The sequence below is a fragment of the Actinomadura gamaensis genome (assembly GCF_042652125.1).
GTDB classification, from domain to species: Bacteria; Actinomycetota; Actinomycetes; order Streptosporangiales; family Streptosporangiaceae; genus Spirillospora; species Spirillospora gamaensis.
Genome location: NZ_JBHSIT010000015.1, coordinates 109882 through 165338, shown reverse-complemented (window position 1 = coordinate 165338; position 55457 = coordinate 109882). Strand labels below are relative to the sequence as shown.

The following is a 55457-nucleotide window of genomic DNA, read 5'->3' as shown; positions in this document are numbered from 1 at the left end:
GAGATGCCTGGTTGGGCGCGGAGCGCTGCCCGTAAGGGGGACGGGAGCGTTCTGGCGCGGGCGTTGTTCCAGGTGGCGGACGCCTTTCACACGGTCTACGAGCGCTGCCCGGCGTTGCCGGTGGAGGAGAAACCCTCGGCGGTGCACGCGTCGCGCGTCACGATCGCGGCGGCTGCGGGCATCGCCTTGCGCAACGGCCTCACGATGATCGGCGAAACCCCTAGAGAGCGGATATGAGCAGAGTTCACCCGGCCGGGCCCCGGCACGCGGACGTCCTTCCCGAAGACCACCCCCTGCCGCCCCCGGCGGACCTCAACGCGCTGGACGAGCGGGTCTGGCCGCAGAACGCCCGTAGGGACGAGGGCGCGATGACCGTCGGCGGCGTCGATGTGCGCGACCTCGCGCAGGAGTTCGGCACGCCGCTGTACGTGTACGACGAGAACGACGTACGCGCGCGTGCGCGGGAGTACGCGGCGGCGTTCCATGACGGGAGCGTCCACTACGCGGGCAAGGCGTTCCTGTGCGTCGCCATGGCCAAGTGGCTGAAGGAAGAGGGCCTGGGCCTGGACGTGTGCACCGCGGGAGAGCTGGCGATCGCGCTGGCGGCGGACTTCCCTGTAGAGCGCATCACCCTGCACGGGAACAACAAGTCCGCGTACGAGCTGGAGCGGGCCGTTGAGGTCGGCGTCGGGCACATCGTCATCGACTCGTTCGAGGAGATCGCGCGGCTCGCCTTCATCGCCGAGCGGCTCGGCAAGCGGCCCAAGGTGATGATCCGGGTCACGACCGGTGTCGAGGCGCACACGCACGAGTTCATCGCGACGGCCCACGACGACCAGAAGTTCGGGTTCTCGCGCAGCAGCGGGGCCGCGCTGGAGGCCGTCCGCCGCGTTCTCGAACTGCGAGACAGCCTTGAGCTGGTCGGCCTGCACAGCCACATCGGTAGCCAGATCTTCGATCCGGACGGATTCGAGGTCGCTGCCCACCGGCTGGCGGAGCTGCTCGTCTCCATCAGGGACGAGCACGGTGTCGAACTCCCGGAGCTGGACCTGGGTGGCGGCTACGGCATCGCCTACACGGACGGTGACGAACCCATCGATCCGAAGACGATGTCCGATTCGCTGAGGGAGATCGTCCAGCGGGAGTGCCGCGCCTACGGGCTCGCTATGCCGAAGCTCACGGTCGAGCCGGGACGGGCCATCGCCGGACCGGGCGGCATTACGCTGTACGAGGTCGGCACGGTCAAGGACGTCGAGGGACTGCGCACCTACGTGTCCGTCGACGGGGGCATGAGCGACAACCTTCGCACCGCCCTCTACGGGGCCGAGTACACCTGCGTCCTCGCGAGCCGCGAGTCGCGGGCCGAGCCCATGCTGAGCAGGCTCGTCGGCAAGCACTGCGAGAGCGGCGACATCGTCGTCCGCGACCTGTGGCTGCCGGACGACCTGGCGCCGGGCGACCTGGTGGCGGTGGCCGCGACCGGTGCGTACTGTCGATCGATGGCGAGTAACTACAACCACGTCCCGAGGCCCGCCGTCGTGGCCGTGCGGGACGGCGCGGCGCGGGTCGTCGTGCGGCGCGAGAGCGACGCCGACCTGCTCCGGCTGGATGCGGAGGTAGAGGCGTGAAACAGGGCGGGCCGCTGCGGGTGGCGCTGCTGGGGTGCGGCGTCGTCGGCACCGAGGTCGTACGGCTCCTGCGCGAGCAGGCGGGCGACCTCGCGGCGCGCGTGGGAGTGCCGCTGGAACTGGCCGGCATCGCCGTCCGCAGGCCCGAACGGGTCCGCGAGGGCGTGCCGCGCGAGCTGCTCACCACCGACGCGCAGGGCCTGGTCACCCGGGACGACGTGGACATCGTCATCGAGGTGATCGGCGGCATCGAGCCCGCCCGCACGCTGATGCTGGAGGCGATGAAGACCGGCAAGTCGGTCGTCACCGCCAACAAGGCGCTGCTCGCGGAGGACGGCGCGACGCTGTTCGCGGCCGCGCGCGAGTACGGCGCCGACCTGTACTACGAGGCGTCCGTGGCGGGGGCGATCCCCCTGCTGCGGCCGCTGCGCGAGTCGCTGGTGGGCGACCACGTGCACCGCGTCCTGGGGATCGTGAACGGCACGACCAACTACATCCTCGACCAGATGGACACGCACGGCGCCGGGTTCAACGAGGCGCTGGAGGAGGCGCAGGCGCTCGGCTACGCCGAGGCCGACCCGACCGCGGACGTGGAGGGTTTCGACGCCGCCGCCAAGGCCGCGATCCTGGCGCAGCTCGCCTTCCACACCCCGGTCACCGCCGCGGACGTGCACCGCGAGGGCATCACCGAGGTCTCCGCCGCGGACGTGGCGGGCGCCAAGGAGATGAACTCCGTCGTCAAGCTCCTCGCCATCTGCGAACGCGTGCCCGCGGCGGAGGGACGCAACGGACGGGGCGTCTCCGTCCGCGTCTACCCGGCGATGATCCCGCGCTCGCATCCGCTCGCGAGCGTGCGCGAGGCGTACAACGCCGTGTTCGTGGAGGCGGAGTCGGCCGGGTCGCTGATGTTCTACGGCGCGGGCGCGGGAGGCGCGCCTACCGCGAGCGCCGTGCTCGGCGATCTGGTGGCCGTCGCTCGCAATCTGCGCGGCGGGACGCCCGGGCCGGTAGAGGTCACGTACGCGAAGCTTCCCGTCCTGCCGATGGGCGAGACGCGCACGCGCTACTACATCCAGCTGGACGTGGCCGACCGTTCCGGTGTGCTCGCGACGGTCGCGGAGGAGTTCGCCAAGCACGACGTGTCGATCCAGGCCGTCCGGCAGGTCGGGTCGGGCGAGGACGCCCAGCTCGTCGTCGTGACGCACCGCGCCGCGGACGCCGCGCTCACCACCACCGTGGAGCGTCTGCGCAGCCTCGATGACGTGCGCGAAGTGGCCAGCGTGATGCGCGTGGAAGCGGACGAAGTGTAGGTACGCCGAAGTTGTCCACAACTGAAGCGGCGGACGACAACGGCGTCGGACGGTCCCCTAGGATTCAGAGAAACCCGCAGGTCAGCAAGGAGACCGACTGTGAACGCGACCACCCGTCCCTGGCGTGGGCTGATCGAGGAGTACCGTGACCGGCTGCCGGTGACGGACGCGACGCCCGTCGTGACGCTGCTCGAAGGCGGCACGCCGCTGCTGCCCGCCCACCGGGTGTCGGAGCTGACCGGCTGCGAGGTGTACCTCAAGGTCGAGGGCCTGAACCCGACCGGCTCGTTCAAGGACCGCGGCATGACCGTCGCGATCTCCAAGGCCGCCGAGGACGGCGCGAAGGCGGTCATCTGCGCGTCCACCGGCAACACCTCGGCGTCCGCCGCCGCCTACGCGGTGCGCGCCGGGATGACCTGCGCCGTGCTCGTCCCGCAGGGCAAGATCGCGATGGGCAAGCTGGCGCAGGCGCTCGTGCACGGCGCGCGGCTGCTCCAGGTCGACGGCAACTTCGACGACTGCCTCGAACTGGCCCGCAAGCTCGCGGTCGACTACCCGGTCGCGCTGGTCAACTCGGTGAACAAGTACCGCCTCCAGGGCCAGAAGACCGCCGCTTTCGAGATCGTGGACGCGCTCGGCGACGCCCCCGACGTGCACTGCCTGCCCGTCGGCAACGCCGGCAACATCTCCGCCTACTGGATGGGCTACACCGAGTACGCCCGCGACGGCGTCGCCTCGCGCACCCCGCGCATGCTGGGCTTCCAGGCGTCCGGCGCGGCGCCGTTCGTCAAGGGCGAGCCGGTGCTGAAGCCGCAGACCATCGCGACCGCGATCCGCATCGGCAACCCCGCGTCCTGGAACCTCGCGATCGCCGCGCGCGACGAGTCCGGCGGCGCGATCGACGCCGTCACCGACCGGCAGATCCTGCGCGCCTACCGCCTGCTCGCCGCCGAGGAGGGCGTGTTCGTCGAGCCCGCGTCCGCCGCGTCCGTCGCGGGCCTGCTCCAGGCCGCCGAGCAGGGCGTCGTCGAGCGGGGCTCCCGCGTCGTGTGCACCGTGACCGGAAACGGCCTCAAGGATCCGGACTGGGCCATCGCGGGCGCCCCCGCCCCGACCACCGTCAAGGTGGACGCCCAGGCCGCCGCTTCCGCCCTGGGCCTCGCATGACCTCCACTCCCCGAAGTGACCAGGCCCCCGCCGGCCGGGTTCCCGGGCCGCGGCGGGTGGTGGTGGAGGTGCCGGCCACCAGCGCGAACCTGGGCCCGGGCTTCGACTCGCTCGGGCTCGCGCTCACGCTCACGGACGAGGTGACCGTCGAACTCGGCGGCGACGAGGTCGTCATCGAGGTCGAGGGGGAGGGCGCCGAGGTCGCCGAGCGCGGTGACCGGCATCTCATCGTCACGACCGTCCGGGACGCGCTGGAGCGCATCGACCGGCTCGCGGGCACCGCCGACGCCGCCGGGCTGGGCAAGGGCGTGCGGTTGCGCTGCGTGAACCGCATCCCGCACAGCCGCGGGCTCGGGTCGTCCTCGGCGGCGATCGTCGCGGGCGTCCTGGCGGCGCGGGCCCTGCATCCGCGCGGGGACGCCCTGGACGACGCGGAGGCGCTCAAGCTCGCCACCGAGATCGAGGGTCACCCCGACAACGTGGCGCCCTGCCTGCTCGGCGGCCTGACGATCGCCTGGGACGACCGGGCCGTTCGCCTCGATCTCGAACGCGAGGTCGTCGCGTTCGTCCCCGAGGCGCGGCTCGCGACCGCGCGCGCACGTGGACTGCTGCCCGAGACCGTCCCGCACGGCGACGCCGCCGCCAACGCCGGACGCGCCGCGCTGCTGGTAGCGGCCCTGACGCGCGGTCTCGACGATGCGACGCTCCTCGCCGCCACCGAGGACCGGCTGCACCAGGCCTACCGCGCCCCCGCGATGCCCGAGTCCGCCGAGCTGATCCGGAAACTGCGCGAGCGAGGGGTCCCGGCCGTCGTGTCCGGAGCCGGACCCACTGTCCTGGCCTTCACATCGGCGTCCCGGATTGATTCAAACGCGCTGGAAGTGGGTAATGGCTGGCACGTACACCCCTTGAGTGTCGCCCCCCTGGGTGCCTCCGTCCGAACCTGACCTTCGTCGGCGGGCGGGCGGGTGTGACGAACCGGCTAGGTAAAATGCGAAGACATCGACCTCTGGGGAATAGCAGTGTGCCCTGGTGATGTTAGGCTGATTGCCGCACCAGATGCCCCGTTCGGGGCCGAGTGCTCGTCAGCCACGCGTCACCTGACCGGCCCGCCGGCCGAGTCGGTCCCGCGTACCAGGCTTCCCGTATCCGTGACACTCCGTTGTCCGGCATTCCAGCGAACTTCGGATCTCCGCGGTCACGGGACGGCCCGCGCACGAGCCGTCCCGGCCGACCGCCATCTGGCTGTTGCCCAGCATCGCCGGCCGCGGCGCCTCCGCGGTCCGGCGAGCCCGACTCGGCGCCCCCGCCGGGCCGCACCACCGGGTTGACTGGCCGAACGCCGGCCAACGCCCGCTCCCTGGGAAGGACCCTTAGTGAGCGAATCCAGCGAACTCCTTACGGACGCATCCAGCACGGCACCCGCTACGGCCGACGAGGCCGGCCAGGTCGCCGCCCCCCGGCGTCGGCGCACCGCCGGCACCGGCCTGTCTGCCATGGTGCTGACGGACCTGAAGAAGATCGCGTCCGACCTCGGCATCAAGGGCGTGAGCCAGATGCGCAAGGGCCAGCTCATCGCCGCCATCCAGGAGAAGCAGGGCGGCGGCGCGGGCTCTTCGGGGGGCGAGCAGGGAGCCGCTGCCAGCGACCGCACCACGGCCGGCAAGGCGACGGACAAGACGTCGGACAAGACGTCGGACAAGGCCACGGACCGGGCGTCCGACAAGGCCTCCGACCGCGCCGGCGACAAGGCCGAGAAGGCGGAGAAGACCGAGCGCCCGCGCCGCACCCGCACCACCGCCGCCGCCAAGCGCGACGCCGAGGCCGCGGTGAGCGCGGACGCCGGGCAGGCGCCCGCCCAGCCGGCCGAGGACCGCGCCGACCGCGCGGACCGCGCCGAGCGGGGCGACCGCGACAACCGCGGTGACCGCGCCGAGCGCGGCGACGGCGGACGCGACGGCGGCCGGAACCGCGACCGCGACCGCGGCGAGCAGCAGTCCTCCGACCAGCACGGCGACCAGCAGCAGGGCGGCCGGGAGCGCGGCGAGGGCCGCGACGGCGGGGGACGCCAGCGCAGCCGCCGGGACGGACGCGACCGCGACAACCGCAACGAGCGCGGCGACCGTGACAACCGCGGCGACCGCAACGAGCGCGGTGAGCGCGGTGAGCGCGACCGAAACCGCGACCAGGGCGACCAGGGCGGCAACCGCCAGCGCGGCGGCGGCCAGAACCAGGGCGGCGGCCCGGCCGACGACGACGGCGACACCGGCCGCGGCCGGCGCGGACGCCGGTTCCGCGAGCGCAACCGGGGCCGCGGCCGCGGCGAGCGCTACGAGGAGCCCGTGATCAACGAGGACGACGTCCTCATCCCGGTCGCCGGCATCCTCGACATCCTCGACAACTACGCCTTCGTCCGGACGACCGGCTACCTGCCCGGCCCGAACGACGTCTACGTCTCGCTCGCCCAGGTCCGCAAGAACGGCCTGCGCAAGGGCGACGTGATCACCGGCGCGGTCCGGCAGGCCCGCGAGGGCGAGCGGCGCGAGAAGTTCAACGCGCTCGTCCGGCTCGACACGGTCAACGGCATGGAGCCCGACCAGGCCCGGCAGCGGGTCGAGTTCTCCAAGCTCACCCCGCTGTACCCGCAGGAGCGGCTGCGCCTGGAGAGCGACCCGGGCGTGCTGACCACGCGGATCATCGACCTGGTGTCGCCGATCGGCAAGGGCCAGCGCGGTCTGATCGTGTCCCCGCCGAAGGCCGGCAAGACCATGGTGCTCCAGGCGATCGCGAACGCGATCACCAAGAACAACCCGGAGTGCCACCTGATGGTCGTCCTGGTGGACGAGCGTCCGGAAGAGGTCACCGACATGCAGCGGTCGGTGAAGGGCGAGGTCATCCACTCGACCTTCGACCGTCCCGCCGAGGACCACACCACCGTCGCCGAGCTCGCCATCGAGCGCGCCAAGCGGCTGGTGGAGCTGGGCCACGACGTGGTCGTCCTGCTCGACTCGATCACCCGGCTCGGCCGCGCCTACAACCTGGCGGCGCCGGCGTCCGGCCGCATCCTGTCCGGTGGGGTGGACTCCACCGCGCTGTACCCGCCCAAGCGGTTCTTCGGCGCGGCCCGCAACATCGAGAACGGCGGCTCGCTGACCATCCTCGCCACCGCGCTGGTGGAGACCGGATCCCGCATGGACGAGGTCATCTTCGAGGAGTTCAAGGGCACCGGCAACATGGAGCTCAAGCTCAACCGCTCCCTGGCCGACAAGCGGATCTTCCCGGCGGTGGACGTCGACGCGTCCGGCACCCGCAAGGAGGAGATCCTCATGGCGCCGGAGGAGCTGCGCATCGTGTGGCAGCTCCGCCGCGTCCTGCACGCCCTCGACACCCAGCAGGCGCTGGAGCTCCTCATCGAGAAGATGAAGGAGACCAAGTCGAACGCCGAGTTCCTGCTCCAGGTCCAGAAGACCACGGTCTCCGACGACCGCTGAGCGAGCGCGGACTCCTGAGAGACGCCCCGGCCGTCCGGCCGGGGCGTTTCTCATGTCCGCTTCCCCTGTTGTTTCTCGTGTCCGCTTCCCGCGTTTCGGCCTCCGCGGCCGGGGTGGGGTTATCCCCAGGTCGGGCGGGGTGCGTCCCGCATGGTGGCGGACGGTCCCGGTCGGGCAGGCTGGAGGTTGCTCGGACGATCAGGTGGGGGCGAAGTGGGCGAGGTGGCCCGGACGGGCTGGGACAGGTCCGTGCTGGACGCGTCGTGGCGCCCGTGGGTGATGCTGCGGACGCCGGTGACGTGGCGCGCGGTGGCGCAGGCGCCGCTCGCGTTCGCGTTCGGGCTGTTCTGGTTCGTCGGGCTGGCGGTCGGGGGCCTGCTGTCGCTGGCGCTGTCGGTCCTGTGGATCGGGCTCCTGATGCTCGTCGCGCTGATGCTGCTGTGGCGGGGCGGCGCCATGCTGGAACGGCGCCTGCTGCTCGCGACGTTCGGGCTGCGCATCGAGGACCCGTACCGTCCGCTGCCGCCGGGACGGAACGTCCTCGCGAAGGTGCGGGCGCTCGTGGCCGACCCTGCGACCTGGAAGGACCTGGTCTATCTGGGGCTCCTGCTCCCCGTCGCGATGGTCGAGTTCCTCGTCTGGATGTTCTGCTGGTCGATGGTCGCCCTGCTCGTCCTGGCGCCGCTGCTGGCGACGCGGGGCCACGGCCTGCAGTTCGTCGTGGGGCCGGTGACGGTCTGGGTGAGCGATCCGTTGAGCGGCCTGTGGGCGACGCTGGTCGGGCTGCTCCTGATGGTTCCGGCGCTGTACGTGACGCGGGCGATGGCGATCGCGCACGTGCTGTGGGCGCGGGTCCTGCTGGGCTCGTCCGTCTCGCAGGAGGAGAACGCCGAGCTGCGGGCGCGCGCCGAGCGGCTGCGGGCGAGCCGGGCCCGCGGGGTGGACGCCGTGGAGGCCGAGCGCCGGCGCATCGAGCGCGACCTGCACGACGGCGCGCAGCAGCGGCTGCTGTCGGTCGCGATGGACATCGGGCGGGCGCGTGCCAAGCTGGACACCGATCCGGAGGCGGCGCGCGTGCTGATCGAGCAGGCGCACGCGGGGGCGAAGGAGGCGATCGCGGAGCTGCGCGACCTGGCCCGGGGGATCTACCCGGCGATCCTCACCGACCGGGGCCTGGACGCGGCGCTGTCCGGCCTCGCCGGGCGCGCGGCCGTGCCGGTGGAGGTGCACGTCGAGCTGGACGAGCGTCCGCCGGCGGCGGTGGAGAGCATCGCGTACTTCGTGGTGGCCGAGGCCCTGACGAACGTGTCGAAGTACGCGGACGCGTCGAGCGCGTCGGTGCGGGTGGCGCGCGAGGGCCGGTGGGTCGTGGTCGAGATCGCGGACGACGGCCGGGGCGGCGCGCGGTCCGAACCGGGCGGGGGCCTGGCCGGGCTGGCGGACCGGGCCGCGACGATCGACGGGATCCTCACCGTGGACAGCCCGCCCGGCGGTCCGACCGTGATCCGCGCGGACCTTCCCTGCGATTGGTGATCAGCACTGCGCCGGTGCTGGCATGATCGGATCATTGCCGACATAGCAGACGGGGAACTCATGTCGCGTTCGATTCGGGGACTGGCGCTCGTCCTGGCGGCCGTGCTGGCCGCAGGGGCGTGCGGAGGGACGGGCGGCGGGAAGCACGCCGCCGACACGGCGTCGGACACGGCGTCGGACCGGGCGTCCGGCACGGCGTCCGGCGGGGAGGGGACGAACCAGGCGTCCTGGTGGCGGCCCAAGCCGCGCACGACCTGGCAGTGGCAGCTCAGCGGACGCGTCGACACCTCCGTCCGCGCCCAGGTCTACGACGTGGACCTGTTCGAGACGCCCGCCGCGACCGTCGCCAAGCTGAAGAAGGCCGGGCGGCGCACGATCTGCTACACCTCGATCGGCACGGCGGAGAACTGGCGTCCGGACTTCAAGCGCTTCCCGGCGCGCGTGCTCGGCAAGAACGTCGCGGACTGGCCGGGCGAGCGCTGGGTGGACATCCGGCGGCTGGACGTCCTGCGCCCGATCTGGTCGGCCCGGCTCGACCAGTGCAAGCGCAAGGGCTTCGACGGCGTCGAGCCGGACTGGATGGACGGCTACAAGAACGACACCGGTTTCAAGCTGACCGCCCGCGACCAGCTCGCGTTCAACCGGATGCTCGCGACGGTGGCGCACCAGCACGGCCTGGCGATCGGGCTCAAGAACGACCTCGGCCAGATCCCGCAGCTCGTCGGGGTCATGGACTTCGCGGTCAACGAGCAGTGCGCGCAGTACGGCGAGTGCGGCAAGCTCGTCCCGTTCGTCAAGGCGGGCAAGGCCGTGTTCCACGCCGAGTACGAGCTGCCGCTGAGCAAGTTCTGCGCGACCTCGCGCAAGCTGGGCCTCAGCTCGATCCGCAAGCCGCTGGAGCTGACCGCCCAGCGCCAGGCCTGCCCCGCATAGCGGCCGGTGGCACATGGCGGCCAGGTCACGGGCGGAAGGGATCGAGCGAGCCGGGATACTGGTGGCATGCGGGTGGTGATCGCCGAGGACTCGGTGCTGTTGCGCGAGGGCCTGGTCCGGCTGCTGGCGGACGAGGACATCGAGACCGTCGCCCAGGTCGGGGACGGTCCGGGCCTGCTCGCCGCGGTCCAGGAGCACCGGCCCGACCTGGCGATCGTGGACGTCCGGATGCCGCCGTCCTTCACCGACGAGGGGCTGCGCGCGGCGCTGGCCGTCCGGGAGCGGCTGCCCGGCGCGCCGATCCTCGTGCTGTCGCAGTACGTGGAGGAGCGGTACGCCACCGACCTGATCGGCGGCGGCGCTGAGGGCGTCGGCTACCTGCTGAAGGAGCGGGTCTCGGACGTCGCGGAGTTCGTGGACGCCGTCCGCCGGATCGCGGCGGGCGGCACGGTGATCGACCCCGAGGTGATCGGCCAGCTGCTCGGCCGCCGCCGCGCCGGGGACCCGCTGAAGGGCCTGACCCCGCGCGAGCACGAGGTGCTCGGGCTGATGGCGCAGGGACGCACGAACGGCGCGATCGCGGCCGACCTCGTCGTCACCGAGGGCGCCGTGGAGAAGCACATCTCCAGCATCTTCGCCAAGCTCGGCCTCCAGCCCGCCGGGGGCGAGCACCGGCGGGTGATGGCCGTCCTGACCTACCTGGGCCACGCCTGACCTCGGTCCCGGAAGGCCCGGAAGGCCCGGACGGCCCGGACGATGTGGCGGACCTCACCCGGGCCGACGCCCGGAACCGCGCCGGACGAAGATCATTGCGGCGGGTCGGGAATGCCGGGTGACCTCGGCACGTTCGGGTATCTGGCACACTTGGTGTGCAACCGCTGCGGTACCGGTTCGCGCCCCCACGTCGCGGGACGTTCGGCGACCGCCCAGAGCGAGGAGAAGACCCTTGAAGCCCGAGATCCACCCGAACTATGTCGTCACCACGGTGACGTGCACGTGCGGTAACACCTTCGAGACGCGGAGCACCGCCGAGAACGGCGTCATCAACTCCGACGTCTGCTCCAACTGCCACCCGTTCTACACGGGCAAGCAGAAGATCCTCGACACCGGCGGCCGGGTGGCGCGCTTCGAGCAGCGCTTCGGCAGGAAGGCCAAGTAGCCCGCGGCCTGCACCACAGCGCTGAACCGGGGGCCCGGGGACGAGCCGTCCCCGGGCCCCGCTCAAGTCTGCTACCAGGCCGGGACCCACCGTGAAACTCGACGAACTCATCAGCGAATACACCGACATCGAGGGCCGGCTCGCCGACCCGTCGGTCCACGCCGACCAGGCGCTCGCCCGCAGGCTGGGCAAGCGGTACGCCCAGCTGCGCCCGATCGTCGAGACGTACCGCGAGCTCGGCGCGACCGAGGACGACCTCGCCGCCGCCCGCGAGCTCGCCGGTGAGGACCCGGCCTTCGCCGCCGAGGCCGAGGAGCTCGACCGCCACGTCGGCGAGCTGGAGGAGCGGCTGCGGCACCTGCTGCTGCCCCGCGACCCCAGCGACGACAAGGACGTGATCCTCGAGATCAAGGCGGGCGAGGGCGGCGAGGAGTCCGCCCTGTTCGCCGGCGACCTGCTCCGCATGTACCTCCGGTACGCCGAGCGGATCGGCTGGAAGACCGAGATCATCGACTCCCACCCGTCCGACCTCGGCGGGTACAAGGACGTCACGGTCGCGGTGAAGAACAAGGCCGGCGGCGCGGACGCCGAGGGCGTCTGGACGCGGCTGAAGTTCGAGGGCGGCGTCCACCGCGTCCAGCGGGTGCCCGCGACCGAGTCGCAGGGCCGCATCCACACCTCCGCCGTCGGCGTGCTCGTCACCCCGGAGGCCGAGGAGGTGGACGTCCAGATCGACCCGAACGACCTGCGCATCGACGTCTACCGGTCGTCCGGGCCGGGCGGCCAGTCGGTCAACACCACCGACTCGGCGGTCCGCATCACGCACCTGGCGACCGGCGTGGTCGTCTCCTGCCAGAACGAGAAGTCCCAGCTCCAGAACAAGGAGCAGGCCCTGCGCATCCTGCGGTCCCGGCTGCTGGCGATGGCGCAGGAGGAGGCGGAGGCCGCGGCGTCCGCCGAGCGCAAGTCGCAGGTCCGGACGGTCGACCGGTCCGAGCGGGTGCGCACCTACAACTACCCGGAGAACCGGATCTCCGACCACCGGGTGGGCTACAAGGCGTACAACCTGGACCAGGTCCTCGACGGCGACCTGCACAACGTGATCCAGGCCCTCGTGGACGCCGACACCGAGCGACGCCTCGCGGAGGCCCAGCAAGCGTCATGAACCTGCTGCTCGACGAGATCGCCAGGGCCACGGCACGGCTCGCCGACGCCGGGGTCGCCTCCCCGCGCGCGGACGCCGAGGAGCTCGCCGCCGCCGTCCACGAGGTGAGCCGCGCCGAGCTGCACACCGTCCCGGACGCCGCGTTCGACGCGCTGTTCTGGGAGTACGTGGCGCGCCGCGAGGCCGGCGAGCCGCTGCAGCACATCACCGGCCGCGCGTTCTTCCGGTACCTGGAGCTGAAGGTCGGGCCGGGCGTGTTCGTCCCGCGCCCGGAGACCGAGGTCATGGTCGGCTGGGCCCTGGAGACCCTCCGCGACATGGACGTCCAGGACCCGCTCGTCGTCGATCTCGGCACCGGCTCCGGCGCGATCGCCCTCTCGCTCGCGCAGGAGGCGCCCCGCGCGCGCGTCCACGCCGTCGAGAAGGACCCGACCGCCTACGTCCACACCGACCGCAACATCGAGGACCTCGACGAGCGCGGCCAGGTGAAGCTGCACCTGGGCGACTTCGCGACCGCGCTCCCCGAGCTGAACGGCACGGTCGACCTCGTCGTGTCGAACCCGCCGTACATCCCGATGAGCGAGTGGGAGTACGTCCCGGCGGACGTCCGCGACCACGACCCGGCCGACGCCCTGTGGGGCGGCGGCGAGGACGGCCTGGACGCCATCCGCGCCGTCGAGCGCACCGCCCGCCGCCTACTCCGCCCCGGCGGCCACGTCGCCGTCGAGCACAGCGACCTCCAGGGCACCGCCGTCTACTGGATCTTCGCCGAGGAGAACGGCTGGCGGGACGTCCGCAACCACAAGGACCTCACCAACCGCGACCGCTTCGTCACCGCCCGCCTCGGCACCAACTGACCGCTCGCCGGACGACGCGTCCGCGCGCGCATATCGGCGGGTCGGACACCGCGTCCCGCGCGCGTGTATCGGCGGGTCGGACAACGCGTCCCGCGCGCGTGTATCGGCGGGTCGGACAACGCGTCCTGCGCGCGCGTATGTCGGCGCCTAGCGACTCCGACCGCGGCGTGCCGGCGCGGCGTGCCGGCGCGTCCTGACGCGGCCCCCTCGGGGGCGGACCATGCAATGCCCGCGCGCCGATAGTCTTGCTCCCGTCAGCGAAGCAAGCCGAGTTTGGCGGGGACGACCGTGAGCCGACGTTATGACTGCTCGGATCCGATGGAGCGGACGCGCGGGATCGCCGAGGCGGTGTCGGCCGTCCGGCGCGGCGAGCTGATCGTCCTGCCGACCGACACCGTGTACGGGATCGGCGCGGACGCGTTCACGCCGTCCGCGGTGACGGGCCTGCTGAACGCCAAGGGCCGGGGCCGCGACATGCCGCCGCCCGTCCTGGTCGGCTCGGTGCGCGCCGCGGCCGCGCTGATCGACGACCTCGGCACCTACGGCCAGGACCTGATCGACGAGTTCTGGCCGGGCGCGCTGACGATCGTGTGCCGCGCCAACCCGAACCTGATGTGGGACCTGGGCGAGACCAAGGGCACCGTCGCCGTCCGGATGCCGATGGACACCCTGGCCGTCGAGCTGCTCAAGGAGACCGGCCCGCTGGCCGTGTCGAGCGCGAACCTGTCCGGCCAGCCCGCCGCGCGCGACGCCGACGAGGCCGAGGCGATGCTCGGCGACTCGGTCGAGGTCTACCTGGACGGCGGCCCGGTCGCGCAGGGCGAGGCGTCCACGATCGTCGACATCACCGGCCCGATCCCGCGCCTGCTCCGCCTGGGCGCGATCTCCGAGGACAAGATCCGCGCCGTCGTCGGCGTCCTGCTCACCGACGAGGACGACGTCAAGCCCGACGACACCGAGATCGCGGTGGCCGCCGACCCCGCCGCGCAGCAGGACGCCGCACCCGCGAAGACCGGCGCCGAGGACGCGTCCGTGAACGGCGTCGCTGCGACGTCGGCCGAGAAGGCTGAGGCCGTCAGCGAAGCGCAGCGGCCCGAGGCTCCCGCGGGTGACCCCAAGCCCGCTCCGCGCGAGGACGGCCCGAGCACGGCCTCCTGAGCGCCGTCCAGACCCTTTCCGGAATCCCGGACCGCCCGAAACGTGGGCCCGAACGAGTTCCGGACAAGCGAAACGGGGGCTTCCGCCGCAGCCGCAGCGGCGGAAGCCCCCGTTCGTCGTTCAGCTACCGATCACGCCCGCCGGTGCGGCGGGCATGGGCCGGTCAGTAGAACACGCGCCACGAGCCCGCGTGCGAGATGTGGAACCCGTGCTTCGTCGGGTAGCCCTCGCACTCGCGCATGTACATCTTGCCGACGTTCCACGACTGGATGGCGCGGTGATCGGTGGTGCCCTTGCCGCGCCGGTTGTAGATGACCTCGGCGTCGGGCCGGAAGTTCTGCCCCTTGCCCGCGTAGAACACGACCTCCATGCAGGAGTTCAGGCCGCGCTTGTTGTCGCGCACGTAGCCGTCCACGACGCGGGTCCGGTAGTAGCGGCCCTTGTACTTGTAGCGGCCCCACCAGTAGTCGCCCCACGCGCTCGTGGCGGACAGGTTCGAGTACTTGAGGGTGAACCTGTGCTTGCCCTGCGCCTGCATCTCGCCCTTGGCGAGGCTGGGGGCGGGGGCCGTCGGCGCCGCGCCGGAGCCCTTGAGGGTCTGGCCGTCGTCGGCGAAGGCGTTGCCGCCGGTCGCCAGCAGACCGGCGACCAGCGCGCCGGAAGTGATCGCCACGGTGGCGATGCGTCGCATGAATCCTCCGTCTCTGGGGGAATTGCGGGGTGAAGATCGTCGCAACCGTAGCAGGATCTTCAGGACGCCAACCGCCATTTCTAGTAACGCAGAGCAATGACCCCCAAGTCGGGAACCAGCGCCCTTCGGCCTGCGTCCAAACACCTTCGGGACATGTCCGGAACCTCCCTACCATCCCGGCCGCCACCCGCACTGACCAGCCACGACGCGTGATCGCCGGAAGTGCCCGGATCACCCTGTGTCCTTGGTCACATCCTTATCCGAACGGCCGAATGCGGTCCCGGAACACTCGCCGCGAGGCCGTCCCCGGAATGGCGAATGGCCGGGCGACAGGGCCGCCCGGCCATTCAAATGATCATGAAAGAGAAGGCTCAGTAGAGCTTCTTCCACGGGCCGAACGCGGCCTTGCGCGGGTTCGAGACGCTGATGCCGATCTCACGCACGTACAGGTGGGTGGTGTGCGTCGAGTACCAGGTGCCCGCGTAGAAGGTGAACTTCAGGTCGGCGGGACGGCCGGTGTTCCGGTTGAGAACGCCGATCACGCGCGAGTCGTAGGGGGTCTTGCCGGTGAAGGTCCGGAACTGGACCGCCGGCGACCAGCCGTTCTTCTTGTAGTCGGTCAGCCAGACCTTGGCCGTGACCTTCTTGCTGGTGCGGCTGTAGGTCCCGGAGGCCTTGAGAGTCGACCAGCCGTCCTTGGTCGCCCAGTCGTGCGTGGCGGCGGCGCCGACGCCGGACGTGGCGGCCGGGAGCTTGACCGACGGGACCAGCGGGCTCTGGTCGGCGCTGGCCGCGCCCGCGCTGGCCAGAAGGCCGGCGGCGAGGGCGCCGGAAGTGATCGCCACAGCGGCGATGCGTCGCATACGTGTCCTCCATCTGCGTACATGCGGGGTGCGAGTGAGTGTGAAGATCGCAACCGTAGCAAGTCCGAGATCTCCGAGACCTCCGCTTTCGGGGGTTGGGTCCGACTTCACACGACCGATCCGCCTTCGCCGACCCCCTGCGGCACCCGATGTGCTCACCCGCCCGGCGAGGCCGTGGCCGCGGATGCCCGCGCCCGGGCGAATGTACGCGGTGCCGGACGCCGAAAATTCCCGCGCGCCTGCCCGAGGGGCCGGGGTAGGTTCTGGCGTCGTGCCGGGCGCCGCCACCTCGCGACGGACGGTGCTCTCGCGACGGGAAGGCGCGTCCGGATGAGCGACGATCTGCTGGCCAGAGCCGACGAAATGGCCGCCTCCGATCCGGAGGCCGCTCATCGCCTCTATCGCCAGGCGCTTGAAGCGGGAATCGAGGACGCAACTCGCCGTTATGGCGACTTCCTCGTGGGCTCCGACGAAGCACTCGCCGTCGCGAAATCGGCTTTCGACCAAGGCCATATGCGATCGGCTCTCCGAGTGGCCGCCATCCTCGCCGATGCTCTCGATGACCGCGACGAGGCGGAACGCTGGTATCGCAAAGCGTTGCACGTCGGCGATCAGCGGGCGATGAACGATCTCGGGTCGCATCTCGGTGAGGATCCCGCGCGCTGGGACGAGGCTGTGACCTGGTACCGCAGGGCCATCGAGATCGACGACCCCCTCGCGGAGCTGACAACAAGAAAAAGCGATTCCCGTCTATCTGCAGGCGATCGAGGATGGGGCGGAGACGGCCTACAACAACGTCGGCCGCCTGTATCGGGAAACGGGAGATCCGGTCAGCGCGGAATGGTATCTGCGGCGCGGGATAGAGGAAGAAGTGCCGACGGCCGTGTGGAACTACGCGGAACTCCTCGCCGAGCAGGAGAGGTATTCGGAGATCGGCGAGCTGATGGACAAGGCTCGGGAGCTGGAGCTCGACACCGACGTCATGGCGCATCTGATCGCGCTCGCCAACGGTCTTGCCTGAGTGGCTAGGGTGAGCGGAGAGTGAGTGCCGGCGGCTGACAGTGATCGCGTCGTTGCCTCTGCGCGCCGGGGCCGCCAGTGGAAGCATGGGTGTCGCTGAGCGAGAGCTGGGGGCGAGGTGCCTGGGCGGAGCCGGGGGGCGGCGGTCGCGGGGCTCTCTGCGCTGTTCTGCCTGCTCCTCTGCGCTCCCGCGCGTGCGCGCGAGGACGGCGGCGGCGTACCCACGTACGACGTCGTGCTAAGCATTCGGCGGGACGGGGTGGTCGGCGTCCGGGAGACGATCACCTTCGACTACGGGGACGAGGGCGGGCACGGGTTCGTGCGGCGGGTGCCGTATCGGGTGGGGCAGCGGATGTACGAGATCCGCGACCTGCGGACCAGTTCGTCCACCGGGGCTCCGGCGAGGGCGCGGACGGTGACGTTGCCGCACGACCTCCAGATCACCGTGGGGGACGCCGGGCGGACCGTCCGGGGGCGGCAGGCGTACGTGATCGAGTACGACCTCGCACGGGCGTTCACGCCCCTCGCAGGGGGGCGCTGGGAGCTGGACTGGGACGCGATCGGAACGACGTGGGAGGTCCCGATCGCCAACGCGGCCGTGCGGGTCGAGTCGCCGGTAGCGCACTGGCGGGCGTCCTGCCGGGCGGGGGTCGGGGACGCGACCGTGCCCTGCCAGCGGGACCGGGACGGGCCCTACGCCGTGGACTTCCTCCAGACCGGGCTTGATCCGCATGAGGGCATGACCGTGCGGGTACGGCTGCCCAGGGGAGCCGTCACGCCGGAACCGCCCCGTTACGTCCGTCCGTATTGGGACGGGACGTGGGCCGGAACCGGTCTGCTCGCGCTGACCGTGCTGCTGCTGCCGTGGGTTCTGCGGCGGCCCGCGCCGGGCGGACGGCTCGCGGGAGCGGGCCGGCGTGTCCTGACCGGCCGGATCCTGCTGGTCGCGGGCGTCCTGGCCGTCCTGGCGGACGCCGCCGCAGACGTTGATCAATACGGGTTGTGGGCCGTGTCACTCGGCGATCTGAGCGTGGCGGGCCTCGCGCTCGGGATCGCCGGAACGGCGGCGGTGTGCGGCCAATGTGCGCCATGCGACGGACGGGAGGATTAGAGTTGGCCCGGAACACGACCAGGGTGAACGGGACGGAACCATTCGGTGGCCGTCGTACGTAGACCCTTCCGTGGGTCCGTGGGGACCCGCCGGACACGACGGACGAGGGGAGGCGCGGGGCGTTGCGGGAGTACCTGCTCACCATCCTCGTCGCCGCCCTCGTGACCTACCTGCTGACCCCGGCCGTCCGGAAGTTCGCGGTCTGGTTCGGCGCGCAGGCCGCGCCGCGCGACCGGGACGTCCACGTGATCCCGACGCCGCGGCTGGGCGGCCTGGCGATGTTCGGCGGGATGGTCGCGGCGCTCGTCGTGGCGTCCGGACTGCCCAAAATGCGGCAGGTGCTCGCCGAGGGCGACGTGAACGTTGGCCGCGCGCTGCTGCTCGCGGGCGGGCTGATCGTGCTGCTCGGCATCGCCGACGACCGGTGGGGCGTCGACCCGCTCACCAAGTTCGCCGGCCAGGTGGCCGCCGCCGGGATCTTCATCATGCAGGGCATCCAGCTGTACGTCCTGCCGCTGCCGTCGGGCGAGCCGCTGTCGCTGCCGCCCGCCTACGGCGTCCCGCTGACCGTGCTGGTCGTGGTCGCGACGATCAACGCGGTGAACTTCATCGACGGCCTGGACGGCCTGGCCGCGGGCGTCGTCGGCATCGCCTCGCTGGCCCTGTTCTCCTACGCCTACCTGCTGTCGCACGCCAAGGGCATCACGACGCTGAGCGGTCCGACGCTGACCGCCGCCGTGCTGGTCGGGATCTGCGCGGGCTTCCTGCCGCACAACTTCAACCCGGCCCGGATCTTCATGGGCGACACCGGCTCGATGCTGATCGGTCTGCTGCTGTCCGGGTCCACGATCATGCTGACCGGCCAGTTCGACCCTGCGATCATCGGCACCTACCGGCTGTTCCCGCTGTACGTGCCGCTGCTGATGGTCCCGCTGGTCGCCGCCGTCCCGTTCGTGGACATGCTGCTCGCGGTCTGGCGCCGCACCAACGACGGCCGCTCGCCGTTCGCGCCGGACAAGCGGCACCTGCACCACCGCCTGCTCGAACTCGGCCACTCGCACCGCCGCGCCGTCCTGATCATGTACTTCTGGGTCGGCCTGCTGGCGGGCGGGCTGATGGGCATGGCCACCACGAGCAACCTGCTGCTGGTGGGGTCGGCCACCCTGACCGTCGCCGTCGGCGGCGTCGTCCTGATGATCGCGCTGCCCCGAGTCAACCGCCGCCGCGCCGCCGCGACCGCGGCAACCGAGCCGGCGAGCCTCCCCCCGACCCCGCCGCCCACGGCTGACTCGGCCGCGGGCAAGCACCGCCAACACATCTGATCCGGCGTCCGGGGCCGGCTGCCCCGGCCGTCCGAGCGGTCCGAGCAGGGTTCGGTTACTCCTAGACTGGCGCCGTCGCCGCGTGGACGCGGTGGGCGGGTCCGGGGTTCCGGCGTGCCCCACGGCGTTCCGCGGAATCCGAACGTTGACGTGGGCTACAGTCCGTGGAGCACAGGTGACGTTGGGAGAGCGTCCGTTCATTACATCTTGGGTAATTGTGGACGTTCTGGACGCTTGTGATACCTTTCACTAACAAGAGCCGACCACTGAAAGTGACCGCTCGGAGCCCACATGCATACTTCCGACGCCCGGATGCTACGCGGCGCCGCGATCCCCTCGGCGCTCGCCGGGGCCATCGCCATCGTCGCCGCGGCCCTGCTCGCCGGAGCCAAGGGCGCGTTCGGCGCGGGGCTCGGCACGGTCACGGTCCTGGTCTTCTTCTCCGTCAGCGTCGTCGCGGTCAGCTACGCCTCGCGGGTCTCCCCGCAGCTCATGTTCGCCGCCGCGGTCTTCAGCTACATCGGCAAGCTGCTGGTGATGCTCGCGCTGGTCGCCGCGTTCAGTGACGCCACCGCGTGGAACCCGCGGGCGTTCGCGTTCACGGTCGTCGGCGTGACGATCGTCTGGCTCGGCGCCGAGATCCGCACGACGCTGAAGGCCAAGCAGCTCTACGTGGACCCCGCCTCCACCTCCGACCAGAACGTCCACACTCCGGCGGACCGGAGCCCGTGATGACTCCTCGGATGATCATGGCGGGATTGGACTACTCCAATATGACCACCGGGGGGGTGGCCTGCTATGGTCCGTCCTGCGATGAGCGAGGAGGGGCACCGGCCCGATCCGCAGGACTCCGAGGATTCGGAACAGGATCGAATCGATTCGGAACACCGAGGCTTCGCCAACGCCGCCTGGTCGATCCCGAGCTACATCTTGAGCGGGATGGCGGTGTACGGAGGCCTCGGCTGGCTGCTGGACCGATGGCTGGGCACCTCGGCGCTGCTCCCCATCGGAATCCTGGTGGGCCTTGCTCTCGCGCTCTACCTGGTCTTCCACCGCTACGGGCGAACGAGCTGACGCGAGAGCCGACGCGAAAGCCGCCCGCAGCCGGGAAGCCCTACGCCGACTTTGGAATGCCGCCGCTGCCCCCGGGCACGCAGCCGACGAAGAACCACCGACTGACTTGCCGAGTCACTGACGAAGGGACTGCCGCGTGAGCGCGCCGCACCTCCTCGCCTCCGGCAGTGGAGACGAGTTCGAGGCACCGGGTCTCGAAATCTTCCACTGGGGCCCGCTGTTCCCTGACGGTCCCTCGTGGCTGCACTGGCTCACCAAGCCCACCCTGATCGTCGGGATCTGCGCGATCCTCGTGGTCGTCTTCGCCTGGCGCGCGTTCGCCGGCGCGAAGCTCGTGCCGCGGGGCGTCCAGAACGTCGGCGAGGTCGCCTACCTGTTCGTGCGCGACCAGGTCGCCCGGCCGATGCTCGGCAAGGACGGCGACCGGTGGATGCCGTTCCTGTTCTCCACCTTCTTCTTCATCCTGTTCATGAACTGGATGGGCGTCGTCCCGGTTCTCTACCTGCCGGTGAACTCGCACATCGCGTTCCCGATCGTGTTCGCGATCTGCGTGTACCTGATGATGCTGTTCCTCGGCATCAAGCACCAGGGCCTGGTCGGCTACTTCAAGAACATGATGTTCCCGCCCGGCCTGCCCAAGCCGCTGTACGTGATCCTCGCGCCGATCGAGCTGCTCTCGAACCTCATCCTGCGCCCGTTCACGCACTCGGTCCGACTGTTCGCGAACATGTTCGCCGGTCACCTCCTGCTCGCCTTCTTCGCCTCGGTCGCCTACTGGTTCCTGGTGGAGAAGCTCACGGTCCTGGGCGCCGGGGTCGGTGTCGTCGGCTTCCTGATGACGATCGTGATGACGGGTTTCGAGCTCTTCATCCAGGCCCTCCAGGCGTTCATCTTCACGCTGCTCGCCGCCAGCTACATCCAGAGCGGCCTGCACGCGGACCACTGACCTGAACCACACCCGCTACCAAGCAACCCTCCGGTGGGGCGGCCCCACCGGTCGAGTGAAAAGGAAAGAGCACATGCTCGCTGAAGCGCTTCCCGTCGTCGCCGAGGTCAAGGGCAACCTGGGCTCCGTTGCGTACGGTCTGGCCGCCATCGGCCCGGGCATCGGCGTGGGCATCATCTTCGGTCAGGGCGTGCAGGCCATCGCCCGCCAGCCGGAGCTGACCAACGTCATCCGCCAGAACATGCTGCTGGGCTTCGCGCTCACCGAGGCGCTGGCCCTCATCGGTTTCGTCGTGCCCTTCGTGCACAAGTAAGAACCGCCCTTCCAACCATCACTTTCGGAAGGTGGGAACAAGATGATTCTGGCGTCGGAGAACCCTCTGGTTCCAGAAGCCTCTGAGCTGATCTTCGGCACGATCGCGTTCTTCGTCGTGCTGTTCCTGGTCGGCTGGAAGCTGGTTCCGCAGATCCAGAAGACCCTCGCCGAGCGGACGGACGCCATCGAGGGCGGCCTCAAGCGCGCCGAGGCGGCGCAGGACGAGGCCAAGGAGACGCTGGAGCAGTACCGCGCCCAGCTCGCCGAGGCCCGCAAGGAGGCCGCCCGGCTGCGCGAGGAGGCTCGCGAGGAGGGCGCGCAGATCAAGGCCGAGATCACCGAGCAGGCGCAGGCCGAGGCCCGGCGGATCGTCGAGTCGGCGCACGCCCAGATCGAGGCCGACCGGCAGCAGGCGCTGCAGTCGCTGCGCACCGAGATCGGCACCCTGTCGGTCGAGCTGGCGGGCCGCGTCGTCGGCGAGTCCCTGGAGGACAGCGCCCGGCAGAGCCGCGTCGTCGACCGGTTCCTCGAGGAGCTCGAGGGGCGCGCGAGCACGCGGGAGCAGATCACATCATGACCATCACGGGAGCGGTGAGCAGGGCGTCGCTGGCGCAGGCCCAGGAGCGGCTGGAGGCGGTCATCCCGTCCGCCGACCTGGGACGGCTCGGCGCCGACCTGTTCGCGGTGCTGAACCTGCTCGACCGCGAGCACGGCCTGCGGCGGGCGGTCTCCGACCCGTCCCGGGACGGGGCGGACAAGGCGCAGCTCGTTCAGGTCCTGCTCGAGGGCAAGGTCTCGCCGGCCGCTCTCGGGCTGGTCGCCGACGTGGTGCGGCTGAAGTGGTCCCGGCCCTCGGAGCTGTCGGACGCGGTGGAGACCCTCGCGGTCACCGCCGAGGCCGCCCGCGCCGAGGCGGACGACCGGATCGACGACCTGGAGGACGAGCTGTTCCGGTTCTCCAGGGTGGTCGAGGGCGATCCCGCGCTGCGCGGGGCGCTGTCGTCGCCGGGCCTGCCGGACGAGCGCAAGACCGGCCTGCTGGACGCGCTGCTCTCCGGCAAGGTGACCGGCGCGACGCTCGAGCTGATCACCGAGCTTGTGCTGCGGCCCCGGGGACGTAGCCTGGAAGGTGGGCTGGCCGAGTACGGCAGGCTCGTCGCCAGGCGGCGGCAGCGGCTGGTCGCGCTGGTGCGCACGCCGGTGGACCTGTCGGCGGACCAGCGGAACCGGCTCGCCGCCGTGCTCGCCTCGGCCTACGGCCACCAAGTACACCTCAACATCGAACTCGACCCGAGCACGATCGGCGGCCTGTCGATCCAGATCGGGGACGAGATCATCGACGGCACGATCGCCGGACGGCTGGACGACGTCCGCCGGCGGCTCGCGAGCTGACGAGCGACGGCTCGCGCCGCTCGGCACGCACACACCCGCAGACGAGCCACCGACGAGCCACCTGAGCCCCAAGGGAGCAAGAGAGGAATCATGGCGGAGCTGACGATCCGTCCGGATGAGATCCGGAACGCGCTGGAGCGCTTCGTCCAGTCGTACGAGCCCGAGGCCGCCGCGCGCGAAGAGGTCGGCACCGTCGTCGATTCCGGCGACGGTATCGCCCACGTCGAGGGTCTGCCCTCCGCGATGGCCAACGAACTCCTGGAGTTCGAGGACGGCACGCGCGGTCTGGCTCTGAACCTGGACGTCCGCGAGATCGGCGCCATCGTTCTGGGTGACTTCAGCGACATCGAGGAGGGCCAGAAGGTCCGCCGCACCGGCGAGGTCCTGTCGGTGCCGGTCGGCGACGGCTTCCTCGGCCGTGTCGTGGACGCGCTGGGCAACCCGATCGACGGCAAGGGCCCGATCGAGTCGACCGAGCGCCGCGCGCTGGAGCTGCAGGCCCCGACCGTCGTGCAGCGGCAGTCGGTCAAGGAGCCGCTGCAGACCGGCATCAAGGCGATCGACGCGATGACGCCGATCGGCCGCGGCCAGCGACAGCTGATCATCGGTGACCGGCAGACCGGCAAGACGACGGTCTGCATCGACACCATCCTGAACCAGAAGGAAGCCTGGGAGTCGGGCGACGAGAGCAAGCAGGTCCGCTGCATCTACGTCGCCGTCGGCCAGAAGGGCTCGACGATCGCGAACGTGCGCCGCACCCTGGAGGAGGCGGGCGCGCTCGAGTACACCACGATCGTGGCGGCTCCGGCGTCCGAGCCGGCCGGGTACAAGTACATCGCGCCGTACACCGGTTCCGCGATCGGCCAGCACTGGATGTACCAGGGCAAGCACGTCCTGATCGTGTTCGACGACCTGTCGAAGCAGGCCGAGGCGTACCGCGCGGTGTCGCTGCTGCTGCGCCGCCCGCCGGGCCGCGAGGCGTACCCCGGTGACGTCTTCTACCTGCACTCGCGCCTGCTGGAGCGCTGCGCGAAGCTGTCGGACGACATGGGCGCGGGCTCGATGACCGGTCTGCCGATCATCGAGACCAAGGGCAACGACGTGTCGGCGTTCATCCCGACGAACGTCATCTCCATCACCGACGGCCAGTGCTTCCTGGAGACCGACCTGTTCAACCAGGGCGTCCGGCCCGCGGTGAACGTCGGTATCTCGGTCTCCCGCGTCGGCGGCTCCGCCCAGATCAAGGGCATGCGGAAGGTCGCGGGCACGCTGCGCCTGGCCCTGTCGCAGTACCGCGACCTGGAGGCGTTCGCGGCGTTCGCGTCCGACCTGGACGCGGCGTCCCGCGCCCAGCTGGAGCGCGGCGCGCGCCTGGTCGAGCTGCTGAAGCAGCCGCAGGGTTCGCCGTACCCGGTGGAGAAGCAGGTCGTCTCGGTGTGGGCGGGCACGTCCGGCGAGCTGGACGACGTGCCGGTGGAGGACATCCGCCGGTTCGAGGCCGAGTTCCTCGACCACGTCGAGCGCCAGCACGGCGGGCTGCTCACCGCGATCCGCGAGACGGGCCAGCTGTCCGACGACGCCCTGACCACCCTGAAGGACGCCATCACGGAGTTCAAGAAGGGCTTCGAGACGAGTTCGGGCGGCCTGCTCGGCGACGAGTCCGCCGAGCCGATCGCGGACGAGGCCGTCGAGCAGGAGACGATCAAGCGCGTCAAGAAGGGCTGACGTCATGGCCCAGATCCGTCAACTGCGGCAGCAGATCCGGTCGGTGAAGTCCACCGCGAAGATCACGCGCGCGCAGGAGATGATCGCGACGTCGCGCATCGTGAAGGCGCAGGCGGCGGTGGCGGCGTCCAAGCCGTACGCCGACCAGATCGTCCGCGCCCTCACCGCGCTCGTCAGCCACAACGTGGGCATCGACCACCCGCTGCTCAACGAGCAGCCGGAGGACGCGCGCACGGCGGTGCTGATCATCACCAGCGACCGCGGGTTCGCGGGCGGCTACAACGCCAACGTGATCCGCGAGGCCGAGTCCCTGATCGCCAAGCTGCGGGCCGAGGGCAAGCGCCCCGTCCCGTACGTGGTCGGCAACAAGGGTGTCACCTGGTACCGCTTCCGCGACCGGGAGATGGGCGAGCAGTGGACCGGGTTCAGCGACCGCCCGACGTTCCCGGACGCCGAGGAGGTCGGGCGGCGGCTGGCGGCGGACTTCCTGAAGACCGACGCCGAGGGCGGGGTCGGTGAGATCCACGTGGTCTACACCGAGTTCGTCTCGATGCTGACGCAGACGGTCCAGGTCCGCCGGCTGATCCCGCTGGAGATCGAGGACGCCACGGCCGCGGACGGCGCCGGCACGCCGCCGGCGTACGAGTTCGAGCCGACCGCGGGCGACGTCCTGGACCTGCTGCTGCCGAACTACATCGAGAGCCGCATCTTCCACATGATGCTGCAGTCGGCCGCGTCCGAGCACGCCGCCCGGCGGCGCGCGATGAAGTCGGCGACCGACAATGCCAACGAACTGATCGGTGTCTACACGCGCCAGATGAACCAGGCGCGGCAGGCGGCGATCACCCAGGAAATCAGCGAGATCGTCGGTGGCGCTGACGCGCTCGCCGATTCTGGCGGGGAGTGAGAGAGTGACCGCACAGGTAGAGGAGACGGCGACGGCCACCGGCCGCGTCGCCCGGGTCATCGGCCCGGTCGTCGACGTGGAGTTCCCCGCCGACGCCATCCCCGGCATCAACAACGCGCTGCACGCCGAGATCACCCTCGGCGGCGAGGCCAAGACCCTGACCTTCGAGGTCGCCCAGCAGCTGGGCGACAACATGGTCCGGGCCATCTCGATGCAGCCGACCGACGGCCTGACCCGCGGCGCGGCCGTCGTCGACACCGGCGCGGCGATCTCCGTGCCGGTCGGCGACGTGACCAAGGGCCACGTGTGGAACGCCCTGGGCGAGACCCTGGACGTCCCGACCGCGTCGCTGGAGATCAACGAGCGCTGGGCGATCCACCGCAAGCCCCCGGCGTTCGACCAGCTCGAGTCGCGGACCGAGATGCTGGAGACCGGCATCAAGGTCATCGACCTGCTGTCCCCGTACGTCAAGGGCGGCAAGATCGGCCTGTTCGGCGGCGCGGGTGTGGGCAAGACCGTCCTCATCCAGGAGATGATCCGCCGCGTCGCGCGCAACTTCGGCGGCACCTCGGTGTTCGCCGGCGTCGGCGAGCGCACCCGCGAGGGCAACGACCTCTGGGTGGAGATGGAGGAGGCGGACGTCCTCAAGGACACCGCCCTCGTCTTCGGCCAGATGGACGAGCCGCCGGGCACCCGCATGCGGGTCGCGCTGTCGGGCCTGACCATGGCGGAGTACTTCCGGGACGTCCAGAAGCAGGACGTGATGTTGTTCATCGACAACATCTTCCGCTTCACCCAGGCCGGTTCCGAGGTGTCCACGCTGCTCGGCCGCATGCCGTCCGCGGTGGGCTACCAGCCCACGCTGGCGGACGAGATGGGCGAGCTGCAGGAGCGCATCACCTCGACCCGCGGTCACTCGATCACCTCGATGCAGGCGATCTACGTCCCCGCGGACGACATCACCGACCCGGCGCCGCACACCACGTTCGCGCACCTCGACGCGCGGACCGTGCTCTCCCGCGGCATCTCCGAGAAGGGCATCTTCCCGGCGGTGGACCCGCTGGACTCGTCCTCCCGGATCATGGACCCGCAGATCCTGGGCCAGGAGCACTACTCCGTGGCGCAGGAGGTCATCCGGATCCTGCAGAAGTACAAGGAACTCCAGGACATCATCGCGATCCTCGGCATCGACGAGCTGTCGGAGGAGGACAAGGTCACCGTCCAGCGGGCGCGGCGCATCGAGCGCTTCCTGTCGCACCCGATGTACGTGGCCGAGCAGTTCACCGGCCAGCCCGGTGTCACCGTGCCGAAGGACGAGACGATCGCCTCGTTCAAGGCGCTCTGCGAGGGCAAGTACGACCACATCCCCGAGCAGGCGTTCTTCATGTGCGGCGGCATCGAGGACGTCGAGAAGAAGGCCAAGGAGCTGGAGAAGTAGTCCGCTCCGCCGGGCCGCGCCCCCCTCACATGGGCGCGGCCCGGCGGTCCGCTCCAGTTTTCGGAGGAATGATTCGTGGCAACCCTGAAGGTCGGGCTGGTCTCACCGGAGCGTGAGGTCTGGTCCGGCGAGGCCAAGATGGTGGTCGCGCAGACCATCGAGGGCCAGCTCGGCATCATGCCGGGCCACGCCCCGGTGCTGGGCGTCCTGCTGGACGGCAGCGTGGTGAAGATCGAGCCCGCCGACGGCGGGGAGTGGATCAGCGCCATGGTCGGCAGCGGGTTCTTCTCGATCGCGGACGACGAGGTGTCGGTCCTCGCGGAGCAGGCCGAGCTGGGCGCCGAGGTGGACGTCGCGGACGCCCGCCGGGCGCTGGACGAGGCGCTCACCGCGGCGGGGGCGGACGACGGCACGGCGGAGCGGCGGGCCCGGGCCCGGCTGCGCGCGGCGGGTTCGGAAGCCTAGCCGACGGCGTTGGGCGGACACCTGGCTCTGGACGCGGGCACGGTGCTCGCCGCCGTCGTCCTGCTGGTCGCGCTGGTGTTCGGCGTGCTCACGGTGCGGCGCTGGCTGTTCGTGCGCGCGGGCGGCACCGTGGAGTGCTCGCTGCGCGAGCTGCGGGCGGACGGGTCGTCCGGGCCGTGGCGGCTCGGCTTCGGCCGGTACAAGGGCGACGTGCTCCAGTGGCACCGCGTGTTCGGTTTCCGGCGCAGGCCCCGGCAGGTGATCCACCGCCGGGGCCTCGTCGTCGCCGGACGGCGCGTCCCGGCGGGCGATGAGGCGGCGGGCCTGCTGCCGGACGTGACGGTCGTCGAGGTCCGGGACGGCGGCCGGCGGCTGGAGCTGGCGATGGGCGCGGCGGCGCTGACGGGTTTCCTGGCGTGGCTGGAGGCCGCGCCGCCCGGGTCGCCGGTGGATCCTCCGGGGGATCCCGGCGACGAATCCTGACCGATTCGGTCGGAGTTATCTCAGGTTGGCCAAATCCGGCGGCGACACTTGTCGTAGCTGTCCGGTTTCGTCCATGATCTTGCCACCCCTGTTCGTCCCCCCACGGGAGTTCATGTGCGCAAGCTCGCCATCGGCGCTGCCGCGGCGCTCACCGCCACCACCCTGTCGGTGCCGTCCGCCCATGCGGCCCAGTCCTCGCCGGACCTCGCGAAGCTGGTGACCGTCAAGGACATCAAGCGGCATCTGGAGAACCTCCAGACCATCGCCGACTACAACGGCGGCAACCGCGCCGCGGGCCAGGCCGGCTTCACGGTCTCGACCAGGTACGTGGTCAGCCAGCTGAAGAAGGCCGGGTTCGAGCCGACCGTCCAGAACTTCGACTTCGACTACTTCCAGGAGCGGTCCCCGGCGGTGTTCGGCCAGGTCGCGCCGGACAAGGTCGACTACAAGACCGGCGCGGACTTCTCCACCTACCAGTACTCCGGCAGCGGCGACGTGACCGCGGGCGCCGCCGCGGTGGACACCCCGGCCGCGAACACCGACGGCGACTCCGGCTGCCAGGCCGGGGACTTCGCGTCCTTCCCGAAGGGCTCCATCGCGCTGATCCAGCGCGGCGGCTGCGACTTCGCGCTCAAGGCGTCCAACGCCAAGGCGGCGGGCGCGGTCGCGGTGGTGATCTACCAGAAGCCCACCGTCGAGGACGGCCCGGTCGGCGGCACCCTGGGCGGCCCGACCACCCTCCCGGTCGTCGGCCCGACCTACAAGGTCGGCTCGGAGCTGGTGAAGCTGGCGAACGCGGGCGGCCTCAAGCTGCACATCAAGACCGACACGCTGAACGAGAAGCGCAAGGCGAACAACGTCATCGCCGAGACCGGGCACGGCCGCAGTGACAACGTCGTGGTCGTCGGCGCGCACCTGGACAGCGTGGACGCGGGCCCCGGCATCAACGACAACGGCTCGGGCACCTCGACCCTCCTGGCCATCGCCCAGAAGGTGAACAAGCTGGGCAAGAAGGGCCTGAAGAACAAGATCCGGTTCGCCTGGTGGGGCGCCGAGGAGGAGGGCCTGCTCGGCTCCGAGCACTACGTCGCCTCGCTCTCGGCCGCGCAGAAGTCGAAGATCGCGCTGAACCTGAACTTCGACATGACCGCGTCCCCGAACGGCGTCCGCGGCGTCTACAACGGCTCGGACCCGACGGCCCCGCACGGCTCGGCCGCGATCCAGAAGATCTTCAACGACTACTACGCCAAGCGGAAGCTGCCGACCGTCCCGAGCGAGTTCAACGGGCGCTCCGACTACGGGCCGTTCCTGGAGGCTGGCATCCCGGCCGGCGGCATCGACACCGGCGCGGAGGGCATCAAGACCGCCGCCGAGGCGAAGCTCTTCGGCGGCCAGGCGGGCAAGCCCTACGACGCCTGCTACCACGCCAAGTGCGACCGCATCACCAACATCAACTGGGGTCTGCTCGACACCAACGCCGACGGCGTCGCCTTCGCCGTCCAGACCTTCGCCAAGTCCACCCTGCCGGTGAACGGCGAGGCCCTCAGCGCGGGCCGGTCCTACGCCAAGCCCGCGCCGACCGCCCCGCTGTACCGCGGCAGCCACCTGGTGCGCTGATCACGCGCCAGAGACGTCCGGGCCCGGCACAGAGCGTCCCTGTGCCGGGCCTCGCCGTTGCTAGGCGGGGGCGAGGGTGAGGTCGCCGGTGTCGGTGTGGGCGTCGACCGTGTGGGACGCGCCGGGCGCCGTCGGGATCGTCACGCGGGTCTTACCGGTGTTGGTGTCGGCGGTGACCGCGTAGCGCTGCGCGGACGGCAGCAGGATCTTCACCTGTCCGGTGTTGGCGCGGGCGGTCAGGGACGCCGGGGCGGTGCCGAAGGTCAGGCGGACGCTGCCGGTGTCGGTGCGGGCGCTGAACCGCGCGGACGCGGCCGGCCGCAGCTCGGTGCCGGTGACGGACCCGGTGTTGGTGCGGGCGGTGACGGCGCCCGTGAGGCCCGTCAGGGAGATGCCGCCGGTGTCGGTGCGGACCTCGGCGGCGAGGGCGCGCGGCACGGTGACCCGGTAGTCCACCTCGCACGTGTGGCCGGTGAGGGAGAACGAGTTGGGGCACGAGTAGGTCGCTTCGAGCGTCCCGTTCGTGACCTGGTGGCGGACGTTCGGACGGCCGTTCTCGGTGAACCGCAGGCGCTCGGTGACGGTGACGGCGGAGACGTCCGCGCCGACGACCTCCACGCTTCCGGTGCGGCCGGTGACCTTCAGGCCGGTCAGCCGGTCGGACACGGTGTAGGTGCGCTGCTCCTTCTTGGCGTCGGCCGTGCCGATCCCGACGCCGCAGGCGGAGAGCGGGACCACGGCCAGCAGCGCGGCGGTGGCGGGCAGGATCTTCACGGACAGGCTCATGTGGGGCGTCTCTCGGTCGTCTCAGGCGGAACATCTAGATCCTCCCGAGCGCGACCGCGCGGCACCAGGTGGGGGACTACCGAACCGGGGGTGGAGTTAACCCCACCCCCGACGCCGGATCAGCGCGCCACCGAGCCTCTGCCGGCGCTCTCCGACGAGCTTCTGCCAGCGCTCTCCGACGAGCCTCTGCCGGCGCTCTCCGACGAGCCTCTGTCAGCGCTCGCCGCCGGGCTTCCAGAGCACGTCGCCGTGCTCGGCGTTCGCGACCCGGCACAGGATGAACAGCAGGTCGGAGAGGCGGTTGAGGTACTTGGCCGTGAGCGGGTTGACGCCGTTCTCGGCCGCGTCCTCGACGGGCTCGCCCGACTCGTCCAGAGGCGCGGAGCCGTGCGCCTCGATCGCGGCCCAGGCGGTGCGCTCCGCGCGGCGGGTGACGGTGCGGGCGACGTGCAGCAGCGCCGCTCCGGGCGTTCCGCCGGGGAGGATGAAGCTGCGCAGCGGGGCGAGGTCGGCGTTGAACAGGTCGCAGACCGCCTCCAGGTGCTCGACGTAGGACGCCTTCACGCGCAGCGGCGGGTACTCGGGCGAGCGCACGACGGGCGCGCACAGGTCGGCGCCGACGTCGAACAGGTCGTTCTGGACGCGGGTGAGCGCGGCGACGACGTCCTCGCGGAGCCCGCCCAGGGTGACGGCGACGCCGATCGCGGCGTTCGCCTCGTCCACGTCGGCGTAGGCGGCCAGGCGGGGGTCGGTCTTGCTCGTCCGGGACATGTCGCCGAGCGCGGTGGTGCCGTCGTCGCCCGTCCGGGTGTAGATGCGCGACAGCACGACGGGGGTCTCCCTGTTCTTCGCCATGCCGCCGAGCCTATCCAGCGGGGCCCCGAGTCTGGTTCTGTAGGTTCTCACTTACCTGCCTGGTCTGACCCCCTGTGCGCGGAGGCGGCTGTGACGTACGACCACATCATCGTCGGTGCCGGAAGCGCGGGCTGCGTGCTCGCCCGCCGGCTGAGCGAGGACCCCGGGACGCGGGTGCTGCTGCTGGAGGCGGGGCCGCCGGACGACGCCGTGGAGATCCACGTCCCGGCCGCGGTGGCGTCCCTGATCAAGGGGCCGTACGACTGGGACTACGGCACCGTCCCGCAGGAGCACGCGGCCGGACGCAGCGTGTACTGGCCGCGCGGACGGACGCTCGGCGGCTCCTCGTCCACCAACGCGATGATCTACATTCGCGGGCACCGGTACGACTACGACACCTGGCGCGACTCCTACGGGTGCGAGGGCTGGGGGTACGCCGACCTGCTGCCCTACTTCCGGCGGGCCGAGGACCAGGCGCGCGGCGAGTCGGAGTACCACGGCGTCGGCGGGCCGCTGCACGTCGAGGACCGGCGGTACACGCACAGGCTGTCGCACGCCTGGGTGAAGTCGGCGAAGGCGGCCGGGCTCGCGGAGAACCGCGACTTCAACGGCGCGGAGCCGGACGGCGTCGGGTACTACCAGGTCACGCACAAGCAGGGCCGGCGCTGGTCCACGGCGGTCGGGTACCTGCATCCCGTCGAGGACCGCCCGAACCTGACCGTGGTGACGGACGCGCTGGTCACCGGCGTCGTCATCGAGGGCGGACGGGCCGTCGGCGTGACCTACGAGGCGCGCGGCGAGACCGTGACGGCGCGCGCCGAGGGCGAGGTCGTGCTGTCGGGCGGCGCGGTGAACAGCCCGCAGCTGCTCATGCTCTCGGGTATCGGCCCGGCCGACCACCTGCGCGAGCACGGCATCGACGTGGTCGTGGACGCGCCGGTCGGCCGGGGACTCCAGGACCACCCGTTCGTGAACGTCATGTTCGCCACGCCGCGCGTCAAGGGCCTGTGGGAGCTGCCGAGCCCGCTGACGTTCGCGCAGTGGCGGGCGTTCGGGCGCGGGCCCTACGCGTCCAACGTGGCGGAGTGCGGCGGGTTCGTCCGGACCGTGGACGGCCTGCCCGCGCCGGACCTCCAGTACCACGTGCTGCCGGTGCCGTTCATCGACCAGGGCCTCGTCGAGCCGACGCAGCGGCTGCTGTCGGTGATGGTGACGGCCGTCGCGATCGAGAGCCGCGGCGCGCTGACCCTGCGGTCGGCGTCCCCGCACGCCAAGCCGCTGATCGACCCGGCCTACCTGGCGGCGAAGTCCGATCTGGACATCCTGGTCGCCGGGGTGCGGCAGGCGCGCGAGATCGCGGCGACCGGACCGCTGGCGTCGCTGGTCGCGGGCGAGTACGCGCCCGGCGAGCAGGCCGTGTCGGACGAGGACGTCGCCGCGTTCGTCCGGCGCGAGGTCGCGACGCTCTTCCACCCGACCAGCACGTGCGCGATGGGCGGGGACGGTGCGGTGTGTGACACGGAGCTGCGCGTGCGCGGCGTCGAGGGCCTGCGGGTGGTGGACGCGTCGGTCATGCCGTCCGTGCCGCGCGGCAACACCAACGCCCCGACGATCGCGATCGCGGAACGGGCCGCCGACCTCATCCGAGGCCGCGACCCGCTCCCTCCCGCGACGGTGTGAGCCGCGGCGAAAGCGAGCGGCAGCAGGAATGAGAGCGGCAAAGGGAAAGGCCCTTGCCGGCTGGCAAGGGCCTTGTCTCGCTGCGACAGCCTTCCGGTCTCCCGGGCTTCGGCGGTCGCCTGGTCGCGCGCGTCACCGCCGGCGCGCCTTCTCCTTGGCCTTGGCCGCACGCCGCGCGGCCCTGGCCTCCGAGCGACGGGCGGATACGCGCTGCTGAGCGATTCCCTGGGCGAACGAGTGGTGGTACATGGTGCCTGGCTCCCTTTTCGGTCCGTCGGCCGGGTTCCCTGCCGACACCTAAAGGTTCGTCCTAAGACCCCACCCGGCACATGGGGACGACGCCTTATTCGCAGGCCCTAAGCACGTCCTAGTACGCAGCGCGTATTATCCATCGGAGCCTTGGCCGTGAGTTCCTGCGGGCGTTCGGTCCCGCCGGGGCTCCAGGCCGTCCCTGACGAGGCGGAGGAGGCGGCGGGCGGCGTCCGGGTCTCCGGTCGTCATCGCGCCGCCGCTGACCAGCGCGAGCAGGTCGATGACGGTGATGTCGTCCCGGAGCGTCCCGACCCGGCGTGCTCGGGCGGCGAGCACCTCGGCGGTCTCATTCAGCGTGGCGTGCCACTCGTGGAAGAGGGCCGAGCGGCGTCCGTCCGGCGTCTCGGTGATCGCCATGGCGAGGTCGCGCTTGGTCGCGACGTGGCCGACGAAGTCGTCCAGCCACAGGTAGAGCGCCTCGTCCGGCGAGGCGGAGGCCAGTTCCGCGCCGCGCCGCCGGAGGGCCTCGACCTCGTCGGCGTAGACCGCGATGAGCAGGTCCTCCCGGGTCGGGAAGTTCCGGTACAGGGTCGCGTTGCCGACTCCGGCGCGCTTGGCGATCTCGTCGAGCGGGACGTCCGGGCCGCGCTCGGCGAACAGTTCCCCGGCCGCGGCGAGCAGCAGCGCGGCGTTGCGCGCGGCGTCGGCGCGCGGACGGCGTGGAGGCATCGGTCACGACCCCTTGCAGATCGGAAGCGTCCTCCGTAGCGTAGCCCAATAAGTGGGGAACTCCCCGTTTAAGGAGCGCGCTATGGCACTGACACCGGACGACCGCACGGCGATCACCGACCTGATCTCCCTGCACGGCCAGCTCACCGACGACGGCGAACTCGACCGCATGCACGAGGTCTTCACCGAGGACGTCGTCTACGACGTCTCGGACGTGGGGTTCGGCGAACTCCACGGCCTCGCCGCCTTCCGCGACGCCGCCGAACGGCTCGGCGACGGCAACCCGGTCGGGCACCACGTCACCAACGTCGTCCTCAGCGAAGTGGACGACGACGAGGTGCACGTCCGCTCGAAGGCCATCGCCGTCCACGCCGACGGCAGCGCGGGCAGCGCCGTCTACCGGGACGTCGTGAAGCGCGGCCCGCACGGCTGGCGCATCACCCGCCGCACCATCCTCGCGCGTCGCAAGCCCCTCGGTCGCTAGGGGATCTCCAGCATGGGGACGAGGAAGCGGCGGGCGAGCGAGGCCAGCTGCTCCTCGTCGTCCAGGTCCACCAGCTCGCTCGGGATCGCCAGGAAGGACGCCGAGACGCGGACCATCATCTCGGCGACGAGGTCGGCGTCCACCTCGTCCGGCACGTTGCCCGCGCGCTGCTCCTGCCGGAGCTGCCCCGCGACGAACCGCCGGACGGTCGCGACGGTCCGCCCGCCGTCGTTGACCATCGACGGGACGAGCAGGTCCGGCTCGGTCTCCATCAGCCCGCCGATGAGCGGGTTGCCGCGGATGGCGCGCAGCGCGCTCGTGAACCCGAGCACGACCCGGTCGGCCGCGGTCCGCGCCTCCCGGATGTCGATCAGGAACCGGTCGAAGTAGCGGCGGAACTCCTGCCGGACGACCTGCTCGACCAGCGCGTCCTTGGTGGCGAAGCGGCGGTACACGGTGATCCGCGAGACGCCCGCCCGCCGCGCCACGTCCTCCATGGTCGAGCGCTGGATGCCCATCCGGCAGAACTGGTCGTGGGCCGCTCGGAGGATGCGCGCGCGGGTCTCGTCGGTGTCGTCCACGCCCTCGACGGCGTCGGTGTAGGCGCGTTCGAGCAGCGACTCCCGCCCCGGGCCGGGTGGGTGCGGTGCGGGTTCCATGGGTCCTCCCGGCCTCCGATTCTGCCCCACCGCCGCCGGATCCGGGCCTTGCCGCCGCCGTGCCGGTGTGCTCTCATGTCCGAGAGGCGATGATACGCAGATGCTCATTCTGCTTCATCGTATCAACCCACTGCTCGGGGGACCGAGGAGGAACGCAGGATGGACAGACCCAGCAGGCGGAACGTGCTGGTCACGGGCGGGGCGCTGGGCGCGGCCGGCGCGCTGGGCCTCGCGGCGCCCGCGCGGGCGGGCACGCCCTGGACCTGGTCGCCGAAGGGCTCGGTCGCGGGCGCCGGAGCGGGCGACGACCCCCGGTGGGTGTGGGACCCGGAGGCCGACACGCTCGTCGCCTCCCTGCTCGACCGGGGTGACGTCCCGAAGGTGAACGACCTGCTCCGGACGTGGACCAAGAACGGCCAGCCGCTGCCGAGCGGCCTCCCGTCCGACCTGCGCGACTTCGTGGAGAAGGCGCGGCGGCTGCCGTCCTGGACGGACCAGGGCAAGCTCGCCGACGCGGTGGACTTCAACGAGAAGCGTGGGCTCTACCTCGGCGTCACCTACGGCTTCGCGAGCGGCATGATGAGCACGGCCATCCCGCACGAGGCGCGCGCGGTCTACTACTCCAAGGGCGGCGCGGACATGCGCGACCGCATCACCAAGACCGCCAAGCTCGGCTACGACGTCGGATCGTCCAACGCCTTCAAGCCCGACGGCGAGATGATCGTCACCTGCGTCAAGACGCGCCTCGCGCACGCCGGCGTCCGCCACCTGCTGCCGCAGTCCCCGTACTGGACCAAGGTCGCGGACGAGAAGATCCCGATCAGCCAGCGCGACATGATGGTCACCTGGCACAGCCTCCCCACGACCGTCATGCGCGAGCTGGTCAAGTGGAAGGTCCCGATCGACCCGGCCGAGTCGGCGGGCTTCCTGCACTCCTGGCAGGTCACCGCGCACCTGCTCGGCATCCGGGACGAGTACATCCCGTCCTCCTGGGACGAGGCGAACGCGCAGGCCGACCAGGTCCTCGGCCCGGTGATCGCGCCGACGCCCGAGGGCGTCAAGCTCGCCGACATCCTGCTCAACCTCGGCTCGTCCCTCGACGGCGGCCTGCTCACCAAGCCGATCCTCGGCTCGCTGACCCGCTACGTCCTGGGCGACCAGATCGCCGGCTGGCTGAACATCCCGAAGGACCCGTTCTGGTACCCGCTGTTCGACACCTGCTGGGAGCCGTTCATCGCGATCCGCGAAGGGCTCCTCTCGAAGGAGAAGGCCCCCGGCGCCCTCCAGAAGGCCTACTGGGCCTTCGACGAGGTCCTCCGCCTGAGCGCCCTCCTCTACCTCTCCGGCGGCAAGCTCCCCATCAGCATCCAGATCCCCACGACCAACAACCCCAACTACTGACCGTCCGCTGAGGCCCCCTCAGACCGGGGCCCTCGGCCCTGCCCGCCGGACGTCAGGGCGGTGACGGCGGCGCGCAGGGCCGGACGGAGGTCGTCGGGGGAGGCGTCCTCGCCCATGAGCATGCGGTGGAGCTGCGGCATGGCCAGCGGCCAGCTGACCAGGGCCAGGACGTAGAGGGCGAACGCGCGCGGCTCCACGACCGGGTCCGCCGCCGCCAGCGCCGCGGCCTTGTCCTGGTAGTGCGCGGCCCGCTCCCGCTCGTTCGGGACGGGCTCGTCGCCCGCCTCCAGCGCCTCCCACATGAGCAGCCGCAGCGTCTCGGGGTGGGCGCGGTTGTACTCGTAGAGGCGTTCGGCGTAGGCGGCGGGGTCGCCGCCGTCTGGCGGGACGGCTTCGGCGACCTCGGTCATCAGCTGCTCGATCACGGCCGTGAACAGTGCCTTCTTGTCGCCGAAGTACTCGTAGATGGCGCGCTTGTTGGCCTTCGCCCGGGCCGCGACCCGGTCCACCCGCGCGCCCGCGACCCCGTGCTCGGCGAACTCGGCGGTGGCCGCCTTGAGAATGCGTTCCCTGGTCGCGGCGGAGTCGTAGGCCATGCGCCCATCCTAACGAACCAGTTCGTTTGACCGTCCGGCCTCGGCATGCCTACGATCCGAACCAACTAGTTCGTTCGTTAGGAGTCCTCGTGACCGAGACCCTGGACGCGCCGCTATCGGTGCGTCCGCTTCTGTTCCCCGCGATGGCGGTGTGCGCGGGCGCCGCCGTCGCCAACGTCTACCTCGCGCAACCCCTGCTCGGCCTGATCGCGGACGGGCTCGGGACCGGCTCGTCCGGCGCCGGGGCCGTGGTCACCTGCGCGCAGTTCGGGTATGCGGCGGGAATTCTGCTGCTCGTCCCGCTCGGGGACGTGCGGCGGCGGAGACCGCTGCTGACCGTCCTGGTCTGCGGGACGGTGCTGGGCCTGCTCGCGGCCGCCGCCGCGCCCGGCCTCGCGCCCCTTGCCGCCGCAGCCGCGCTCGTCGGCGGCCTGACCGTCGTCCCGCAGGTGCTCGTGCCCCTCGCCGCCGAACTCGCACCGCCCGAGCGGCGCGCGTCGGTCGTCGCCGGCGTCCAGATCGGGCTGATGACCGGGATCATCGGCTCCCGCGTCGTCGGCGGCGCGGTGGGCGAGCTGCTGGGCTGGCGCGCGGTCTACCTGCTCGCGGCGCTGCTGACCGCGCTGGCCGGAGCCGCGACCATCGCGCTCCTGCCGGACGAGCCGCGCCGCCCGGCCGTCCCGTACCGGAACCTGCTGCGTTCGCTACCCGGCCTGCTCCGGACGGAGCCCGTCCTGCGGCAGGCGTGCCTGCTGCACGGTGCGCTGTTCGCCGCCTACACCGCCACGTGGACGACGCTCGTCCTCGTCCTCACACGCGGCTACGGCTATGGGACCGCCTCAGCAGGCCTTTTCGGCCTGCTCGGACTCGCCGCCTCGTTCGCCTCACCTTGGGCCGGACGGGTGATCGACCGCCGCGGCGCGCGGCCGGTCCTGCTCGCCGCGTTCGCGCTGATGCTGCTGTCCGCCGCCTGCTACGCGCTGGGCGGTCGCGTCCTCGCGTTCATGGTCGCGGGCATCGTCCTCGCCAACATCGCCGTCCAGTGGGGGCAGATCGCCAACCAGGCCCGCGTCTTCGCCGCCCTCCCCGCCGCCCGCAGCCGCGCGAACACCGTCTACATGGTCGCGGTCTTCCTCGCGGGCGCGGCTGGCGCCGCCGCCGCGAGCGCCTGCTACGGCACCTTGGGCTGGACCGGCGCCTGCGTCCTGCAAGCGCTGCTGGTCCTCGCCGGCGCGCTCGTTCTGCCCTTCGCCTTCGCAACCGACCGAGCTCTCACGACCGAGGAGTCCCGATGACCTTCCCCGCCATGCCCGCTTCCGTCCTGGAGTTCTTCGCCGCCTCGCAGCGCGGCGACGCCGCCGCCTGGGCCGCGACCTTCGCCGAGGACGGCGTGTTCCACGACCCGGTAGGCCAGCCCCCGATCGTCGGCCGCGACGCCGTGCACGCGTTCATCGGGTCCGTCCTGCCCAATTTCGACCCGTTCCTCGGCCTGACCCCGGTCGAGGCCCACACCGTCGGAAACTCCGTCGCCGTCTCCTGGCGCGGCGCGGCAGTGTCCAAAGATGGCCGCCCAGTGAACTGGTCCGGCATCAACATCTACGACCTGAACGCCGACGGCCTCATCAAAGAAGCCCGCGCCTACTTCAACCACGCCGTCTTCGCCGCCCAACTCACCGGCTGAGTTCCTGCAAGGCCGACCGCCCCGATCCACGCCCGGGGGCGGTCGGCTCCGCCGTAGCCTGAAGGCATCAGCGCAGTACGCGGCCACGGCAGGTGGGCACATGCTGGACGATCTGGCAGACAGGAGCACCGGGGAACGCGTCAAGCTCCTGCGCGAACGCAAAGGCCTGTCGCGTCCCACGCTCGCCGGGCTGGTGGGCAAGTCGGCCGAATGGCTCAAGGGCATCGAAACAGGACGCCGCCTGCCTCCGCGCCTCCCCACATTGGTGAGGCTGGGCGAGGCGCTGGGCGTGGCCGACGTCGCGGTGCTCGCCGGAACGGACCTGAACCTCGGGGACGGCGCGTCCATCCCGATCGCGTCGTTCGGCCGCATCCCGCACGAGGCGATCCCCGCCATCCGGGACGCCGTGCGCGACCCGATGCTCACCGTCCCCGAAACCCGGGTGGACGTGGCCGCGCTGAGGGACAGGGCCGCGCACGCCTGGAGGCTGTGGCACGGCTCGTCCACCCACCGCACCGACGTGGGACGGGTCCTGCCCGGCCTGATACGTGACGCCCGCCACGCGGTGCGACTGACCGAGGGAGCGGAACGGCGCGCCGCGAACGCCGCGCTCGCGGACGTCTACGCGCTCGCCCAGCACGAGTTGGTCTGGGCGGCCGAGCCCGAACTGGTCTGGGTGGTCGCCGACCGCAGCGTCACCGCGGCGCACGAGGCGGACCGTCCCCTGGCGCTCGCCGGGGCCGCCTGGACGCTGGCGATCGTGCAACGCTCCACCGGCGACCTGGAGGGCGCGGTGGCCCTCGCGGTCCGTGCGACCGAACTACTCAGACCCCGCCTGGAAGGTGGCACAGACGACGAGCGGGCGATGTTCGGCGCGCTCCATCTCCACGCCGCGACCACCAGCGCCCGTGCCGGACGCGAAGGCGACGCGATGCGCTTCCTCGACGAAGGCCGCGCCACCGCCGACCGCCTCCCCTCCGGCTACCACCATCCGTGGACGCAGTTCGGCGCGTCCAACGTGGCCGTCCACGCGGTGTCCGTGGCCACCGACCTCGCCAAGGCGTCCACGGCCCGCGAGCTGGCGTTGAGGATCGACCCGTCCTCGATCCCGAGCCGCGAACGCCGCGCCCGCCTGATGGTGGAGATCGCCCGCTCCTACCACCAGCGCCGCGACTACGCCGCCACGCTCGACTGGCTGGAACGCGCCTACCCGGTGTGCCACGACTCCGTGCACTATTCGCCCACAGCCCGCCAGATGGCCTCCGACGCCGTGGACCACGGCGGCCCCATGACCGACCGCCGAGCCCGCACCTTCGCCACCCTCCTCGGTCTTCCCGCCTGACAGGGTGCACTCCGCACCCGAAACCCGGCGGGTACACAGCGCACCCAGCGCATCACTCATCGTTCTCTAGCCTTCTCGCTGGCATCAACGGACCAGGGAGGTCATGTAGTGAGCGAAGGGCAGCTGGCGGCGCTGGGGGCTCGGTTGGCGGCGTTTGGGTTTCGGGTGGAGCTTGCAGCGGATCTGCGGGTGGTGGACGCCTCGGTGCGCGGGTGTTGCGCGGAGGTGGCGCATCCCTCTGACCGGGTCACGTGTCGGGCGCGGGAGGACGACGGCGGGCGGCTGTGGTTCTGGACGAGTTGGGGCGAGCCGATCGCGGAGGCGGCACGGGTCGAGGACGCGGCGATCGCGATCAACGGCATGTTCGCGCGGCGGACGTCGTGACCGAGGACGTCGCGCTCGCGTTGGGCGCCTTGCGGAGGGCGTTTCCGGGCGTGCTCATCTGGCACGGAAAGCACACCCGGCGCTGGTGGGCGATGGCTGGTGGACGGCTGATCGAGGCGTCCGACCCGCGGGAGCTGGCCGGACGCCTCAGCGGTCAGCGCTTGTAGCGTTTGCCGTGGAGCATCGTGACGAGCTGGATGACCTGGGCCATCTGCTTTTCGGTGCGGTCGAAGCTCGTCAGGTTCATGGGGAGGGCGAAGCGCTGGCGGGTGATGGCCTTCGGGCGGGCGAACTCGCGGAGGCCGTCGGCGCCGTGGATGCGGCCGAAGCCGGACTCGCCGACGCCGCCGAAGGGGAGGGCGGCGACCAGGGCGAACGCGGCGAAGGCGTTGACGGAGGTCATGCCGGAGCGCATCCGGCGGGCGGCGTCCATCGCGCGGGACTTGTTCTTCGAGAAGATCGAGCCGGCGAGGCCGTAGCTGGTGGCGTTGGCCTTCTCGACGGCCTCGTCCAGGTCGCGGACGCGGTGGACGGTGATGGTCGGCCCGAAGGTCTCCTCGCGGACGGCGGACGAGTCGTCCGGGACGTCGGTGAGCACGACCGGCTCCACGTACGGCTTGCGGACCGACTCGGGACCGCCCACGACCGCCTTGCCGCCGCGTTCCAGGGCGTCCTTGATGTGGCGTTCGATGATGTCGAGCTGGGACGGCATGGTGATCGGGCCGTAGGCGGCCTCGCGGTCGAAGCCGGGGCGGAGCTTGGCGGCGCGCTCGGTGAGCTTGGCGAGGAAGGCGTCGTACGCCTCGTCCACGACGTAGACGCGCTCGACGCCGATGCAGGTCTGGCCGGCGTTCGCCATCGCGCCCCAGAGCGCCGAGTCGGCGGCGGCCTCCAGGTCGGCGTCGGCGTCCACGATGCAGGCGTCCTTGCCGCCGCACTCGGCGACGATCGGGGTGAGGTTCTCGGCGCAGGCGGCCATGACCTTCTTGGCCGTCCGGGCCGAGCCGGTGAAAGCGATCTTGTCGATGCCGGGGGAGGACGCCAGGGCGGCGCCGGTCTCGCCGAGCCCGGTGACGACCTGGAAGACCGGGCGCTCCGGGACCACGTTGCCGATAATCTCGGCCAGCAGGACGCCGACGCCGGGGGTGAACTCCGACGGCTTGAACACCACGGCGTTGCCGGCGGCCAGGGCGTAGGCGATCGAGCCCATCGGGGTGAAGATCGGGTAGTTCCACGGGCCGATGACGCCGACGACGCCGAGCGGCTGGTACTCCAGGACGCACTTCTGGTTCAGCGACATCATGCCCGGGAAGACCGTGCGCGGGCCGAGGACCTTGGCGGCGTGCCGGGCGGCCCAGTCCAGGTGCGAGATCGCCATGATCGTTTCGAGCTGGGCGTCCTGGAGGGTCTTGCCGGTCTCCTGGTGGATGAGCTCGGCCATCCGGTTCAGGTTGCGGGTGAGCGCGCCCTTGGCGTTCAGCAGCCGGACGCGCCGCTCCTTCCAGTCGAGCCCGCCCCACCAGGCGGCGGCGTCGCGGGCCTTCGCGACCGCCTCCGCGACGGCGCCGGCGTCCTGCACCGGATGCTCGGCGACCACCTCGCCGGTGGCGGGGTTCAGCGACGGGAACGTGCTGCTTTCCGTGGCGACGGACATGGCTGCCTCCGGGCTGCTCAACCGGGTAAGTGACCGCTTGCCAGCGTACCGGCTAGTACATCACCTTACGGCGGCGGCCGGGATCCAGCTCCCGTGGAACCCGGCCGGGACGCGCCGGGGCAGGAGCACGCGCGCCGTCTCCGACAGGTCCGCCGCCGCCAGGACCAGCAGCGACGACCCGGACGCGCCGGACTCGACCGTCAGCAGCCACCCGTCGTCCTCGTCCCGGCGGCCCTCGGCCGGGACGAACACGGCCTCGCCGACGTGGCCGTCCAGGCGCCGGGACGCGGACGATCCGGACTCCAGATCGTGCTTCACGACACCCGAGCGCGTGACGCTGTAGAGGTACCGGTGCGCGCGGCCGACGCGGTCGTCGTCGAGCGTGGGGAACTCGACGCTCAGGTCGTCCAGCTTCTCCTCGTGCGCGCGCCCGGTGGCGGGGTCGAGCGTCCAGCGGTGCAGGTACGAATCACCGGACGGAGACGAGACCGACGACGGCGCGCCGCCGATCTCCGACCACAGGGACGCGATGTCCGCCTCGTCGTACCGGACGCCGGTCAGCGTCACGCGGCCCCGGTCGTCCTCGAACGCGTTGCCGACGTGGAAGACGTAGCAGGGATCGACGTCGAACCAGCGCACCCGCGGCTCGCCTTCGCGCGGCATGACGCCGATGCGCGCGCCGTACGCGCCGTCCCAGCGGTAGGGCATGCCGCGGTCGAGCAGCTCCAAGTCGAACACCATCGGCAGGTCGAGCCAGACCACGTACCGCTCGGTGATGGCGAAGTCGTGCATCATCGTCGGGCCGGGGACCTCGATCTCGCGGCTCTCCACGAGGCGTCCGTCCGCGGAGAGGCGGTGGTGGGTCAGGTACGGCGGGACGGCCCCGTAGCCGAAGAACAGCAGGTCGCCGGTGCGCGGGTCGCGCTTCGGGTGGGCGGTCATGGCCGTGGTGAGCCGTCCGGCGAAGTCGCACGGGCCGACCGTGTCGAGGTCGGGCGTCAGCTCGTAGGGTAGGCCGTTCTCGACCAGCGCGTACACTGTGCCGTCGTGCGCGATCACGTGCGTGTTGGCGGGGACGGCGGCCAGGTCGAGCGAGAGGTCGTCGCGCAGGTAGGGCGCGCCGTTGGTGAACCGGGTCGTCCGGACCCAGCGGTTGCGGTACCACTCGGCGCGGCCGTCCCGGAGCCGGATGCCGTGCACCATGCCGTGCCCGGTGAACCAGTGGCGGCTCGGCTCGCCCGGCTTCGGGTTGGGCCCGTTGCGCAGGTACCGGCCGTCGAGCTCGGCGGGCAGGACGCCCTTGACGGGCAGGTCGCGGGCGGTCGTCTCGTCCGGGACGGGGGCGCGGTGGCCGTCGAGCCAGCTCTCCATGACAAGTCCTCCTGGAAGTGGCGGCGGGGTCAGGCGATGGTCTGCTCGATGCCGTGCTCGGCGAAGTACCGCTTGCGCGCGACCTCGGGGTACCAGCGGGTGAACCACGCCGGGACGGCGAAGCAGGCGACCTTCACGCCGATCAGCAGGCCGGTCTGGTGGGGCGCGAAGTGCTGGACGAGGCCGAGGCAGGTGGCCGAGACGGTGAACGCGGCGGCCCAGGCCGAGGTCAGGACGACGGCGATGCGGTGGAACAGCTCGGTCTTCGCGATCTCCTCCGACACCTGGCGGCGCGCGATGCCCTCGGTGAACGGGATGCCGGCGGCGATGGTGCCCCACGCGGTGAGCGCCAGCCAGCCGATCGACAGCGACGCGCCGTAGTGGACGACCGCCGCGTGCGGCGCGGCGAAGACGAGGACGGTGAAGGCGGCCAGGAAGACCGCGGTGGAGATCTCCAGGAGCAGGCCGTCCCAGGAGCGGCCGCGCCGGACGTCCACCGCGAGCAGGGCGAGCGCCGCGGCGAGGCCCGCCGCCGCCCCGGCCTGCGGGTTGAAGCCGCTGACCACGGCCAGGATGATCCACGGGAGGAACGTGAGTCCGTAGTACTTCAGCATCGCGGTCGCCTTCCGGCTCGGGGGGACGTGTCTGTGGTGACAGGTCGAACGTAGACCTTCCACTTTCGACATGTCAACTGTGATGTGTATGCTCTGGAATATGAGCCTTCGACACGCCGCGCTGGGACTGCTGGTCGAGATGGACGGGGCCAGCGGGTACGACCTGCTCAAGATGTTCGAGATCACCATGGGCAACGTCTGGCAGGCCACGCAGAGCCAGCTCTACGGGGAGCTGAACAAGCTCACCGCGGACGGTTTCATCGAGGTCGCGAGCGAGGGGCCGCGCGGGCGCAAGGAGTACCGCGTCACCGAGGCGGGCCGCGCCGAGCTGCGGCACTGGCTGCTCGACGTCCCGCCGAAGTTCGTCCGGCGCGACGAGGTCCTGCTGCGGCTGTTCTTCCTCGGCCAGGTCTCCCCGGACGAGGCCGCCGGATTCGTCCGGGACCAGGCCGCCGCGCTCGACCGGCGGCTCGGCGAGCTGGGCGAGCTGGAAGGGAACATCGACTGGGGTGACGAGAACCTGTCGTTCTACGGCCGCCTCGCGATGGAGTACGGCAAGCGCTTCATGGCCATGCGCCGCGAGTGGTACGGCTGGGTCCTCGAAGAGATGGCCGAGCGCGAGCCGAAAATGGCCGAGCGCGAGCCGAAAATGGCCGAGCGCGAGCCGAAAAAGGACTAGCCGAGAGCGAGCCGGCCGGAAGAGCGACGGCTGAAAAGGACCGAGGCCGGTCCCGGTGCGACGGGAACCGGCCTCGGTCCTTCTCGGACGAGGTGGGCGGTGAGGCTCAGGCGAAGAGGTCGGCGTTGTCGGCCGCCCACTCGGCGAACGTGCGGGCCGGACGTCCGGTGATGCGCTCGACCTCGGGGGAGATGAAGGCGGGACGGCCCACGGACTCGGCCCACATCTCCAGCAGGGAGTCCGCGATCGCGGGCGGCATGTGCGGGTTGCCGAGCATCTCGGCGCGCGCGGCCTCGGGCGACAGCTCCTCGTAGCGGACGTCCTTGCCGATGGCCTTGCCGATGAGGCGCGCCTGGTCGGCGAACGTCAGCGACTCCGGGCCGGTCAGCGGCGGACGCTCGCCGACGAGGTCGTCCCCGGTCAGCGCGCGGGCGCAGACGGCGGCGATGTCGCGCTCGTGGATCGGCGAGAGCTGCGCGTCCGCGTAAGGGCCGCGCACGGTGCCGGTCGCGCGGATCCGGTCGGCCCAGCCGAGGGTGTTGGTGGCGAACGCCCCGGGACGCGGGAACGACCACTCCAGCCCGGACGCCTCGATCTCCCGCTCCAGGTCGAGGTGGCGCCGCCCGATCGGGTTGCTGTCCTCCGCCTGCTCGGACGCGAGGGACGACAGCATCACCACGCGCCGGACGCCGTGGGCGCGGCAGCGTTCGAGCAGGTCGCCGAAGCCGGTGTAGAACACGGCGGGGTTGAGGAAGACGGCCGTGACGCCGTCCAGCGGGAAGTCGGCGGTCGCGGCGACCTCGACGCCGGCGGGCAGCCGGGCCGAGGCGGGGTCACGGGTCAGCGCGCGGACCTTGCGGCCCTGCGAGGCCAGCTCGGCGACGACGTGCCGGCCGACGTTGCCGGTGGCTCCGGTGATCAGGAACATGCGGATTCTCCAAGCTTCGGTGACGTGCGCCCTCATCTTCAACCAGACGGATGAACTTGTCAACCAACCGGATGGATGACGGTTGCGGCTACCATGTCGCCATGACGGACGCCGGAAAACCGCAGGCCACCGACCAGAAGCGGAGGGGAGCGCGGCGGCGCGCGCCGCGCGAGGGGGAGCGCAAGCTCGACGCCGAGCGCTCGAAACGGCTCCTGCTGGACGCGGCGCTCGACGAGTTCGCCGCCAAGGGCTACGCGGGCGCGCGCGTGCAGGACATCGCCGACCGCGCCGGGGTGAACAAGCAGCTCATCAGCTACTACTTCGGCGGCAAGGCGGGGCTGTACGCGGCGATCGGGCAGGCGTGGCGCGAGCGGGAGGCGGAGTTCGCGACCCCGGACGTCCCGCTGCCCGACCTGGCCGTCCGGTACCTGGAGCGGACGTTCGAGGAGCCGCGCGCCACCCGCATCAACAGCTGGATCGGCCTCTCCGGCGACTACGCGGACATGCCGGACGAGCGCGAGGACCTGTCCGACCTCGAACGCCGCAAGGCCGCGGGCGAGCTCGCCGACGACCTCGAACCCGAGGCGGTGATGCTGTTCATGATGGCCGCGGTGTCCGTCCCGACCACGCTCCCGCACATCGTCCGGTACGTGTACGGGCTGGACGCGGAGTCACCGGAGTTCCGCGCCCGGTACGCCGAGCAGCTGCGCCGCCTCGTCCGGCACCTGGCCGCGCCCGGCGGGCCGTCCGCGAAAACGGACCCGGCCACGGACACTGACGCGGACGCGGGCTAGAAGCTCAGCGTCTTCCAGAACTGGAACACCGCGTGCCCGATCTGGATGATCGGCTCGTTCAGCCCGATCGCGTCGGTGATGTGCGTGACCAGCGAGAAGAACGCGCGGTTGATCGGCCCGACCCAGAGCAGCGCGATGACCAGCAGGAACATGTAGCCGCCGTACGCGCTCACCTGGTTCACCCAGCGCGGCGGCAGGTACGGCTCGACGATCCCGAACCCGTCCAGCCCCGGCACCGGCAGCAGGTTCAGCAGCGCGGCGGTGACCTGGAGGAACGCCAGGAACGCGACGGCCGACCAGAAGATCCCGTGCTCGCCGTGCGCGAAGTTGCGGTACAGCACCGCCAGCATGATCGCGAGCAGCACGTTGCTCAGCGGCCCCGCCGCCGAGACCAGGCTGTGCCGCCACTTCCCGTGGATCCGCCCGCGGTCGATCCACACCGCGCCGCCGGGCAGCCCGATCCCGCCGAGCAGGATGAACAGCACCGGGATCGCGAAGCTCAGGATCGGGTCGGTGTACTTGGCCGGGTTCAGCGTCAGGTACCCGCGCGTCGCGACGCTGTGGTCGCCCGCCCGGTAGGCGAGGTAGGCGTGCCCGAACTCGTGCAGGCACAGTGACAGCACCCACCCGGCGATGACGAACCCGAACGCGGCGATCCGCCCCGCCCGCGGCACGTTCAGCCCGTTCACGGTCATCGTGATCTCGCCGTACCGCCAGGCGACCAGGCCGCACAGCACGGTGACCGCGCAGATCACCAGGAACACCGGGCTCGGGCGCACCGCGCCCCGGCCTCGCATCTGGTGCACCGAGCCCATGCCCTCGCGTCCCTCCCCCAGGTCGTCCACCGACTGCCCCGACGCTATCGCGTCCGGCGTGTGCCCCGCGTCAGCCGCCGTCCGCGGACGGGCCGTCACGTCAGGGCGCGGCGGTCCCGGGGGCGACGGCGGTCCCGGGGGCGACGGCGGGCGCGGCGATGGCGGGGACGGCGTAGGTGCGCAGGAAGGCGCGGGTGGCGTCCTCGCTCCGGTCCCGGTCCATCACGATCAGAGAGGTGATCAGGCGGAACAGGAACTCGACCGCGCCCTCCACGTCGATCTCGGCGCGGACGAGCCGCTCCCGCTGCGCCGCCTCGAAGTACGGCCGGACGTACTCGGCGCACAGCGCGAGCACCTGCTCGCCCGCGCCCGCGACGGCCGCCTGCATGTGCCCGGCCGCCTCCGGCACCAGCAGCCGCGCGATGGCCGGCTCGTCCCGGACGAACGCCACCGCCGACAGCGTCCCCTCGACGATCGCGTCCGGCACCGAGCGCTCGCGGGCCAGCCGCTCGGCCAGGACGTCCAGGAAGCGGCGCAGGCTCCGCAGCACGACGGCGAGGATCAGCTCGTCCCGCCCGCCGGTGACCGCGCGGTAGACCGTCGCGCGCGACAGCCCGGCCTCCGCCGCGATGTCCTCGACCGTCGTCTTGGCGACGCCGACGCGCCGGAAGCACTCCTCGGCCGCGTCGATGATCCGCTCGCGCGCGCGTTCCGCGGCCGCGGACGCCGGGCTCCCAGATGGCATGCCGGAAGCGTACGGCCTCAGCCGAGGGTGTAGTCGAGCTCCCAGGAGTGGGAGCCGTCCGGGAGGGCGGTGATGCGGCCCTCGCCCCGGATGCCCTTCAGCTCCCCGGTCCCGGACGTCGGGACGATCAGCCACCGCAGCCACTGCGTCCCGTCGTCGCTGCCCGCGCTGTGCTGGAGCACGAACGAGCCCTCCCGGCCGTGCAGGATGCCCTCCACCGTCTCCACGCCGACGTACGCCGCCGGCCCGGCCGACGTCTCGACGGTGATCAGGTCGGTGACGCTCGTCCCCACCAGGTCGCCGTGGAAGGTCTTGCGCACGCGGACCTTGGTGAGCTTGCGGCCGTCCCGCTCGTCGAAGGGCTTCTCGTCGTCCCAGGCGTCGATCTCGAAGGTGCCGTCGGCGTGAGCGTTCATGGTCCCCATGATGGCTCAACGGTCCCCGTGACGGCTCAGAAGAGCGTGCCCTCGTGCTCGATGCCGCGCAGCGCGTCGTAGTCGAGCGTCACGCAGTCGATCCCGCGGTCGGTCGCGAGCACCCGCGCCTGCGGCTTGATCTCCTGCGCCGCGAACACGCCGCGCACCGGCGCGAGCAGCGGGTCGCGGTTCAGCAGCTCCAGGTAGCGGGTGAGCTGCTCCACGCCGTCGATCTCGCCGCGCCGCTTGATCTCGACCGCCACCGTCGCGCCCGCCGCGTCCCGGCAGAGGATGTCCACCGGCCCGATCGCGGTCGGGTACTCCCGCCGGATCAGCGAGTACCCGGCGCCGAGCGTCCCGATGTGCTCGGCGAGCAGCTCCTGCAGGTGCGCCTCGACGCCGTCCTTGACCAGGCCGGGGTCGGGCCCGAGCTCGTGCCCGTGGTCGAGCAGCACCTCCTCGATCGTCACGATCAGCCGCTCGCCGGACTTGCCGTGGGTGACCGTCCACCGCGCCGTGGCGCCGTTCTCCTCGTACGGCTCCTCGCGGAGCGTGCAGGGCGGGTTCATCCAGTTCAGCGGCTTGTAGGCGCGGTCGTCAGCGTGAATGGACACGCTGCCGTCCGCCTTCACCATGATCAGCCGGACGGCGGAGGGCAGATGGGCGGTGAGCTTGCCGGCGTAGTCCACGCTGCACCGGGCGATAACGAGACGCACGTCCCGTGAGCTTAGTGACCCCGCGCCGTCCCCGCGCCCGAACCAGTGCCCGAACCGCGGCGCCTAAGGCGGCGGTGGGCGGGACTTAGGGCGTTGTGCCGATGCCGGGGGACGGGCCTTAGGACGAATCTCGAGGGTGTCGGGCCAGGTGGTCCGGTGCTGGAGGAGGGGTTCGGATGTTCCACAACGACGTCATGTACGCGGTGATGAAGGAGCGGGCCCGCGAGATGCGGGAGTTCGCCGAGGAGCAGCGGACCGCGGTCGAGGCGAAGCGGGCGCGGGAGCGCCGGGAGCGGGACGCGGTCGTGACCGCCGCCCCGTGGCGGCCGCGGAGGCGGCGCACCGCCCGCGACACCGCGCGTGCGTGCTGACCCGGCGTTGTCAAGGGTGGTAATCGGCGGGAGGCGGATCTAGCGTCGCGGGTGGGTGCTCATCACTCCCGGTGAAAGGACCATCCCGCGATGTCTCTCGACGTGTCTCCCGAACTGCTCAGGACGGCGAACGACGGCGACGTGGACGACGCCGCGTTCGTCGAGTGCATCAGGACGTCCCTGCCCTACGCGTGGGACATGATCAGCGGTCTGGTGGCCAGGCTCCAGGTGGACGGCGGGGAGTTCGCCGACAACCTGACCCCGCCGCCGGACGAGAAGGCCCGCGGGCAGCTGCTCCGGGTGCTCGCCAGCGACGCCATGCGGGCCTCGCTGGAACGCCACTTCGGGGTGCGGCTCGCGTTCCAGAACTGTCACCGGGTGGCGGTGTTCCCGACCGGGGACTCCGACGCTTACCGGCGGTTCGTGACGCCGCGCGAGCAGATCCTGAACCAGTCGCCCGAACTGCGCGACTGCTGATCAGGGGCCGGGCCCGCCGCGCGGGCCCGGCCTTCGGCGCAGCCGGGGAAGGATCTCGGCGCCCGTCCGGTCGATGGTGGCCAGGGTGGAGCGGCGCGATCCGCCCGCCTCGACCAGGAAGATCAGGTGCCGGATGCGGGTGCGCTCGACCGTGCGGGTGATCTTCGCGACGCAGTCGGCCGGGCTGCCGACCGGGTGCAGGTCGCAGAGCCTCCGCACGTAGGACGCGTCGTCGCGGGGCGGCCGGGGACGGTCGTCCACCGGGACGTAGCCGTCCAGGCCGGGGGAGAGCCAGCGCGGCATCTCGCACAGCAGCGTCGCCTCGGCCTCCTCGCGCGAGTCCGCGACGTGGAGGAGATGCGTCGAGACGTGCGGCAGGCTCGGATTCCCGTGCCGGGCCAGCGCGGCGGCCTTCTCGTCGTCACCCACGTGCATCCCGAGGAGCATCGGCAGCTCGCGTTCGGCGGCCAGCCGCTCGGTCGCGGGGGACGTGCACGCGACGACGACCGGCGGCTCGGGCCCGCGCGGGACGACCGGCACCTCGCGGAACGAGAAGTGCTCCCCGTCCCACCCGAGCCGCCCCGCGCCGGGCCGCCCCGAGCCGGGCCGTTCCGCGCCGGACCGTTCCGCGCCGGGCCGTTCCGCGCCGGACCGTTCCGCGCCGGGCCGTTCCGCGCCGGGCCGTTCCGCGCCGGACCGTTCCGCGCCGGACCGTTCCGCGCCGGGGCGTCCGGCGTGGAGCCAGGCCAGGAGGAGGTCTAGGGACTCGGGGAAGCCGTCCTCGAAGCGCGACAGGCCCGTCCCGAAGACCTCCAGATCGCGCCAGGGGCCGCCGCGCCCGACGCCGAGCCGGAACCGTCCGCCCGAGACGAGCGACAGCAGCGCGGCCTGCTCGGCGAGCGCCACCGGGTGCTGGTTCGACAGGACGCTCACCGCCGTCCCCACGTGGATCCGCCGGGTCCGGCCGAGCAGGTGCCCGGCCAGCGTGATCGCCGACGGGACGACCCCGTACCGCATGAAGTGGTGCTCGGCGATCCAGACATCGTCGAACCCGGCGCGTTCGGCCGCGACGGCCGCCGCGACCGTCCGGTCGAGGGCGTCGGCGTCGGACTCTCCGGGGAAGCGGGCCGCGAGCAGGAAGACTCCGAAGCGCACGCCCCCGTCCTACCCGCCTCCCGGCTTCTGGGACACTGCCGTCCATGACTGAGGGTTCGTTCAGCAAGGTCGGAGTCGTCGGCCTCGGCACCATGGGTGCGGGCATCGCGGAGGTGCTGGCGCGCGGCGGGCTCGCCGTCGTCGGCGTCGAGATCAACCAGGACGCGCTGGAGCGCGGGCGGGGGCACCTGGAGAAGTCCACCGGGCGGGCGGTGAAGCGCGGCCGGCTGACCGCGGACGGGCAGCGCGAGATCCTCGACCGGATCGCGTTGACCACCGACTTCGGCGACCTCGCCGACTGCGACCTGGTGGTGGAGGCGGTCCCCGAGCGGCTGGACCTGAAGCACAGGGTGTTCGCCGAGCTCGACAAGGTCGTCCGGGACGACGCGATCCTCGCGACCAACACCTCGTCCCTGTCGGTGACCGCGATCGCCGCCGCGACGGGCCGTCCGGCGCAGGTCGTCGGCGTGCACTTCTTCAACCCGGCGCCGGTGATGAAGCTGGTCGAGGTGATCGGCACCGTGCTGACCGCGGACGGCGCGGTCGACCGCGTCGCCGCGCTGGTCAGGGGCCTCGGCAAGACGCCGGTCGTGATCGGGGACCGCGCCGGGTTCGTCGCGAACCGGCTCCTGTTCGGCTACCTCAACGACGCCGCGCGCATGCTGGAGACCAGGCACGCCACGCGCGACGACATCGACACCGCGATGACCGCGGGCGGCGGCCTCCCGATGGGCCCGTTCACCCTGATGGACCTGATCGGCCTGGACACCTGCCTGGAGGTCCTGGAGGCGATCTACGCCGAGACCCGCGACCGCCGCCACGCGCCCGCGCCGGTGCTCCGCGAGCTGGTCACCGCCGGGCTGCTCGGCCGCAAGACCGGCCGCGGCTTCTACCCCTACGGCGAGGACGCCCCGGCCGCGTCCGAGCCGCAGGACGGTCCGCTGCCGTCCGTCGCGGTCGTCGGCGACGAGGAGCTGTCGCGCGCGTTCGCCGCCGCCGCGTCCGAGGCCGGGGCGCCGACCGCGAGGATCGAGGACGCCGACCTGATCGTCGCGTCCGGCGAGGACGCCGACCTCGCGGGCATCGAGGCCCGCGCGAAGGCCGGCGCGGTCGTCCTCGGCGACGGCGGCCTCACCGGCGGCGGCGCGCTCGCCGCGCACAAGCCCGAGGCGGACCGCCCGCTGGTCGAGATCGGCCTCACCCCGGTCACGCCGCGCGAGTCCGCCGACCGCGCCGTCGCGCTCGTCGCCCGGCTCGGCCTCACCCCGGTCCGCTGCCGCGCCCGCCGCGGCTTCATCGTGGACGCCCTCCGCTTCCCCTACCTGAACGACGCCGTCGCCATGCTGGACGCCGGGTACGCCGACGCCGACGCGATCGACGCCGCGATGACCCTCGGCTGCGGCTACCCGGCCGGCCCGATCGCCGAGCTCGACCGCCTCGGCATCGGCCGCGCCCTGGACCAGCTCGAATACGACCCGGACGAGGCGAACCCGCACGTCTCCGACCGGCTCCGCGAGCAGTGGGACCTGGGCCTCACCTTCCGCTGATCCGCGCCCACCCCACGCGGGCGGGGGTCGCCCCCGCCCGCGTCCTCCTCCCTGATCCGCGCCTTATCCTTGATCCCATGAGCCCCCGCAAGAATCGCCGCAACGCGCCGGAGCCGCGCGGGGGCGGTGCGTCCTGGGTGGACGAGACGGAGGACGCCCCGGACGGCGAATGGCACGTCCGGACGGTCGCGGGAGCGAACGCGGCCAAGTCCTACCGCTGCCCCGGCTGCGACCAGCTCATCCCGCCCGGCGTGGGGCACATCGTGGCGTGGCCCGCCGACCGCGGCGGCGCCGACGACCGCCGGCACTGGCATCGGCCCTGCTGGCAGGCCCGCCTGCGGCGCGGGCCGAAGGTCGTCCGGTCCCGGAACGCCCCCCGCTACTGACCCGTCCGGTACCGGAACGCACCCCGTTACTGACCCGTCCGATCCCGGAACGCACCCCGTCACTGATCCGACCGGCCGGTCGGGCAAACCCGGACGGCCAGTCGCGGCCAGAGGTCTCCGTGCGATGCCGCTCCGGGGTGACGATTGGCTGACCACCGCCTTGCCGGTGGTCGTCGGGGTCGTCAACGGGGAGGGGCATCGTTGCCATGACCGTCGTGCAGCTGTACGCCAGGGATGTGGGCACGGGCACGCCGCTCGTGCTGCTGCACGCGTTCCCCCTGTCCTCGGCCATGTGGCTGGCGCAGCGGGAGGGGCTGGCGAAGCGCTTCCGCGTCGTCACCCCGGACCTGCGCGGCTTCGGCGGGTCGGTGCTCGGCTCGGACGACCCGTCCGTGGACGCGATGGCCGACGACGTCGCGCGGATGTTCCGCACCCTCGGCATCGCACGCGCGGTCGTCGGCGGCATCTCCATGGGCGGCTACGTCGCGATGGCGCTGTGCCGCCGGCACCCGGACGTCGTCCTCGGCCTGGTGCTGTGCGCGACGCGCGCGTCCGGCGACGACCCGCAGACGAGCGCGACGCGGCTGCGGCAGGCGGACCGGCTGGAACGCGACGGCGACGTTTCCGTCCTGGTGGACGAGGTGCTCCCGAACCTCGTAGGTCCGACCACGATGCGGCAGCGGGCGCTGGTCTACGGCCGGGTGCGCGGGCTCGTCCAGGCGACGCCTCCCGCCGCCGCCGCGTGGGCGCAGCGCGCCATGGCCGGACGCGAGGAGGCGTTCGACACCCTGCGCGGCCTGAAGGTCCCGGCGCTGGTCATGGTCGGCGCCGAGGACGTCCTGGCCTCCGAGGACGACGCCCGCGCCATGGCCGAGGCCCTGCCGAACGCCGAACTCACGATCGTCCCGCGTGCCGGGCACCTCGTCCCCGTCGAGCAGCCCGACCTGTTCAACCAGGCCGTCGCCGAGTTCGCCGCCGCCCTCTCCCGCGCCTCCGGCTAACCGCCCGGTCGCGCCTCCGGCTAACCGCCCCGCCGCGCGTCCGGCCAGCCGCCCGGCTGCGCCTGCGGTTAAGGCGCCCGCCGGGTCTGCGGCTAGGACGCCTCCTGGCGGGGGAGGACGATCTCCCTGATCAGCAGCGAGATCGCCGCCGCGGTGGGGATGGCGATGAGGGCGCCGACGACGCCGAGCAGGGCCGCGCCGATGAGCGCCGCGACGATCGTCACCGCGGGCTGGACGTCCACGGTCTTCTTCATCACGCGCGGGTAGACGAGGTAGTTCTCGATCTGCTGGTAGACGACGTAGAAGATCACGGCCGCGATACCCTCGTAGACGCCGGTGAGGAACGCGACCAGGCACACGATCACCGCGCCGATCGTCGCGCCGACCAGCGGGATCAGGTCGGTGACCGCGACGATCAGCGCCAGCGCGAGCGCGTACGGGACGCCGAGGATCTCCAGGAAGATGTAGGACGTCAGCCCCGCGATGAACGCGATCGTGAACTGGCCCGCGACGTAGCCGCCGATCCGGTCCAGGATCTCGTCGCCGAGCAGCGCCGCCCGCGCCCGCCGCGTCCGCGGGACGAGCTGGTAGAAGAACGCCTTGATCTGCGGCAGCGAGCTCAGGAAGTACAGGGTCAGGATCAGCACGGTCAGCGTCTTGAACGTGCCGCTGAGCGCCTGCTTGCCCGCCTCGACCGCCCAGTTGGCCATCTTCTGCTGGAACTTGGAGTCGTTCAGCTTGTCCTGCGCCTGCTGGAGCAGGTGGTAGCGGCGGTCCCAGTCCGAGATGCGCCTGTTGCCCTGCAACTGCTCGATGTAGTGCGGCAGGTTCTGGGTCAGCCCGTTCACCTGGTCCACGATCGGCGGGACGAGCGAGGCGACCACCCCGGCGAAGAACAGCACCACGCCGAGGAACACCACCGCGACCGCCCAGCCGCGCGACAGCCCGAGCCGCTTCAGCCGCTCCACCGCCGGGTTCAGCCCGACCGCGAGGAACATCGCGACCACGATCGTCACCAGCGTGGACTTCGCCCCGGTCGCGGCCTTCAGCAGCAGGTAGGCCGTCATCACGCCGAGCGCGGCGGTGAACCCGAAGACGAACGGGTGGTGCCGTCCGAGCGGCTCTCCGGGCCGTCCGAAGGGGAACCTGCGGTCGGCGCTGGCCTCCTG

At 71.6% G+C, this 55457-nt stretch carries 60 protein-coding genes (2 of these 60 only partly in view); 43 read left to right on the top strand and 17 right to left on the bottom strand.

The annotated features are described in order from the left end of the window. From ACFPCY_RS38460 to ACFPCY_RS38400, 13 genes are all read left to right on the top strand, one after another. On the top strand, positions 1 to 237 hold the final stretch of the coding sequence (locus ACFPCY_RS38460; protein WP_378263949.1) for a DALR anticodon-binding domain-containing protein. Its footprint begins 450 nt before the window's first position; 237 of the gene's 687 nt are visible here — the last part of the coding sequence; the start codon falls outside the window, past its left edge; the stop codon is at positions 235 to 237. Further along, complete coding sequence (lysA, locus tag ACFPCY_RS38455) at positions 234 to 1628, top strand: diaminopimelate decarboxylase (RefSeq protein WP_378263947.1); 1395 nt, start codon at positions 234 to 236, stop codon at positions 1626 to 1628. The genes ACFPCY_RS38460 and lysA overlap by 4 nt, the downstream gene beginning before the upstream one ends. 20 nt (positions 1629 to 1648) lie before the next feature. Next, on the top strand, positions 1649 to 2938 hold the full coding sequence (locus tag ACFPCY_RS38450; RefSeq protein WP_378263961.1) for a homoserine dehydrogenase: 1290 nt from the start codon (positions 1649 to 1651) through the stop codon (positions 2936 to 2938). A 99-nt stretch (positions 2939 to 3037) separates the two neighbouring features. Beyond that, entirely contained in the window at positions 3038 to 4105 is a 1068-nt protein-coding gene (thrC, locus tag ACFPCY_RS38445) for a threonine synthase (RefSeq protein WP_378263945.1), read from the top strand. After that, positions 4102 to 5052 carry a homoserine kinase gene (gene thrB, locus ACFPCY_RS38440; RefSeq protein ID WP_465251253.1) on the top strand — a complete coding sequence of 317 codons (951 nt, stop codon included), beginning with the start codon at positions 4102 to 4104 and terminating at the stop codon, positions 5050 to 5052. The genes thrC and thrB overlap by 4 nt, the downstream gene beginning before the upstream one ends. A 429-nt stretch (positions 5053 to 5481) precedes the next feature. Next, positions 5482 to 7596, top strand: coding sequence for a transcription termination factor Rho (rho, locus tag ACFPCY_RS38435; RefSeq protein WP_378263941.1), 2115 nt, complete (start codon positions 5482 to 5484; stop codon positions 7594 to 7596). A 213-nt stretch (positions 7597 to 7809) separates the two neighbouring features. Next, positions 7810 to 9129 (top strand): sensor histidine kinase, encoded by a 1320-nt coding sequence (locus ACFPCY_RS38430; protein WP_378263939.1) that lies wholly within the window; start codon positions 7810 to 7812, stop codon positions 9127 to 9129. Between the two features lie 60 nt (positions 9130 to 9189). Beyond that, positions 9190 to 10062, top strand: a complete 873-nt coding sequence (locus tag ACFPCY_RS38425) for an endo alpha-1,4 polygalactosaminidase (RefSeq protein WP_378263937.1) — start codon at positions 9190 to 9192, stop codon at positions 10060 to 10062. 66 nt (positions 10063 to 10128) lie between these two features. Next, positions 10129 to 10776: a response regulator transcription factor gene (locus ACFPCY_RS38420; RefSeq protein WP_378263935.1), complete on the top strand. Its 648-nt coding sequence runs from the start codon at positions 10129 to 10131 to the stop codon at positions 10774 to 10776. Positions 10777 to 11008: 232 nt separating this feature from the next. Further along, positions 11009 to 11221 carry a 50S ribosomal protein L31 gene (gene rpmE / locus ACFPCY_RS38415; RefSeq protein ID WP_378263933.1) on the top strand — a complete coding sequence of 71 codons (213 nt, stop codon included), beginning with the start codon at positions 11009 to 11011 and terminating at the stop codon, positions 11219 to 11221. A gap of 91 nt (positions 11222 to 11312) precedes the next feature. After that, positions 11313 to 12386: a peptide chain release factor 1 gene (gene prfA, locus ACFPCY_RS38410; protein WP_378263931.1), complete on the top strand. Its 1074-nt coding sequence runs from the start codon at positions 11313 to 11315 to the stop codon at positions 12384 to 12386. Continuing rightward, positions 12383 to 13243, top strand: a complete 861-nt coding sequence (prmC, locus tag ACFPCY_RS38405) for a peptide chain release factor N(5)-glutamine methyltransferase (protein WP_378263929.1) — start codon at positions 12383 to 12385, stop codon at positions 13241 to 13243. Before prfA ends, prmC begins: the two co-directional genes overlap by 4 nt. Before the next feature lie 288 nt (positions 13244 to 13531). Beyond that, positions 13532 to 14401, top strand: coding sequence for an L-threonylcarbamoyladenylate synthase (locus ACFPCY_RS38400; RefSeq protein WP_378263927.1), 870 nt, complete (start codon positions 13532 to 13534; stop codon positions 14399 to 14401). A gap of 163 nt (positions 14402 to 14564) precedes the next feature. On the opposite strand, the gene ACFPCY_RS38395 is transcribed toward ACFPCY_RS38400, so the two are convergent. Together ACFPCY_RS38395 and ACFPCY_RS38390 are read right to left on the bottom strand one after the other, a co-directional pair. Continuing rightward, positions 14565 to 15092 carry a hypothetical protein gene (locus tag ACFPCY_RS38395; RefSeq protein WP_378263925.1) on the bottom strand — a complete coding sequence of 176 codons (528 nt, stop codon included), beginning with the start codon at positions 15090 to 15092 and terminating at the stop codon, positions 14565 to 14567. A 371-nt stretch (positions 15093 to 15463) separates the two neighbouring features. Beyond that, positions 15464 to 15955, bottom strand: coding sequence for a hypothetical protein (locus tag ACFPCY_RS38390; RefSeq protein ID WP_378263923.1), 492 nt, complete (start codon positions 15953 to 15955; stop codon positions 15464 to 15466). 871 nt (positions 15956 to 16826) lie between these two features. On the opposite strand from ACFPCY_RS38390, the gene ACFPCY_RS38385 reads away from it, so the two are divergent. The 15 genes from ACFPCY_RS38385 to ACFPCY_RS38315 all read left to right on the top strand — a co-directional run bounded on the left by ACFPCY_RS38385 (position 16827) and on the right by ACFPCY_RS38315 (position 29770). Then, complete coding sequence (locus ACFPCY_RS38385; protein ID WP_378263921.1) at positions 16827 to 16976, top strand: hypothetical protein; 150 nt, start codon at positions 16827 to 16829, stop codon at positions 16974 to 16976. Between the two features lie 117 nt (positions 16977 to 17093). Continuing rightward, positions 17094 to 18086 (top strand): DUF2207 domain-containing protein, encoded by a 993-nt coding sequence (locus ACFPCY_RS38380; RefSeq protein WP_378263919.1) that lies wholly within the window; start codon positions 17094 to 17096, stop codon positions 18084 to 18086. Between the two features lie 122 nt (positions 18087 to 18208). Further along, positions 18209 to 19408: a glycosyltransferase family 4 protein gene (locus ACFPCY_RS38375; RefSeq protein ID WP_378263917.1), complete on the top strand. Its 1200-nt coding sequence runs from the start codon at positions 18209 to 18211 to the stop codon at positions 19406 to 19408. A 291-nt stretch (positions 19409 to 19699) separates the two neighbouring features. Then, complete coding sequence (locus ACFPCY_RS38370; protein ID WP_378263915.1) at positions 19700 to 20140, top strand: hypothetical protein; 441 nt, start codon at positions 19700 to 19702, stop codon at positions 20138 to 20140. An 81-nt stretch (positions 20141 to 20221) separates the two neighbouring features. Further along, the gene (locus ACFPCY_RS38365; RefSeq protein ID WP_378263913.1) at positions 20222 to 20482 is read left to right on the top strand and encodes an AtpZ/AtpI family protein; all 261 of its coding nucleotides are present in this window, start codon (positions 20222 to 20224) and stop codon (positions 20480 to 20482) included. 136 nt (positions 20483 to 20618) lie between these two features. After that, entirely contained in the window at positions 20619 to 21428 is an 810-nt protein-coding gene (gene atpB, locus ACFPCY_RS38360) for a F0F1 ATP synthase subunit A (RefSeq protein ID WP_378263911.1), read from the top strand. A 73-nt stretch (positions 21429 to 21501) separates the two neighbouring features. Further along, positions 21502 to 21741: an ATP synthase F0 subunit C gene (gene atpE / locus ACFPCY_RS38355; protein ID WP_253870564.1), complete on the top strand. Its 240-nt coding sequence runs from the start codon at positions 21502 to 21504 to the stop codon at positions 21739 to 21741. 42 nt (positions 21742 to 21783) lie between these two features. Beyond that, on the top strand, positions 21784 to 22320 hold the full coding sequence (locus tag ACFPCY_RS38350; protein WP_378263909.1) for a F0F1 ATP synthase subunit B: 537 nt from the start codon (positions 21784 to 21786) through the stop codon (positions 22318 to 22320). Beyond that, positions 22317 to 23135: a F0F1 ATP synthase subunit delta gene (locus tag ACFPCY_RS38345; RefSeq protein WP_378263907.1), complete on the top strand. Its 819-nt coding sequence runs from the start codon at positions 22317 to 22319 to the stop codon at positions 23133 to 23135. Before ACFPCY_RS38350 ends, ACFPCY_RS38345 begins: the two co-directional genes overlap by 4 nt. 90 nt (positions 23136 to 23225) lie before the next feature. Further along, the gene (gene atpA, locus ACFPCY_RS38340) at positions 23226 to 24860 is read left to right on the top strand and encodes a F0F1 ATP synthase subunit alpha (protein ID WP_378263905.1); all 1635 of its coding nucleotides are present in this window, start codon (positions 23226 to 23228) and stop codon (positions 24858 to 24860) included. 4 nt (positions 24861 to 24864) lie between these two features. Continuing rightward, complete coding sequence (locus ACFPCY_RS38335) at positions 24865 to 25767, top strand: F0F1 ATP synthase subunit gamma (protein ID WP_378263903.1); 903 nt, start codon at positions 24865 to 24867, stop codon at positions 25765 to 25767. A gap of 4 nt (positions 25768 to 25771) precedes the next feature. Further along, positions 25772 to 27205 (top strand): F0F1 ATP synthase subunit beta, encoded by a 1434-nt coding sequence (gene atpD, locus ACFPCY_RS38330; RefSeq protein ID WP_378263901.1) that lies wholly within the window; start codon positions 25772 to 25774, stop codon positions 27203 to 27205. A 75-nt stretch (positions 27206 to 27280) separates the two neighbouring features. Further along, on the top strand, positions 27281 to 27670 hold the full coding sequence (locus ACFPCY_RS38325; RefSeq protein ID WP_378263899.1) for a F0F1 ATP synthase subunit epsilon: 390 nt from the start codon (positions 27281 to 27283) through the stop codon (positions 27668 to 27670). 9 nt (positions 27671 to 27679) lie between these two features. After that, a complete protein-coding gene (locus ACFPCY_RS38320) occupies positions 27680 to 28153 on the top strand; it encodes a DUF2550 domain-containing protein (protein ID WP_378263897.1) in 474 nt (157 codons plus the stop codon). Between the two features lie 114 nt (positions 28154 to 28267). After that, positions 28268 to 29770 carry a M28 family peptidase gene (locus tag ACFPCY_RS38315; RefSeq protein WP_378263895.1) on the top strand — a complete coding sequence of 501 codons (1503 nt, stop codon included), beginning with the start codon at positions 28268 to 28270 and terminating at the stop codon, positions 29768 to 29770. Positions 29771 to 29830: 60 nt separating this feature from the next. On the opposite strand, the gene ACFPCY_RS38310 is transcribed toward ACFPCY_RS38315, so the two are convergent. After that, positions 29831 to 30556, bottom strand: a complete 726-nt coding sequence (locus ACFPCY_RS38310) for a DUF4097 family beta strand repeat-containing protein (RefSeq protein WP_378263893.1) — start codon at positions 30554 to 30556, stop codon at positions 29831 to 29833. Positions 30557 to 30769: 213 nt separating this feature from the next. After that, positions 30770 to 31411, bottom strand: coding sequence for a cob(I)yrinic acid a,c-diamide adenosyltransferase (locus ACFPCY_RS38305; RefSeq protein ID WP_378263891.1), 642 nt, complete (start codon positions 31409 to 31411; stop codon positions 30770 to 30772). Between the two features lie 90 nt (positions 31412 to 31501). Here ACFPCY_RS38305 and ACFPCY_RS38300 point away from each other — a divergent pair, with 90 nt between their 5' ends. Then, on the top strand, positions 31502 to 33091 hold the full coding sequence (locus ACFPCY_RS38300; protein ID WP_378263889.1) for a GMC family oxidoreductase: 1590 nt from the start codon (positions 31502 to 31504) through the stop codon (positions 33089 to 33091). A gap of 384 nt (positions 33092 to 33475) precedes the next feature. Here ACFPCY_RS38300 and ACFPCY_RS38295 read toward each other — a convergent pair whose 3' ends face one another. Further along, positions 33476 to 34072, bottom strand: coding sequence for a TetR/AcrR family transcriptional regulator (locus ACFPCY_RS38295; RefSeq protein ID WP_378263887.1), 597 nt, complete (start codon positions 34070 to 34072; stop codon positions 33476 to 33478). A gap of 82 nt (positions 34073 to 34154) precedes the next feature. Here ACFPCY_RS38295 and ACFPCY_RS38290 point away from each other — a divergent pair, with 82 nt between their 5' ends. Then, positions 34155 to 34556 (top strand): nuclear transport factor 2 family protein, encoded by a 402-nt coding sequence (locus ACFPCY_RS38290; protein ID WP_378263885.1) that lies wholly within the window; start codon positions 34155 to 34157, stop codon positions 34554 to 34556. On the opposite strand, the gene ACFPCY_RS38285 is transcribed toward ACFPCY_RS38290, so the two are convergent. Then, complete coding sequence (locus tag ACFPCY_RS38285; protein ID WP_378263883.1) at positions 34553 to 35215, bottom strand: TetR/AcrR family transcriptional regulator; 663 nt, start codon at positions 35213 to 35215, stop codon at positions 34553 to 34555. The two genes, ACFPCY_RS38290 and ACFPCY_RS38285, sit on opposite strands and share 4 nt — an antisense overlap. A 159-nt stretch (positions 35216 to 35374) precedes the next feature. On the opposite strand from ACFPCY_RS38285, the gene ACFPCY_RS38280 reads away from it, so the two are divergent. Continuing rightward, entirely contained in the window at positions 35375 to 36616 is a 1242-nt protein-coding gene (locus tag ACFPCY_RS38280) for an oxygenase MpaB family protein (RefSeq protein WP_378263881.1), read from the top strand. Here ACFPCY_RS38280 and ACFPCY_RS38275 read toward each other — a convergent pair. Continuing rightward, complete coding sequence (locus ACFPCY_RS38275) at positions 36610 to 37212, bottom strand: TetR/AcrR family transcriptional regulator (RefSeq protein ID WP_378263879.1); 603 nt, start codon at positions 37210 to 37212, stop codon at positions 36610 to 36612. The two genes, ACFPCY_RS38280 and ACFPCY_RS38275, sit on opposite strands and share 7 nt — an antisense overlap. A gap of 89 nt (positions 37213 to 37301) precedes the next feature. Between ACFPCY_RS38275 and ACFPCY_RS38270 the strand changes: the two genes are divergently transcribed. The 5 genes from ACFPCY_RS38270 (at position 37302) to ACFPCY_RS38250 (ending at position 40786) form a co-directional block, all read left to right on the top strand. After that, a complete protein-coding gene (locus ACFPCY_RS38270; protein ID WP_378263877.1) occupies positions 37302 to 38507 on the top strand; it encodes an MFS transporter in 1206 nt (401 codons plus the stop codon). Beyond that, a complete protein-coding gene (locus tag ACFPCY_RS38265; RefSeq protein ID WP_378263875.1) occupies positions 38504 to 38893 on the top strand; it encodes a nuclear transport factor 2 family protein in 390 nt (129 codons plus the stop codon). Before ACFPCY_RS38270 ends, ACFPCY_RS38265 begins: the two co-directional genes overlap by 4 nt. 100 nt (positions 38894 to 38993) lie before the next feature. Further along, positions 38994 to 40235: a helix-turn-helix domain-containing protein gene (locus tag ACFPCY_RS38260; RefSeq protein WP_378263873.1), complete on the top strand. Its 1242-nt coding sequence runs from the start codon at positions 38994 to 38996 to the stop codon at positions 40233 to 40235. A gap of 108 nt (positions 40236 to 40343) precedes the next feature. After that, the gene (locus ACFPCY_RS38255) at positions 40344 to 40619 is read left to right on the top strand and encodes a hypothetical protein (RefSeq protein ID WP_378263871.1); all 276 of its coding nucleotides are present in this window, start codon (positions 40344 to 40346) and stop codon (positions 40617 to 40619) included. Continuing rightward, on the top strand, positions 40616 to 40786 hold the full coding sequence (locus ACFPCY_RS38250) for a hypothetical protein (RefSeq protein ID WP_378263869.1): 171 nt from the start codon (positions 40616 to 40618) through the stop codon (positions 40784 to 40786). The genes ACFPCY_RS38255 and ACFPCY_RS38250 overlap by 4 nt, the downstream gene beginning before the upstream one ends. On the opposite strand, the gene ACFPCY_RS38245 is transcribed toward ACFPCY_RS38250, so the two are convergent. Genes ACFPCY_RS38245 through ACFPCY_RS38235 form a run of 3 tightly spaced genes read right to left on the bottom strand, consistent with a single transcriptional unit; the run spans position 40774 to position 44258 of the window. After that, positions 40774 to 42273, bottom strand: a complete 1500-nt coding sequence (locus ACFPCY_RS38245; protein WP_378263867.1) for an aldehyde dehydrogenase family protein — start codon at positions 42271 to 42273, stop codon at positions 40774 to 40776. The genes ACFPCY_RS38250 and ACFPCY_RS38245 overlap by 13 nt on opposite strands. 60 nt (positions 42274 to 42333) lie before the next feature. Next, the gene (locus tag ACFPCY_RS38240; RefSeq protein ID WP_378263865.1) at positions 42334 to 43644 is read right to left on the bottom strand and encodes a carotenoid oxygenase family protein; all 1311 of its coding nucleotides are present in this window, start codon (positions 43642 to 43644) and stop codon (positions 42334 to 42336) included. A 29-nt stretch (positions 43645 to 43673) separates the two neighbouring features. Next, positions 43674 to 44258 (bottom strand): hypothetical protein, encoded by a 585-nt coding sequence (locus ACFPCY_RS38235; RefSeq protein WP_378263863.1) that lies wholly within the window; start codon positions 44256 to 44258, stop codon positions 43674 to 43676. A gap of 100 nt (positions 44259 to 44358) precedes the next feature. On the opposite strand from ACFPCY_RS38235, the gene ACFPCY_RS38230 reads away from it, so the two are divergent. Further along, complete coding sequence (locus ACFPCY_RS38230) at positions 44359 to 44937, top strand: PadR family transcriptional regulator (RefSeq protein ID WP_378263861.1); 579 nt, start codon at positions 44359 to 44361, stop codon at positions 44935 to 44937. 106 nt (positions 44938 to 45043) lie between these two features. Here the strand turns inward: ACFPCY_RS38230 and ACFPCY_RS38225 are convergent, their stop codons facing one another. Beyond that, complete coding sequence (locus tag ACFPCY_RS38225) at positions 45044 to 45865, bottom strand: NAD(P)H-binding protein (RefSeq protein ID WP_378263859.1); 822 nt, start codon at positions 45863 to 45865, stop codon at positions 45044 to 45046. Positions 45866 to 45966: 101 nt separating this feature from the next. Here ACFPCY_RS38225 and ACFPCY_RS38220 point away from each other — a divergent pair, with 101 nt between their 5' ends. Then, positions 45967 to 46659 carry a TetR family transcriptional regulator gene (locus ACFPCY_RS38220; RefSeq protein WP_378263857.1) on the top strand — a complete coding sequence of 231 codons (693 nt, stop codon included), beginning with the start codon at positions 45967 to 45969 and terminating at the stop codon, positions 46657 to 46659. Here ACFPCY_RS38220 and ACFPCY_RS38215 read toward each other — a convergent pair. From ACFPCY_RS38215 to nucS, 4 genes are all read right to left on the bottom strand, one after another. Further along, a complete protein-coding gene (locus ACFPCY_RS38215; protein ID WP_378263855.1) occupies positions 46656 to 47504 on the bottom strand; it encodes a site-2 protease family protein in 849 nt (282 codons plus the stop codon). The two genes, ACFPCY_RS38220 and ACFPCY_RS38215, sit on opposite strands and share 4 nt — an antisense overlap. Before the next feature lie 70 nt (positions 47505 to 47574). Beyond that, positions 47575 to 48219 carry a TetR/AcrR family transcriptional regulator gene (locus ACFPCY_RS38210; RefSeq protein ID WP_378263853.1) on the bottom strand — a complete coding sequence of 215 codons (645 nt, stop codon included), beginning with the start codon at positions 48217 to 48219 and terminating at the stop codon, positions 47575 to 47577. A 17-nt stretch (positions 48220 to 48236) separates the two neighbouring features. Then, positions 48237 to 48635: a DUF3224 domain-containing protein gene (locus ACFPCY_RS38205; RefSeq protein ID WP_378263851.1), complete on the bottom strand. Its 399-nt coding sequence runs from the start codon at positions 48633 to 48635 to the stop codon at positions 48237 to 48239. 35 nt (positions 48636 to 48670) lie between these two features. Then, a complete protein-coding gene (gene nucS / locus ACFPCY_RS38200) occupies positions 48671 to 49351 on the bottom strand; it encodes an endonuclease NucS (protein WP_378263849.1) in 681 nt (226 codons plus the stop codon). Positions 49352 to 49527: 176 nt separating this feature from the next. Here nucS and ACFPCY_RS38195 point away from each other — a divergent pair, with 176 nt between their 5' ends. Next, a complete protein-coding gene (locus ACFPCY_RS38195) occupies positions 49528 to 49722 on the top strand; it encodes a hypothetical protein (RefSeq protein WP_378263847.1) in 195 nt (64 codons plus the stop codon). Positions 49723 to 49812: 90 nt separating this feature from the next. Continuing rightward, positions 49813 to 50199 carry an SCO5389 family protein gene (locus tag ACFPCY_RS38190; protein ID WP_378263845.1) on the top strand — a complete coding sequence of 129 codons (387 nt, stop codon included), beginning with the start codon at positions 49813 to 49815 and terminating at the stop codon, positions 50197 to 50199. Here ACFPCY_RS38190 and ACFPCY_RS38185 read toward each other — a convergent pair whose 3' ends face one another. Continuing rightward, entirely contained in the window at positions 50200 to 51354 is a 1155-nt protein-coding gene (locus ACFPCY_RS38185; RefSeq protein WP_378263843.1) for an LLM class flavin-dependent oxidoreductase, read from the bottom strand. A gap of 44 nt (positions 51355 to 51398) precedes the next feature. Here ACFPCY_RS38185 and ACFPCY_RS38180 point away from each other — a divergent pair, with 44 nt between their 5' ends. From ACFPCY_RS38180 to ACFPCY_RS38170, 3 genes are all read left to right on the top strand, one after another. Next, entirely contained in the window at positions 51399 to 52901 is a 1503-nt protein-coding gene (locus ACFPCY_RS38180) for a 3-hydroxyacyl-CoA dehydrogenase family protein (RefSeq protein ID WP_378263841.1), read from the top strand. Positions 52902 to 52978: 77 nt separating this feature from the next. Next, on the top strand, positions 52979 to 53287 hold the full coding sequence (locus ACFPCY_RS38175) for an ATP/GTP-binding protein (protein WP_378263839.1): 309 nt from the start codon (positions 52979 to 52981) through the stop codon (positions 53285 to 53287). Between the two features lie 206 nt (positions 53288 to 53493). Further along, a complete protein-coding gene (locus ACFPCY_RS38170; RefSeq protein WP_378263837.1) occupies positions 53494 to 54288 on the top strand; it encodes an alpha/beta fold hydrolase in 795 nt (264 codons plus the stop codon). A 92-nt stretch (positions 54289 to 54380) separates the two neighbouring features. Here the strand turns inward: ACFPCY_RS38170 and ACFPCY_RS38165 are convergent, their stop codons facing one another. Further along, a protein-coding gene (locus ACFPCY_RS38165) for an AI-2E family transporter (protein WP_378263835.1) crosses the window boundary here: on the bottom strand, positions 54381 to 55457 show its 3' portion. It continues 327 nt past the right edge of the window; only the last 1077 of its 1404 coding nucleotides appear in the window; its start codon lies off the right edge, out of view; its stop codon occupies positions 54381 to 54383.

Bases quoted from the DNA above. Each gene is read 5' to 3' on its own strand.
- lysA (WP_378263947.1), top strand. From the start codon at position 234: ATGAGCAGAGTTCACCCGGCCGGGCCCCGGCACGCGGACGTCCTTCCC.
- thrB (WP_465251253.1), top strand. From the start codon at position 4,102: ATGACCTCCACTCCCCGAAGTGACCAGGCCCCCGCCGGCCGGGTTCCC.
- ACFPCY_RS38425 (WP_378263937.1), top strand. From the start codon at position 9,190: ATGTCGCGTTCGATTCGGGGACTGGCGCTCGTCCTGGCGGCCGTGCTG.
- ACFPCY_RS38420 (WP_378263935.1), top strand. From the start codon at position 10,129: ATGCGGGTGGTGATCGCCGAGGACTCGGTGCTGTTGCGCGAGGGCCTG.
- prmC (WP_378263929.1), top strand. From the start codon at position 12,383: ATGAACCTGCTGCTCGACGAGATCGCCAGGGCCACGGCACGGCTCGCC.
- ACFPCY_RS38395 (WP_378263925.1), bottom strand. From the start codon at position 15,092: ATGCGACGCATCGCCACCGTGGCGATCACTTCCGGCGCGCTGGTCGCC.
- ACFPCY_RS38390 (WP_378263923.1), bottom strand. From the start codon at position 15,955: ATGCGACGCATCGCCGCTGTGGCGATCACTTCCGGCGCCCTCGCCGCC.
- ACFPCY_RS38370 (WP_378263915.1), top strand. From the start codon at position 19,700: ATGCATACTTCCGACGCCCGGATGCTACGCGGCGCCGCGATCCCCTCG.
- ACFPCY_RS38365 (WP_378263913.1), top strand. From the start codon at position 20,222: ATGAGCGAGGAGGGGCACCGGCCCGATCCGCAGGACTCCGAGGATTCG.
- atpE (WP_253870564.1), top strand. From the start codon at position 21,502: ATGCTCGCTGAAGCGCTTCCCGTCGTCGCCGAGGTCAAGGGCAACCTG.
- ACFPCY_RS38350 (WP_378263909.1), top strand. From the start codon at position 21,784: ATGATTCTGGCGTCGGAGAACCCTCTGGTTCCAGAAGCCTCTGAGCTG.
- ACFPCY_RS38345 (WP_378263907.1), top strand. From the start codon at position 22,317: ATGACCATCACGGGAGCGGTGAGCAGGGCGTCGCTGGCGCAGGCCCAG.
- atpA (WP_378263905.1), top strand. From the start codon at position 23,226: ATGGCGGAGCTGACGATCCGTCCGGATGAGATCCGGAACGCGCTGGAG.
- ACFPCY_RS38335 (WP_378263903.1), top strand. From the start codon at position 24,865: ATGGCCCAGATCCGTCAACTGCGGCAGCAGATCCGGTCGGTGAAGTCC.
- ACFPCY_RS38310 (WP_378263893.1), bottom strand. From the start codon at position 30,556: ATGAGCCTGTCCGTGAAGATCCTGCCCGCCACCGCCGCGCTGCTGGCC.
- ACFPCY_RS38305 (WP_378263891.1), bottom strand. From the start codon at position 31,411: ATGGCGAAGAACAGGGAGACCCCCGTCGTGCTGTCGCGCATCTACACC.
- ACFPCY_RS38295 (WP_378263887.1), bottom strand. From the start codon at position 34,072: ATGCCTCCACGCCGTCCGCGCGCCGACGCCGCGCGCAACGCCGCGCTG.
- ACFPCY_RS38290 (WP_378263885.1), top strand. From the start codon at position 34,155: ATGGCACTGACACCGGACGACCGCACGGCGATCACCGACCTGATCTCC.
- ACFPCY_RS38285 (WP_378263883.1), bottom strand. From the start codon at position 35,215: ATGGAACCCGCACCGCACCCACCCGGCCCGGGGCGGGAGTCGCTGCTC.
- ACFPCY_RS38280 (WP_378263881.1), top strand. From the start codon at position 35,375: ATGGACAGACCCAGCAGGCGGAACGTGCTGGTCACGGGCGGGGCGCTG.
- ACFPCY_RS38275 (WP_378263879.1), bottom strand. From the start codon at position 37,212: ATGGCCTACGACTCCGCCGCGACCAGGGAACGCATTCTCAAGGCGGCC.
- ACFPCY_RS38265 (WP_378263875.1), top strand. From the start codon at position 38,504: ATGACCTTCCCCGCCATGCCCGCTTCCGTCCTGGAGTTCTTCGCCGCC.
- ACFPCY_RS38260 (WP_378263873.1), top strand. From the start codon at position 38,994: ATGCTGGACGATCTGGCAGACAGGAGCACCGGGGAACGCGTCAAGCTC.
- ACFPCY_RS38245 (WP_378263867.1), bottom strand. From the start codon at position 42,273: ATGTCCGTCGCCACGGAAAGCAGCACGTTCCCGTCGCTGAACCCCGCC.
- ACFPCY_RS38240 (WP_378263865.1), bottom strand. From the start codon at position 43,644: ATGGAGAGCTGGCTCGACGGCCACCGCGCCCCCGTCCCGGACGAGACG.
- ACFPCY_RS38235 (WP_378263863.1), bottom strand. From the start codon at position 44,258: ATGCTGAAGTACTACGGACTCACGTTCCTCCCGTGGATCATCCTGGCC.
- ACFPCY_RS38230 (WP_378263861.1), top strand. From the start codon at position 44,359: ATGAGCCTTCGACACGCCGCGCTGGGACTGCTGGTCGAGATGGACGGG.
- ACFPCY_RS38225 (WP_378263859.1), bottom strand. From the start codon at position 45,865: ATGTTCCTGATCACCGGAGCCACCGGCAACGTCGGCCGGCACGTCGTC.
- ACFPCY_RS38220 (WP_378263857.1), top strand. From the start codon at position 45,967: ATGACGGACGCCGGAAAACCGCAGGCCACCGACCAGAAGCGGAGGGGA.
- ACFPCY_RS38210 (WP_378263853.1), bottom strand. From the start codon at position 48,219: ATGCCATCTGGGAGCCCGGCGTCCGCGGCCGCGGAACGCGCGCGCGAG.
- ACFPCY_RS38205 (WP_378263851.1), bottom strand. From the start codon at position 48,635: ATGAACGCTCACGCCGACGGCACCTTCGAGATCGACGCCTGGGACGAC.
- ACFPCY_RS38195 (WP_378263847.1), top strand. From the start codon at position 49,528: ATGTTCCACAACGACGTCATGTACGCGGTGATGAAGGAGCGGGCCCGC.
- ACFPCY_RS38190 (WP_378263845.1), top strand. From the start codon at position 49,813: ATGTCTCTCGACGTGTCTCCCGAACTGCTCAGGACGGCGAACGACGGC.
- ACFPCY_RS38180 (WP_378263841.1), top strand. From the start codon at position 51,399: ATGACTGAGGGTTCGTTCAGCAAGGTCGGAGTCGTCGGCCTCGGCACC.
- ACFPCY_RS38175 (WP_378263839.1), top strand. From the start codon at position 52,979: ATGAGCCCCCGCAAGAATCGCCGCAACGCGCCGGAGCCGCGCGGGGGC.
- ACFPCY_RS38170 (WP_378263837.1), top strand. From the start codon at position 53,494: ATGACCGTCGTGCAGCTGTACGCCAGGGATGTGGGCACGGGCACGCCG.